Genomic DNA, 55901 nt, shown 5'->3' with positions numbered 1-55901 from the left:
ACACCGGGCGTGGCCCGGCGCGACCTCCGCTTTTGTAAAGCCGAGCCATGCTCGGCTGCAGTCCGCGCGGTGCGCGATGAGTCGAGCATGGCTCGACTCTACCACCGCGCCTCCAGCGTCCTGAACGGTTTCGCCAGGCGCACGCCCTCCGCATCGAAGGTGCTGACCGCTCGTCCGTCCACGCGCACCGTCTTCGGTGCCGTGCGGGCAGGCCACCAGACCTTCACCGCCGTTCCACCGCGCAGCCCTTTGCCAAGCCCCACCGTCAGCACCCGGTCGCGCTGCCGCGCCTGCATCTGCAACGTGCCATACGCGGCCGGCAGGCGTTCCACCGCCAATCCATCCCCCGCCACCCACGAGGGTGGCGTGCCTGGCAGCAGCGAGAGCGCATCATCGTCTTCGCGCATCAGCATGCCGAACAGGGTGCGGCCGTATTCGGCGCCGATCCAGGTATGCGGCATGTCGCCGAGGTAGCGCGGGAAGCGCAGCCGTGAATGCACGACTTCGGCCAGCACCTGCCATTCAAGCGGGCGCCTGTCATGAAGCAGGCCCTGCAGCAGCTCGTCAGCCGCGTCTGGCTGGCCCAGGTGCACATAGCTCAGCACGTTGCGGATCTCGTACGGCGTGTAGGCATACAGCGCACCGGGCTGGCTGCGCTTGCGCACGTCCTCCAGGTAGCGTGCGAACGTGGTCCGCAGCGCCTCGGCGGGCAACACGCTCTGTGCGCCGGTCGGGTCCAGTGCGATCGAAACGCCGGTGGGATCGCCATCGCCCAGGTCGGCCGAGGAGGGAATGAAGTCGATGCCCTTCCACGCCATCGTCGCCCGGATGGAGGCATGCAGTGCGTCGTAGAGCAGCGTGTATTGTTCGCGCGCCCAGGCTGCGGTCTGGTGGTCGCCCAGCGATTCGGCCAGCCAGGCACCGTCGTGCCAACCCTTCAGGCCCCAATAGTCATCCCAATAGCTGTGGGTGGGCGAGGGGTAGCCCTCATGGCTGATCGACGGCGCAAGAATGCCCGCGAACCGTTCCGGCGAAGGCTGGTCAGCCTTGTAGCCGGGCACCAGCGTGCGCTCGCGCAGTTCCTGCAGGAAGTGCAGCGCGGCCTTCACCTTCGGCAGGTAGTCACGCACTGACTCGGGTCCGCCATCCAGGCGTGCAACGTCGGCGACCAGCGCCACGTACTGGCCCTGGCTGTCGTACTCGATGTCCGAACCGAAGCCGGTGTTGACGCTGCCATCGTCATTGAGGATCGGCGAGACCAGGCCGTTGGCATGTACGCCGTGTTCGCTGTACCAGGCCAGGTAGTCGCGCGCGACCTTGGCCTCGCCCATGCGCAGCAGCACGGCCGAGGTGGCCATGCCGTCGCGGATGAAGGAGCGGTTGTAGTTGCGCGGGCCGGGCTGCATCGCCGGGCCGGTCTGGTTGATCAGCATGTAGGCGGCCTGCGCGCGCAGCATGTCCACCAGTGATGGATCGGGCAGGCGCAGGCCGACCTGGCCCAGCCGTGCCTGCCAGTCGGCGGAGGCCTGCGTGGCCAGTGAATCGAACGCCGCATTGGCATCGCGGGGAAGCGTGGCCAGATCCAACGCCGGCGCCTCGGGCAGCACGCCATTGGCATCCGCGGCGGCGGTGCCCAACGGGAACGCGACCACGATGGCATCGCTGGTTCCCGGCGCCAACGAGACGCGGTAGTTCAACGCAGCCGAGGCAAGACCCAGGTCATCACGTGCCTGTTGCGCGGAGGGCAGTTGGCCGGAAGCGATGTTCGCGGTGATTTCCGTTGCGCCGTCCCTGCCGAACGGCGCCGCGCCGGACGCAGCCACTGGCGTGAGCGACTGCAGCAGCGTGCGCCCATTGATGCGCACGGATTGCCTGTCGATGGCCACATCGCGGATCGGCGACAGCCCGCCGTTCTGCCATGGCGGGTTCATCTGCATCGGGCGCACGACCAGGCTGAGCGTGCCGTCTATCCGGGTCTTGCCGGTGTTGTGCAGGCGATGGCGGAGGAAGGTCACCGGCTGGCCATCGCGCTCGATGGCGAACACTTCACTGCGCAGCTCCAGGCCGGGTTGCGGTGACCAGGTGGCGGAGGGCATCGGCTTCCAACCGTCGCGCAGGGCATGCTGCACGGATTGCCCGGCAGCACCCGCACTGCGGCCGTCGGCATTGCGCCAGATCGGCTGTACCAGCGGTGCCCCCTTGAACGCCTCCAGGTTGCCGTACTCGTCGAAAATCGATTTCTGCCGTCCGGCATGCACGCCGACGGCGGTCCAGTAGGTCTGCTGCATCTGCAACGAGGCCGGAAACAACGCGCGCTGCGCGCCGCTGGCGGCGATCTGGTAGCGCTTCATCGGCGTCATCGCGGCTTTCGGGCCGAGCAGGCGCAGGCGCGCGATCTGCGGTGCAGCGCCGTCCACGCTCAGGCGGAATGCACGCAATGGTTGTGCTGCAGTGGCGGCCAGCCAGCTTTGCCGATGATTGGCTGCTTGTGCATCGTGCGCGAGGTCCTGCCACCGGCCCTGTGCATCCTGCACCTGCAGTCGCGCGGCGCCGCGCGCGCCATCGGCCCAGTCGACGACCAGGCCAGCCGTTGATTGGGCCTGCGGCAGCGTGACCTCGAGCGTATGGGATCCATTTGCCCCGTCCGGCATCGCGACGATGCCGCCGCCTTGCCAGAGCGCCGCTGCCTGCGTTGCAGTGATACCGCTGATGCGTGCGCTGAGTGTGCTGTCCAGTGGCTCCATCTCGAAGATCGACACGCCCCAATCGGAGGTGCGCTGCGGACTGGCCAGCCGCAGGTAGCGTGCCTGCCGCGGTGCGAAGTACAGCGTTTCCACGTCGCCCAGCGAATCGGCCATCGTGTACGCGGTCTGCCACTGCGTGCCGTCCAGCGAGGTCTGCAGTGAATAGCCTTCCGGGTTGGAGACATCCCAGGTGAGGCGCGCACCGGCCAGCAGGGTGGGCGCGCCCAGGTCGATCTGGAACCAGTGGCCCGGACTGAATGCACCGCCGGTGACGGTCTTCGGGTCGCCGTCGATCAGGTGGCTGATTGCCATCGCCGGCACCTGCTGCGAGGAACTGCTGGCCTGCCATTGACTGCGCGGGGGTAGGGTCTGTGCCTGTGCGGAGGACCCCAGGGCGACGAGCAGCAGGGCGGCGGCAGGGCGCAACGGGAAAAGCGGGGTGGGGACCTTGGAGCGTTCGGCGCGCAACGTCATTACAGGCAGCCTCACAGGTTCGACCGGAATCGGGCGAGCACTACGCTAGCAAGGGATGTAATCGGTTACATGACGCACTGCAGCGGCGCTGGAGGCTGGCGCTGCCATCACCGTAGGGCTGACGGATGTGGCTCTGGACGGCTGCCGGCTTGCCCCTCTGCTGATCGGCAACGACCACCGAGTCAGCAATGCTGCCGGCGTCTCCAATTGCGGTGCCTCCAAAGCTGAGCTGGTTTGACTTCCACGGCGCACTTCCCAGGAGCAGCCGAGCATCGCTCGGCTCTACACGGCTTCCGGCAGGTCAAACGGCATCCCCCATTACAGCTCCACCGTCTCCCACCAGCGCGTACCCGCCTGCGGCGCCTGCATGTCCAGTGCTTCGCCCATCATCGGCGTGGCCACCGGCACGTTGTTCGCGGCCGCCAATGCGGTGATGCGCTCGAACGGCTGCTGCCATGCGTGCAGGGCCAGATCGAAGGTGCCGTTGTGGATGGGCAGCAGCCATTTGCCACGCAGGTCCAGGTGCGCCTGCAGGGTCTGTTCCGGCTGCATGTGCACGAACGCCCAGCGCGGATCGTAGGCGCCGGTCTCGATCATGGTCAGGTCGAACGGGCCGTATTTCTCGCCGATGGCCTTGAAGCCGTCGAAGTAGCCGGTGTCGCCACTGAAGAAGATGCGGAAGTCACCGTCCTGGATCACCCACGATGCCCACAGGCTGCGGTCGCTGTCACCCAGCCCGCGGCCGGAAAAGTGCTGGCCCGGCGTCGCGGTCAGGCGCAGGCCGTTGGCCTCGGTCGACTGCCACCAGTCCAGCTGTTCCACCTTGCCCGCATCGATGCCCCAGGCGATCAGCTGGTCACCCACGCCGAGCGGGGCGATGAAGCGCGCGGTCTTGCGATCCAGCCGCATCACAGCGGCGTGGTCGAGATGGTCATAGTGGTTGTGCGAAAGGATGACGCCGGCGATCGGCGGCAGTTCATCGATGCTGATCGGCGGAGCATGGAAGCGCGCAGGGCCCATCCACTGCACCGGAGAGGCGCGCTCGGAGAACACCGGGTCAGTGAGCCAGTACTGTCCACGCAGCTTCAGCAGGATCGTGGAGTGGCCGATGCGGAACAGGCTGCGGTCGGGCGCGGCGTCCAGGCGGGCGCGGTCCAGTGGCAGCACCGGAATGGGGTGCGCCGGCACCGTGCCCTTGGGCTTGTTGAACAGGAACGTCCACCAGATCTCCGCACCGTCGCGCAGGCCCATTGCCGGGCGCGGCAGCGCGTTGCGGAACTTGCCGTCGCGGTACTGCGGCGATGCGGGGAAGTCGGGGAGGGACCAGGACTTGCAGAAGGTGTAGGCGGTCACGGCAAGGATTCCAAGCAGGGGGACAAGGAGCAGGCGCTTCATGGGGGACGTCCGCTGTGTACACTGCACAGTGTAGTTTCCTGTTTTTCAAAAGTACACTGGCGGGTGTAAAATGCGCATATCCGTTCAGCTTCCTGGTTCTCCGCCATGCCCCGTGCCCCGCAACGCCTGACCGACCGCAAACGCGAGGCCATCGTGCGCGCTGCCGTCGAGGAGTTCCGCGCGGCGGGCTACGAGGCCACCAGCATGGACCGCGTCGCCGAAGTGGCGGGAGTATCGAAGCGCACCGTCTACAACCACTTCCCGAGCAAGGAAGCGCTGTTCTCGATGATCCTGGAGGAGCTGTGGGAGCGCAGCGTGGCCAGCGACTCGCTGCCGTACCGTGCCGATCAGCCATTGGACGCGCAGTTGCTGCAACTGCTGGGCCAGAAGCTGGAACTGCTCAGCGACGCCAACTTCATCGACCTGGCGCGGGTGGCGATGGCCGAGATCATCCATTCCCCCGAACGCGCGCAGGCCATCGTCTGCCGCATGAGCGAGAAGGAGAGCGGCGAGAGTGCCTGGATCCGCGCTGCGATTGCCGATGGTCGGCTGCGCGCGGTCGACCCGGAATTTGCCGGCCACCAGCTGCACGGGCTGGTGAAGAGTTTTGCGTTCTGGCCGCAGGTGACGATGGGGCAGGCGCCGTTGAGTGCGGCCGAGCGCACGCGCGTGGCCGAGTCGGCAGTGGCGATGTTCCTGGGCTTCTACGCCGTCTAGTTGGCCGCGAAGCGGCGGAACTCATCGGCCGGCAACGCCGCCGAGTACAGGTAGCCCTGTCCGACATCCACCCCCAGCGCACGCAGCTGCTGTTCCTGCGCCAGCGTTTCGGTGCCCTCGGCCACCACGATTGCGCCGCAGCGGTGTGCGACCTCGACGATGAAGCGGACAATCGACTGCGACTTAGCGTCGGCCAGCGAGGCGATCAGCGACTGCTCGATCTTGACCTCGGCGATGGCCAGCTGCGAAAGCAGGATCAGCGTCGAGTAGCCGGCACCGAAATCATCCAGCGACAGCGTCACGCCGGCGGCAAGCAACTGGGCGATGTTGGCGTCGACGACGTCGCGCTCGACGATCTCCGTCCACTCGACGATCTCCAGCCGCAGCATCGCACCGGCCACGGCGTGCAGCTGCAGCAGTTCCTGCAGGCGCAGCCCGAAGTCGGGCAGGCGCAGGGATTCGGCCGAGACGTTGACGGCGATGGTCAGCGCAGCGACGTCCTGCCGGCTGCGCTGCAGGAAGCGCACCGCCGAGCGCAGCGTGGCCCATTCCAGGTCCGCCAGCCGGCCGTGCCGGCGCACCAGCGCGATCACCCGCATCGGTGCGATGGCACGCCCTTCACCATCGCGCATGCGCAGCAGGGCCTCGGCACCCACCAGCTGCCGATCGCGCAGGCGGTGCTTGGGCTGGTAGCACAGCGGGGCGTTGCCGTGCTGCAGCCAGTATTCGAGCGCACTCTCGATCAGGTCGTCGATCTCGCTGTCGCGCTGGATCGGATCATCGAAGAACACTACGCCTGATTCGATCGTGCTCAGTGCCAGGGTGATCGCGCGGAACGGCAGGTGGCCATCGTCGGCATCCCCGGGGGGCTTCAGTTCCACCACCGCGCAACGGAACAGGGGCCGGAAGCCCGGCCAGTCCTGCGCGACGCGGTCAGCCAGGTTGGAGGCCAGTTCGGCAATCTGCGGCTGCACGCGCAGCTCGGGCAGCGACAGGTCGTGGATCAGGATCGCCAGCGCGGCGTCGCCAAACTGGTAGATCTCCAGCCGCTCCGCTGGCAGCGGCGGCAGCAACCGACGCACGTCGTCGCTGTTGTCGCGTCGCCACAGCCCATTGTCCTGCAAAGGCCCATAGCGCAGGCGCAGGTCGCGCAGATTCCCCATCTCCGCCACGATCAGGCAGGCCTTGCCGACGCCGTCGTTGTCGCGCCAGACCTGCTGCAGGCGCTCGCCCAGTGCACGCATGTTCGGCAACCCACTGATCGGATCGACACGCAGCCAGGCCTGCTCGCGCTGACGCTGCGCATCGATCTGCGCATCGTTGTAGACCAGCGCGAACACCGCACCGAGCATCAACAGCGACAGTGGCAACGCCAGCAGGCGCTGGATCGCCAGTTCTTCCACCGGCAGGTGGCCGGCGCCGATCATCGCCACGCCCAGCGCCAGGCCAAGGGCGGTGGCCACGATCCGCACACCCCACGCTTGCAGGAGGATGCGCAGCGAGAGTTCGCCGAGCATGCGCGGGTGCAGGCGACGGCGCAGCCAGATGCCGGCCAGCATGTGCAGGGTGGATTCGAGGCTGGCGGGCAGGAAGAACTGCGTACCCGAGAACTGGTAGCGTGCCATCAGGCTGCCGGCGAGGCAGGCCAGGCCGCCTCGCCAGCCGCCGAGCAGACCACTGATCAGCAGGATGTCGAAGCCGAGGTGGAGCTTGACCACCCCTTGGGTATAGCGGGCCACGAACCAGGAGTTGAACAGGTAGATCAGGCCCAGTGCCACGCCCACGTACAGCCGGCGGGCTTCGATGGCATGGCCGGCACGGCGGGTGGCGATCAACAGCACGCCGATCATGCCGATCACTGCGGTGGCCTGCAGCAGGTACAGCGGCAGGCTGGGCAGGGCGCTGTCCAGGACCTGGGCCGCAACCCGTGAAAGCGAATTCATAGCCGGTTCCCGCCTGTGACCGACGGCCAGTGAGAGCAGGGTAAACCACGGCCGCGCGTGCGGCCACCGAGGCCGCGCGGCGCTGGCGGCCGTGGTCAGTAGCGCGGGTCGGCGATGGCCGGCAGCACCAGCTCGCGCACGAAGCCGGATGGCGACAGGTGCAGCAGCGCACGCACCATGGCCACCACATCGTGCACCGGTACCAGTCCACCTTCGCCACGTGCCGCCGCGTCGGCCACCGGCACCGACAGCGCATCGTCGGTATTGAGATAGCCCAGCTGCAGGCTGGTCACCGCCAGGCGGCGATCACGGAAGCCTTCGCGCAATGCGTCTGCGATGCCATTGAGCGCGAATTTCGAGGCGCCGAACGCGACTTCCGGACGGCCACTGCGCGGCAGTGCCGAGGTCGAGCCGGTCAGCACCAACTGCGGTCGCGGCGCGTTCAGAACGCGCGGCAACAGGCGCTGCAACAGCAACAGCGTGGCGGTGATGTTGACGTCGACCAGTTGCGTGAGTGCCGCATCGCTTTCATCGAGGAAGGCATAGTCGTCGCTGAAGGCCTTCTCTTCCCAGATTCCCAGGTTGTGGATCAGCACGTCCAGATCGGCCGGCGCCTGCGCGGCAATCTGGCCGGCGGCAGTGGTGGGCTGGGCCAGATCGGCCTCGATCCATTGCAGCGTGATTCCGTCCGGGCAGTGCAGGTCGCGCGGGCGGCTGCGGGAGACACCGATGACGGTATCGCCGGGACTGCACAGTCCTTCCACGAACGCCCGACCGAGACCCCTGCTGGCGCCGATGACCATCAAATTCATGTTGCTTCCTTGTATGGGGGAGTTGCAGCGAACGCCACTGCACACCGCCTGTGCGGCGCCGGGCACTGTGGACGGCGCGCCGGGTTTCGTCCATCGCCCGGCGCGCCGGCGTAAGGATCCGGTTCAGCGCGGCCGAGTGCCTGCTGGAAGTGCGCGACAATCGCCCGTGTCACCCGCCGACGCAGGATCTTCGCATGCAAAGGAATGAAACCGACTCCGCCCCGAGCGACATGCCGTTGCCGAAGGCGTGGCGGCAGATCCTGGCCGACGCCCGCATCGAACGGCAATCGATCGGCGCTTCGCGCGCGGAGGTTGCCCGCGTGCATCGGCACGGGCAGGCCGATGCCTTCCTGAAGTCGGAAGTGATCGACGCCTTCAGCGAACTTGGCGATGAGATCGCGCGCCTGCGCTGGCTGCGGGCACAAGGCCAGCCCGCGCCGACGGTGATCGCCGACGTCAAGGAAGCAGGGCGCCACTGGCTGCTGATGAGCGCGTTGCCAGGTCGCGATCTGGCGTCGTCGCCGGAGCTCGCGCCGCCGCGGTTGGTTGAAGTGCTGGCCGACGCCCTGCGCGGCCTGCATGCGCTGCCGGTAGCCGCCTGTCCCTTCGACCAGCGCATTGCGTCGCGCCTGCAGGCGGCCGCAGCGCGGATCGAGGGCGGCTTGGTCGATGCCGGCGATTTCGATGACGAACGCCTCGGCCAGAGCCCGCAGCAGGTGTTCGCCGAACTCCACGCCACCCGGCCGGAGCACGAAGACCGGGTGGTGTGCCATGGCGACGCCTGCCTGCCCAACCTGATGGCGGCCAACGGCCGCTTCAGTGGGTTCATCGACTGCGGGCGGCTGGGCGTGGCCGATCGCTACCAGGACCTGGCGTTGGCTGCGCGCAGCCTGGTCGACAATTTCGAAGACACCCGGTGGGTGGCGCCCTTTTTTCAACGCTAAGGCCTGGTTGCCGATGAGCGGCGGCTGGCGTTCTACCGCTTGCTTGATGAGTTCTTCTGAGGTGGCAAGGGCTGAACGCTGGCCTGCCGGCGCCAGCCCAGTGCCTTGAAATGGACGAACGTTCGTTCATGATTGGCGTCATGAACCGCATCGACCGCAACCAGCAACGCATCGCCCAGATCCTGCAGGCGGCCCTGCAGTGCTTCCTGGCCAAGGGTTTCCACCAGACCAGCATGCGTGACATCGCGCAGGCGGCCGGAGTCAGCCTGGGCAATCTCTACAATCACTTCCCGGGCAAGGAGGCGATCATCCTTGCGGTGGCCGAGACCGAGAGCGAAGCGCTGGCGCCGCTGCTGGCGCGGTTGGCCGCAGCCGACGGTGAACGTGTAAAGGTGCTGGCCTTCCTTCAGGCTTTCCACGCGCTGTGCCGGCAGCCGGAGTGGGCGACGCTCGCCGTCGAGGTCCTGGCCGAATGTGCGCGGACCCCGGCTGTCGCCGCCGCCTTCAATGCCAATCGACGGCAGGTGCAGCAGGCGCTGGCCGACGCACTGCTGCGCATGGCACAGCGCGAACGCCGGCGGCCCGCGCTGGCACCGGCGCTGCAGGCGCAGGTCGTGCTGGATGCCATCGAGAGCAATGCGCTGCGCCAGGGCCTTTTCCAGGCCGGTGGCGCGCAGGGAGACGTGCTCGACCCTGCCCAGTTGCTGGCACTGCTGGGCGCGCGCGCATGAGTGGGGGCGAGCGGCGCATGCATGGGTTGGATCTGGCGCGTTACCTGGCACTGGCGGGCATGGTGCTGGTCAACTTCCGGTTGGCCATGGCCGTTCCTGCCGATGGTGACGGTTGGCTGGCCGGCGTCTTCCACCTGCTGGAGGGCAAGGCCTCGGCGACCTTCGTCACCCTGGCAGGGCTGGGCCTGGTACTGGCCACGCAGCGCCAGCAATGGCGGCCGGCGAGCATGCAGACCTGGCGGCGCGCAATGGTCCTGATGGTGCTGGGCCTGTTCAACCTGACCCTGTTCCCGGCCGACATCCTGCACTTCTACGCGGTGTATTTCGCGCTTGCGGTGCTGTGGCTGCGCGCGTCGCCGAAGGTGTTGCTGGCCAGCATCGTCGTCCTGGCAGCGTGCTCGTTCTGGGCGCTGCTGCACTGGGATTACAGCGAGGGCTGGAACTGGCGGACGCTGGAGTACGCCGGCCTCTGGCAATGGCCCGGCGCGGTGCGCAACCTGCTGTTCAATGGGTTCCATCCGGTGCTGCCGTGGCTGTGCTTCTTCCTGCTGGGCATGCTGCTGGCGCGCCTGCCGTTGTCGCTCCCCCGGGTGCAGCGGGCAGTGCTGGCGCTGGGGCTGTTGCTGATCGGTGCCGGCCACGGCGTGCAGCATCTGGCGCAGGCCACGCCCTGGCAGGCGTGGCTGGGAACGCAGCCGATGCCTCCTGGCCCGGCCTACCTGCTGACCGGCGCCGGTGCAGCGTGTTCGCTGATCGCCGCCTGCCTGTTGTTCACGCATCGCTATCCGGGTGACTGGATAGAACCGTTCACCGCCGCAGGGCGCATGACCCTGACCTTGTACGCCGGTCACATCCTGCTGGGCATGGGCACGCTGGAAAGCCTGGGCCTGCTGGACGGAAGCGCTTCGTTGGCGTCGGTGCTGTTGTGGGCGCTGCTGTTCCTGATGCTGGCAACGGCCGCAGCGTGGCTGTGGTCGTGGCGGTTTGCGCGTGGCCCGCTGGAAGCGCTGATGCGTCGCGTCGCGGGCCAGCCTGCGGCTCGCCCCGGCGCGATGTTGTGACGGACATGTCTGTGTCTCGGCGAGGGCATCTGCGATAGTGGCCGCAGGTAATACTTTCCCCTTCCATTCATGTCATTCGCGTCGGCGCAGCATCTCGGCGAAGTTCTACAGCAGTCCTACGGCATCACGGCAACCGCAGTGGTGCCACGCGCGGTGGGCGCCGACGCCGGCGCCAGCGTGTACCGCGTCGATGCGCGGCATGGCCAGTGGTGGTTGAAATGCCGTACCTACCAGGTTGATCCCGCGGTGTGGGACAGCCTGCATTGGCTGCGCGGCACATCCGGCATCGACGAGATCGTGGCGCCATGGCCGGCACTCACCGGCGGCGCCTCGGTTCAGCGCTGGGGCCTGCAGTTCACCCTGTTTCCCTATATCGAGGGTCAGTCCGGTTTCGAGGCGCCCTTGAGCCGCGCCCAGTGGAACCGGTTGGGCCAGGTGCTGCGGCGCCTGCACGAGGTGCGGTTGCCTGCGGAGCTGCAGGGAGCATTGCCGCGCGTGCAGCTGGAGCCCGCAGCGCTGGAAACGGTGGGCAGGTGGCTGGCCGAGGATGGCCTGCCGGCTGCACAGGACGGGCTCAGTCGCGCGTTCGTCTCCATCTGGGAGCAACAGCACGTGCGCATCGCCGCGCTGCACGCACACGCGCTGCAGCTGTACGGTGCGCTGCAGGGCGTTCCGGTGGACCTGCACCTGTGCCATACCGATCTGCACGCCGGCAACCTGCTGATGGGCAACGATGGCGCTCTGCACCTGATCGACTGGGACGGCCTGTCACTGGCACCGCGCGAACGTGACCTGATGTTCGTCGGTGCCGCCGTTGGAGGGCGCTGGGGCCGCGAGAATCCGGCGGGCTTCGGCGAAGGCTATGGCGGCGACCTGGGGGATCCGCGCTGGATCGCCTGGTATCGCCACGGGCGCATCCTGCAGGACCTGATCGAATTCCAGCAGGTGCTGCTGGCGCCTGGCGCGCTGGATCGTTCGCCACAGCTGCGCCGGCAATCGCTGCATTTCCTCAGCGAGCAGTTCGCTCCCGGCAATGTGTTTGATGCTGCCGAGCGCGCGTATCGCGCGCTGTAGATCCACGCCACGCGTGGGTGGCGTGATCAGGCGGGAGGGTTGTTATCCACGCTTGGCGCGGTCTACTCGGCCGGTTTGGCGGCGGCTGAGGCCGCAGCGCTGGCGGCACGTCGTGACAGAACAGCCTCGCGGTGCGCGATATAGGCGTTGGCGCCGAGGATGATGCCGGCACCGAGGATCGTCCAGCGATCGACGGTTTCATTGAACAGCAGCCAGCCGCACAGGGTCACCAGCGGAAGTTGCAGGAAGCTGATCGGCGTCAGCGCTGAAACTTCGCCCAGGCGCAGAGCGCGGGTCCACAAGAGCTGGCCCAGGGTACCGAGCACGCCGGTGGCCAGCAGCCACAACCAGGCCAGGCCGGTGGGCCAGACCCAGACGAACAGCGCCGGAACCAGCGACAACGGCACCCAGAACACATAGGTGTAGAGCACCACGGTGTCGGCGCTGTCGATGCGGGTCAGCTGCTTGATCTGGATCGCCACCAGCGAGCTGAGCACGGCCGCGCACACCGCAACCAGGCTGCCGGCGGTGAAGCCAGCGGTGCCAGGGCGGACGATCACCAGCACGCCGATGAAGCCGACCACCACCGCCGCCCAGCGGCGCACGCGCACGGTTTCGCCCAGCCACAGCACCGCGGCAATGGTGACGAACAGCGGCGTGGAGTACGAGAGTGAGACCGCCTGCGCCAGCGGCAGGTGGCCCAGCGCCCAGAACGCGCACAGCATCGACGCCAGGCCGATCGCACTGCGCACGAAATAGCGCGGCAGCTGCTGGGTCTTCCATGGCGCGCGGCCCGGTCGCAGCAGCATCGGCAGCAGCGCAAGCAGGCCGAAGGCGTTGCGGAAGAACGCCACTTCCTGGGTCGGTACGTAGCGGGTGGCATAGCGGATCGCCACCGCCATCAGGCCGAAGGCCATCGTGCTGCCGAGCATCAGCAGCGCCGCCCGCATCGGGGTGGCGCCGGGGGAGAGGGTGGGGCTGTTCACCACTGTGCGCCGAGCAGGCGGGGCTCCGGTTCGATCGGTACGCCGAATTTCTCCAGCACCGAGGCCGAAATGCGGCGCGCCAGTGCCAGCAGCTCGGCGCCGGTGGCGTTGCCGTGGTTGACCAGCACCAGCGCATGGCTCGGCGCCACGCCGGCATCGCCTTCGCGGAAGCCCTTCCAGCCGCAGGACTCGATCATCCACGCCGCCGAAACCTTGCGCTTGCCCTCCTGGTCGGCCGGGAACACCGGCAACTCAGGGAAATGCTGCAGCAATACGTCCACCTGCTCCAGCGGCAGCACCGGGTTCTTGAAGAAGCTGCCGGCGTTGCCCAGTACATCCGGGTCGGGCAGCTTGCGGCGGCGGATCGCGATCACCGCATTGGCCACGTCCACGGCGCTGGGCAGCTCCACGCCCTGCGCCTGCAGTTCCTCGCGGATACCGGCGTAGTCCATGCGCAGGTCATGCAGCAACGGCAGCTTCAGCTCGATGGCGGTGATCAAGTAGCGGTCCATCTGCTGCTTGAACACGCTGTCGCGGTAGGCGAAACCACACTGTTCGTTGTCCAGCCGCACCCAGGCCTGTTCCTGGCAGTCCCAGGCTTCAACGGCCTGGATGAACTCGCCGACCTGCGCGCCGTAGGCACCGATGTTCTGGATTGGCGCGGCGCCGGCGGTGCCGGGAATCAACGCCAGATTCTCCAGGCCGGACAGGCCTTCCTGCAGCGACCACATCACCAGGCCATGCCACGGCACGCCGGCGCCGGCGCGGATCACGGCATGGTCGGCGCGGTGTTCAAGGAAACTGATGTCACGGTTGGCGAACACCAGCACGGTGCCGGGAAGATCTTCGGCGATCAGCACGTTGCTGCCGCTGCCCAGCACCAGCAGCGGGCCGCTGGCCACCTCCGGCAGTGCCAGCACCTCCGGCAGCAGTGCGGGATCGTGCAGTTCCAGCAGCTGCGCGGCGCTGGCCTGCACATGGAAGGTATTGAGCGCCTGCAACGGGGCATTGCGGGTGAGCGTCCAGCGCAGCGGGGCGTTGCCGTCGACGGTATCCATGGGCGCGCTCACAGCGGCGCCACCGCGCCACGGCTGGGCGCCTCGCGACGGCGGCGGATCGCCTCCACGCAGTCCGAGACCAGGGCCGGGCCGCGGAAAATCAGGCCGCTGTAGACCTGCACGAGCGAGGCACCGGCGGCCATCTTGGCCACCGCATCGGCACCGGACAGAATGCCGCCGACACCCACCAGCGGCACCGCTTCGGGCAGGCGCGCACGCAGCCGGCGCAGTACCAGCGTGGACTGCTCCAGCACCGGTGCGCCGGACAGGCCGCCGGCTTCGTTGGCCAGCGGGTCGCCGGCCACCTTGCTGTGGTCGATGGTGGTGTTGGTGGCGATCACGCCGTCCACCTGCAGCTCGCCCAGCACGCGCGCGGCGGCATCGATGTCGCGCTCGCTCAGGTCCGGCGCCACCTTCACCAGCATCGGCACGCGACGGCCGTGCCGCGCGGCGAGGTCTTCCTGGCGGTCACGCAGCTGGCTCACCAGCTGGCGCAGCGCGGTCTCTTCCTGCAGTTCGCGCAGGCCGGCGGTGTTGGGCGAGGAAATGTTGACGGTGATGTAGTCGGCCAGCGGGTACACCTTGTCCAGGCAGGCGATGTAATCGTCCACGGCCTGTTCGTTCGGGGTGTCCTTGTTCTTGCCGATGTTGATGCCGAGCAGGCCGCGGCGGTTGCGCGCGCGCTCGACGTTGCGCACCAGCGCGTCCACGCCGGCATTGTTGAAGCCCATGCGGTTGATGATCGCGTTGTGTTCCGGCAGGCGGAACAGGCGCGGCTGCGGATTGCCGGCCTGCGGGCGCGGGGTGATGGTGCCGATTTCGACGAAGCCGAAGCCGAGCGCGAACAATGCATCGATGTGCTCGCCGTTCTTGTCCAGGCCGGCGGCCAGGCCGACCGGGTTGGGGAACGTCAGCCCGAACACCGTGCTGGGCATCGGCGCGATGCGTGCGGCCAGCAGCGGCGTGGTGCCGGTGCGGTAGGCCAGGTCCAGTGTGGACAGGCCAAGGCCGTGGGCGCGCTCGGCATCGAGCGAGAACAGGAAGGGGCGGGCAAGCGAATACATGCGTCGATTCAGTCCAGCGTGCCGAGGAAGGCTCGGGTTTGATATTCAAAAGCGACCTGGCCGTCGACCGCGTGGGCGGCGAACAGGTCCTGCAGCGCGGCGATCATCGGCGCGTGCCGCGGATGGCCGGCCTGCGGTGCGTAGGAAGAAGACAGCAGCCGCCCGCGCAGGGCGTCCAGATCCAGGTACTGCACGTTCGGCAGCTGCACCATGCCGCGTAGCCCCCTCCCGAACCATGCCCGCATCGTGGCATCGTCCTGGTAGCGCTCGGCCACCGCGCTGTAGTCAGTGCCGAACTCCAGCAGCAGCTGCTCGTAGCCGACCAGGAACGGGCTGGCATCGAGCAGGCGCGAATTCCAGTAGATCAGTGCCTGGCCGCCGGGACGCAGGATACGCCGCCATTCGGCGCGCACGGCCACGGTGTCGAACCAGTGGAAGGCCTGGGCGACGCTGACCAGATCAACGCTGGCAGCGTCCAGGCCGGTGGCTTCGGCGCGGCCGTCGACGGCACGGAACTGCCGATAGTGCGGTACCAGCCATGCTTCGGCGGCGGCGCGCATGGCCGCGTTCGGCTCAACGGCGACCACCGGATGGCCGCTGGCCAGGAACAGGCGGCTGGAGATGCCGGTGCCAGCGCCGATGTCGGCCACCTGGACCTGGTCGCTGACGCCCATCGGGCCATGCAGCCACTCCAGCAGGGCGGGCGGGTAGTCAGGCCGGTAACGGACGTAGTCGGCGACGCGGCTGCTGAAGCGTTCAGTGCTGTCGGAAGGGGTCATGACGATCCGTTCGACATCGCAGCGAGCCAGGCCAGGCCGCCGAAGAACAGGATGAAGACCACGATTGCGGCGATCACCGCGCCGACCATCAGCCAGCCCAGCACCAGGCCGGTGACGGCCAGGCCGTCACCGTCAAGGTCGTGCGGACGGCGGCGGATCTCGGCGCGGGCCATGTGCCCGGTGACGATGGCCACGATGCTGGCTACGAACGGCAGGACGGTCCAGCTGGCGATGCCGGCGACCAGGCTCACTACGGCCAGGGCACTTGTCTGTCGGGGTGCCACGCTCATCGGGGTCCTCCTTGGCAGTGTGCACATGATAGTGCCTCTGACCGGGCAATCCCATGCCCGGCGGATGCGATGGCAGGCGTGGACCCTGGTCGACAAACGAGGTGCCAGCCCCGGTAGGCGTCGACCTTGGTCGACGAAGGGCAATTCAGCAGGGTAGGCGTCGACCTTGGCCGACGAGCGGCATGCCAACCAAGGTTGGCAGCTACCGGGAGCGGTATCAGCCCGTCAACACTTGGCCGCCATCGACGTTGAGCACATGGCCGGTGACCCAGCGCGCCAGCGGCGAGCACAGGAACAGGGCGGCGTCGGCGATCTCGCGCGGGTGGCCGAAGCGGCCGAACGGAATCTTCGCCAGGGTGCCGTGGTACAGCGCGGGATCTTCGGTGCGGCGGCGGTCCCACAGGCCGTCATCGAACGCGATCGAGCCCGGTGCGATGGCGTTGACCCGGATGCGGTCCTTGGCCAGGGCGAGCGCCTGCGAGGTGGTGTAGTGCGACAGCGCGGCCTTGGCCGCGGCGTACGGCGCGCCACCGGGGCGCGGCTGCTGTGCGGCGATCGACGACAGATTGAGGATGCAGGCGTCACTGGACGCACGCAACCAGGGCAGGGCCAGGCGCGAGGCCCGAACGGCCGCCATCAGGTCGATCTGCAGGCTCGCGGCCCAGCCGTCCTCGTCGTCGGCCATGCCGTAGCCGGTCGCGTTGTTTACCAGCACGTCGATGCCGCCGAGCGCATCGGCGGCGGCCTGCAGCCACGCCTGGATCTGGCCGAGGTCGGCCAGATCGGTGGCGAACGTGTGCAGGGGCGAGCCCTGCGCCTGCGCGTCGGCGCGCAGTGCATCCAGGCCGGCTTGGCCGCGTGCGCAGGCTGAAACCTGCGCACCGGCGCTGGCAAAGGCCAGTGCCATTTCACGACCGATGCCCTTGCTGCCGCCGGCGATGAGCACGCGGCGGCCGCTGAAATCGAGGATCGGAGCCCCTGCGGGGATCCGACCCTTCGCTGGGGTCAGATCCCCGGAGGGGCTCTGACCCATGGGCGTGTCCGCGTCGTTTGCCATCACAGGTCGAACTTGATGCCCTGCGCCAGCGGCAGCGAATCCGAATAGTTGATGGTGTTGGTCTGGCGGCGCATGTAGACCTTCCAGGCGTCCGAACCGGACTCGCGGCCACCGCCGGTGTCCTTCTCGCCACCGAAGGCGCCGCCGATCTCCGCACCGGACGTGCCGATGTTGATGTTGGCGATGCCACAGTCGCTGCCGGCCGCCGACAGGAACTTCTCGGCCGTCTTCAGGTTCTGGGTGAAGATCGAGGACGACAGGCCCTGCGGCACGCCGTTCTGCATGTCGATGGCTTCGTCGAGGGTGTCGTACGGCATCACGTACAGGATCGGTGCGAAAGTCTCGTGCTGGACCACCGCGTCGCTGTTCTTCAGGCCGGAGACGATGGCCGGCAGCACGAAGTTGCCAGCGCGGTCGATGCGGGTACCGCCGGTTTCGATGGTGCCGCCGGCGGCCTTGGCCTGGGCGATCGCATCGAGGAACTGCTGCACGGCGCCTTCGCTGTTCAGCGGGCCCATCAGGTTGGCGGCATCGGTCGGGTCGCCGATCTTGCCTTCCACCTGCTTGTAGGCCTTGACCAGCGTAGCCAGCACATCGGCGTAGATCGAGCGGTGCACGATCAGGCGGCGGGTGGTGGTGCAGCGTTGGCCGGCGGTGCCGACCGCACCGAACACGATGCCCGGCACGGCCAGCTTCAGGTCGGCGGTTTCGTCCAGGATGATGGCGTTGTTGCCGCCGAGCTCCAGCAGGCAGCGGCCCAGGCGGCGTGCCACCTTCTCGTTGACGGTGCGACCGACCTGGGTCGAGCCGGTGAAGCTGATCAGCGGTACGCGGCGGTCATCGACCATCTTTTCCGACAGCGCGGTGCCGGCATCGTTGATCAGGAAGAAGATGTCCGGGAAGCCGGCTTCGCGCAGGGCGTCGTTGCAGATCTTCAGCGAGGCGATGGCGGTCAGCGGGGTCTTGTTGGACGGCTTCCAGATGCAGACGTCGCCACAGATGGCGGCCAGGAACGAGTTCCAGCTCCACACCGCGACCGGGAAGTTGAAGGCCGAGATGATGCCGACCAGGCCCAACGGGTGGTACTGCTCGTACATGCGGTGGCCGGGGCGCTCGGAATGCATGGTGTAGCCGTACAGCATGCGGCTCTGGCCCACGGCGAAATCGGCGATGTCGATCATCTCCTGCACTTCGCCATCGCCTTCCGGCTTGCTCTTGCCCATTTCCAGGGCAACCAGCGAACCCAGGGCGTCCTTGTGCCTGCGCAGCGCTTCGCCGCACAGGCGCACGGCTTCGCCGCGGCGCGGGGCTGGCGTGGTACGCCAGATCTTGAAGGCTTCCTGGGCGCGGGCGACGACGGTCTCGTACTCGGCCTCGGTGGTCGCGCGGACCTGCGCGATCGGCTCGCCGGTGGTCGGGTTGACCGGGGTGATCAGCTCACCGCTGGTCGCGCTCGACCACTCCCCGTTGCCCAGGTACGTGCCAGCGTTGATCGCGTCCAGGCCAAGGGACTTGAGCAGCTCGGAAGACATGCAGACTCCTGTGTTTCGTTACGTTGTTTTGGCGCCATCGCGGGCAGGTGGGGGACGCGATGAACAGAACCGCCGATGGTAGCAGAGGGTGGTGGTGGGGCTTTGGTGCGGTGCAGGGCAGGGGGCGGCGGCCCGGGGCGTCAAGCGGTTGGCGTCATGTGAAGATGAGTTGACGGTTTGTGACGCAAGGTGACGCATGTCGACACCCTCCGAAACAAACAAAAATAGTAATGGTTCTAATTACTTAGGCCTGTGCGAGGCGGAAAGTGGTCGCCATTGAGTGACCGGGTTCCTATCTTTTGCGCGTGACATCATTCACAATCCTCGCACATTTAATTGACACAACCTCGACATCTCCGTGCGGGCTGGGGAGTCCCGCGCGCGACAGCGAGCCGCTCGCTGTCGGGTCGGGTAGACATGGAGAAGTGCTTTGCTACATGGATCCGTAGAAGACCTTCCCGCAGAGCGGGCCCGGGCGGGTCGCCGCCGGGTCGAGGCCCGGGCGGCCCTGGAACTGGGGCTGCGCCTGGGTGATCTGTTGCTGCTGCCGGGCATGGCGGTGCTCTCGCACCTGCTGTGCTACGCCACTGGGGCGCCCAATCCCTCGCAGCGCATCGTGTTCGGCGCGGTGATTCTCAGCGCCATCGTCTGCTTCTCCATTGCTCCGGTCTATCGCAACTGGCGCATGCGCGGTCTGCTCGCCGACCTGTGGTTGCTCCTGCTGGCCTGGTCCAGCACGTTCGCCCTGTTCTCGCTGTACGCGGTGCTGGTCGGCCTGGGTGACTCGGTGCCGGTGCAATGGCTGGTGAGCTGGTATTTCACCGGGCTGGCCTCGATGGCGACCGTGCGCGTGCTGTTGCGGGTGCAGTTGCACCGGCTGCGTTCGCGTGGCCTGGATCGGGAGCGCGTGTTGCTGGTGGGCCTGCGGGCGCCGGCCCTCAGGCTGCACCGCCTGCTGCGCGGCAAGCCCGAGCTGGGCAAGGAAGTGGTCGGCTATTTTGCCAGTGCCGGCGACATCGCCACCCGCCGGGGCGGTGACGCGCCGCGTCGCTTGGGCGCCCTGGGTGACGTTCCGCAGTACATGGATCTGCACCGGGGTGAGTTCGACCAGGTCTGGGTATCGATGCCGATGGGCGACACCGGGCCGATCAAGGACATGCTCAAGCAGATCGAGCGCTTTCCCGTGCCTGTGCGCCTGATCCCCGATACCACCGGTCTGGGGGCGTTGAATCCGGGGGTGCATCAGGTGGGCGATGTGCCGATGATCGGCGTTCGCCAGGGCCTGGCCGACCATCGCTTCCGGTTGTTCAAGCGCGTCGAGGACATCCTGGTGGCCGGCGTCGCCGTGGTTCTGTTGTCGCCGCTGTTCGTGGTGCTGGCACTGGGGGTGAAGCTCAGTTCGCCGGGCCCGGTGTTGTTCCGGCAGCGGCGTCATGGGTTGGGTGGCAAGGAATTCTGGATGCTCAAGTTCCGCTCCATGCGCGTGCATGAAGAGGGCGTGGGGCAGTTGACCCAGGCCACGCGCGGCGATCCGCGGGTTACCCGGTTCGGTGCGTTCCTGCGCCGCAGCAGCCTGGATGAGCTGCCGCAGTTCTTCAATGTGCTGGGCGGCAACATGTCGGTGGTGGGGCCGCGGCCGCACGCGATCCAGCACAACAACCACTACGAGCGGGTGATCGAGCGCTACATGCATCGCCACTACGTCAAGCCGGGCATCACCGGCTGGGCGCAGGTGCACGGGCTGCGTGGCGAGACCCCCGAGCTGCGCTCGATGAAGAAGCGCGTGCAGTACGACATCGACTACATCCGACGCTGGAGCCCGACGCTGGACGTGCGGATCATCGCGCTGACCGTGCTGAAGGTGCTGGGCCAGAAGTCGGCGTATTGAGCTGGCCGATGTGCGGAACTGCGACGTAATTCCATGAATCTGTTGGCGATTTCATCGCCTGTAATGCGCTTGTAAGGTATCCTGTGCGGCTGCCGCCGGCCCGATGCTTGTTCTGGTCGCGCGCGCCGCAAGGAATGCCACAGGATCCAGGTCAGTGTTCAAGAACGTTCTTTTTGTATGTGTAGGCAACATCTGCCGCAGCCCTTCGGCTGAAGTCATGCTCAGGCAGGCCGTGGCCGGCAGGGGCATCCAGGTGTCTTCGGCGGGCCTGGGCGCGCTGGTGGGGCACGGTATCGATGCCACCGCGCAGGAGCTGCTGGCGGAGCGGGGCATGGATGGGTTGGCCCACCGCGCCCGCCAGATCGATGACGCCATCCTCGGCGCCGCCGATCTGGTGCTGACCATGGAGCGCAAGCACGTACGCCGCATCGCCGAGATTGCGCCGCAGGCGTCGGGCAAGACCTTCCTGCTGGGCAAGTGGCAGCAGGATCGGGAGATCCCCGATCCGTACCGCCAGCAGCGTCCCGCGTTCGAGCATGTCTACACGCTGATGGCTGAAGGCGTGGAGAGTTGGGCGCGTCATCTGTAGTGCTGACCTCTCATCCCTGACCGCACCTACATCCAATTGAAGAGTTCTTACTGATGACCACCGATACTCGCAGTCCGGCGCAGGATGATGCCGATGAAATCGACCTGCGGCAGTTGCTCGGCACGCTGGTTGACCACAGATGGTGGATTGCCGGAATTACGGGGACGTTCTTCGTCATCGCGGTTGCCTATGCCTTGTTGGCGACGCCCATCTATCGTGCCGATGCGATCGTGCAGGTTGAATCCAAGGTGCCGAGTCTGCCAGGGCTCTCTGATATCAGTCAGTCGCTCGGCATCGGAGGGGGCACGGCGGAGGCGACAACCGAAATCGCGCTCATCACTTCTCGTTCGGTGGTCGGCAGCGCAGTCGATGCGCTGAAGCTGGATATCACCATCGAGCCCAACCGCTTCCCGCTCCTGGGGGGCTACTTTGCGCGCAAGGCAGAGCGTGCAGATCCGGACGCTCTGGCTGATGTGCGCTTTGGCATGAGCCGTTTCGGCTGGGGCGGCGAGACGCTGGAGATCTTCCAGCTGGATGTGCCGCGCGCGCTGTTGGCGCGACCGATGACTCTGGTTGTCGGCGAGAACAGCAGCTATGAACTGTTCGACGAAGACGACAATCTTCTGTTGAAGGGGAAGGTCGGAGAGGTCGCCAGCGGCAAGGGGGTGACCGCGCAGGTTGCGGAGATGCGCGCGCATCCGGGCATGCGCTTTGAAGTGACCCGCCAGCGCCACCTCACGGTGGTGGGAGAGCTGCAGAAGAAGGTTGCTGTAAGTGAGTCGGGCAAGGAGTCAGGTATCCTGACGCTGGCCTATGAGAATGCGGATCCTGATCTTGCACAGCGTTTCCTGCAGCAGGTCGCCCAGGCCTATGTGCGGCAGAACGTGGAACGAAACTCGGCCGAGGCCTCTGCCCAGCTGACCTTCGTGAAGGAGCAGTTGCCCAACGTGCGCAATCAGGTGGACGCCGCGCAGAAGGCGCTGAGTGCCTACCAGACGCGCGCCAACTCCGTGGATCTGAGCCTGCAGACCAAGGGACTGCTGGATCAGGAGGTTGCTGTGGAAACCAGCATCCAGCAGCTGCGCCTGCAGCAGGCGGAGATGGATCGCAAGTTCACGCGCGATCATCCGGCGTACCAGGCGCTGATGCGGCAGATTGGAGAGCTGGAGGGCCGGAAGAGCGGATTCCAGGGGCAGGTGAAGCAGTTGCCTGAAGCGCAGCAGGAGCTGCTGCGGCTGACGCGCGACCTTCAGGTCAGCAATGAAATGTATACCGGCATGCTGAATCAGGCGCAGCAGCTGGATGTCGCGCGCGCTGGCACGGTGGGCAATGTGCGCATCGTCGATGCGGCCGAGGTGGATGCATCAACACCGGTGAAGCCCAGAAAGGCACTGGTTGTTCTTGTTGGCACCCTGCTCGGTGGCTTCCTATCGATTGCCTTTGTACTCATGAGGCAGATGCTCAACCGAGGCGTCGAGGATCCGGCGCAGATCGAGGAGCTGGGATTGCCCGTCTACGCGTCGATCCCGGTAAGTGCGCAGCAGCAGAGCGACTCGGTGCGGGGCAAGTTCCGCGCCGATGGCAAGCTTCACCTGCTGGCCATCAAGGATCCTGCGGATCTTGCGATCGAAGCCGTGCGTAGCCTGCGAACCAGCCTGCACTTCGCCCGCCTGGAGGCAAAGAACAACATTGTCCTGATCTCGGGCGCCAGCCCGAACGCAGGCAAGACGTTCGTCTCCTCCAATCTCGCCGCAGTGATCGCGCAGGCGGGTCAGCGCGTCCTCATCATCGACGCAGACATGCGAAAGGGCACCCTGCATAAGGCGTTGGGTGCAGTGCAGTCGCCTGGCCTCTCTGATCTTCTGGTGGGCAAGGCAGATCTGGCGCAGGTCGTGCGGACGCTGCCGGGCATCGACAGCCTTAGTTTCATTACCCGTGGTGAAGTTCCGCCGAACCCGTCCGAGTTGTTGATGCACGCCAACTTCACGCAGCTTCTTGAGGCACTGTCGCCGCAGTACGATCTGGTAATTGTCGATACGCCGCCGATTCTTGCTGTGACCGACGCGGCAATCATTGCGCATCACGCCGGCACGTGTCTGATGGTGGCGAGATTTGGACTAAATCAGGCGAAGGAGTTGGCGCTAGCCAAGCATCGTTTTGAGCAAAACAACGTTCGAATCAAGGGGGCGATCTTCAACGCTGTGCAGCGTCGTGCTACGGGCTATTACAGCTATGGCTACTACGAGTACAAGTCTTCAACCTGACTTCGGCTGAAGATGGATGCGGAGCCGTGATGTTCGGCTCCGTAGTCGTTCATGACGAGGTGCTGTTGTTTCGATAAGGGAATGAATGCTGCCTGCGCGCTGAGCTTGAGCGGTGCTTGGGTGGAGTAGGGAGCATTGGATATGAAGATCGCGGTTGCAGGGATGGGGTACGTCGGCCTGGCCAATGCTGTGCTTCTTGCTCAGCACAATTCTGTCGTCGCACTGGATGTGGACGCGGCAAAGGTGGAGGCGATCAACAAGCGCCGTTCGCCCATCGAAGACGTTGATATCCAGGGCTTTCTGGACCGAGGGACCTTGGATCTCCGCGCGACCGTGGATAAGGAATCGGCTTATGCCGGCGCCAGGCTCGTCATTATTGCAACGCCGACGGACTACGATCCGGATACGAACTTCTTCGACACGAGCTCGGTCGAGGAAGTCATCCGTGATGTGCTGGAGATCAATCCGTCCGCGACGCTGATCGTAAAGTCCACCGTACCCGTGGGGTTTACCGATCGTGTCCGTGCTGAGCATGCAGGCGTGAAGATCATCTTCTCGCCGGAGTTTCTTCGCGAGGGTCGCGCCCTGCACGACAACCTCTACCCCAGCCGCATCATCGTGGGTGAGAGTTCGGCGCAGGCCACGGAGTTTGCGTCACTTCTTTTGCAGGGGGCTGCGACGGACAACGTTCCCGTTGTCTTCTGCGGAGCAGCTGAGGCAGAGGCCATCAAGCTGTTTGCGAACACATATCTGGCGATGCGCGTGTCCTACTTCAATGAGCTGGATACCTATGCGGCCTGCCATGGTTTGGATGCGCGTCAGATCATTGATGGTGTGTGCCTGGATCCCCGGATTGGAGAGCACTACAACAATCCCTCCTGTGGCTATGGAGGCTACTGCTTGCCAAAGGACACGCGACAGTTGCTGGCGAACTATCGCGACGTTCCACAGAATCTCATCCAGGCCATCGTGGCGTCCAACTCGACCCGCAAGGACTTCATTGCTGCGGAAGTACTTCGCTCCAATCCCAGGGTGGTGGGCATCTACCGTCTGGCGATGAAGGCCGGGTCGGACAACTTCCGTTCGTCCAGCATCCAGGGCGTTATGAAGCGAATCAAGGCTAAAGGCGTTGAGGTGATTGTCTATGAGCCCACCATCGTCGCCGATGAGTTTTTCCGGTCCAGAGTGTGCCGGGACCTGGGTGAATTCAAGCGCACTGCTGACGTGATCATTGCCAATCGACGCCACCCTGATCTAGACGATGTGGCAGGCAAGACATACAGTCGCGATCAGTTCGGGGTCGACTGATGCAGGTAGCTGCTGGAAGGGTGCGAGCCGGAACATCGATGTTGATGCTGGTCTCGCTGGTCCTCGCCAACCTGGCGAGTCTTGGTATCCAGTTCGTGATACCGAGGCTGCTGGTCCCGGAGGAGTACACGCGTTTTGCGATGATGTGGGCGTCGGGTCAGCTTGCGGCTGCTGTTCTTTTCGAATGGCTGCGGATTGGCGTGGTCCGTTATTCCACAAGTGACTCCCGCGATCCACGGCAGTTGCCTGAAGCCCTTGGCGCACTTTACCTGGGCGTTCTGGGTGTGGCGGTAGTCCTGGCGGTGCTGCTTCTGGTAACTGGCGATGCTGGGGGGGCAATCTTCACTGCGGGCTTCATCCTCTTCTACGCATGTGCTCAAGGGGCATTCGATGGTCAGCAGGCCAGCCTGAGGGCCAGCTTTCGCAATGTTCGCTTCTCCATTACCTGGATGGCGCGAAGCATCCTGTCATTCATCCTTACGCTTGCCGCGGCGTCGACGTTCTCTGATGGCAGGTTCGCACTTGCGGGCCTGATCATTTCCTTCCTGGTTGCCTCGCTGTTCGCCGGATCATGCCCGCGCTCACTTCGGTGGCCCGCGCGATCGAGCGTGATCTTCCTGATGAAGTTTGGATTGTTCGCTGCTGCCGCAGGGATGATCTCGTTTGCGCTGCCACTCGCCGCGAGATACGCGATGGTGCACTACGCAGGTGGAGCTGAGTCGGCAGGCGCCTTGCTGGCAGTGGATATTGCACAGAAGATCCTGATGGCGCTCGGAACGGCGATCAATCTGGTGCTGCTCCAGCCGGTAATTGGTCGCGTCAATCTTGATCCGGTGGAAGGCAGGCGTCACATGGCCGGCCACTTGGTCAATGTGGTGGCGCTCTTCTCTGCCGCCATGGTTGTTCTGCTCTATGCGAATCGTGTAATGGTGACGTATTTCGTGCCACCTGCATTCCTTGATTCCTACTCGAAGGTGTCGCTTCTCGCGGTCATCTCAGTCGTGCTTGTTTGCTTGAAGAGCTATGGACTCGATGCATTGTTCGCCATCGGGGGCAAGACGGTCTACTCGGTAGCTACCAGCGCATTGGCGCTGATCCTCTTCGTGCTCGGATGCGTTGGTCTGTACGCGACCCAATCCATCGGTCTGGTCAGCATCCTGATCGCCTTGCTGCTTGCCTTGACCGTGGGTGTCATTCTGGCTGCCTGGCTCGCGGCCTCCAAGCTGTCAATGAAGCTTCCGTGGGCCAAGTTGTCAAGGATCTTCCTGGTCACCTTCGTTGCCCTGGCTGCGTCCTACTGCCTTGCTGTGTATGCAGGGCCTGTTGTCCAGATGTTGGGAATGGTGATGATCGTGCTCGTCATTCTTTGTGGCTATCGCTCGCTTGGTGTAGGCGGGCCCAAGCAATGGTTGGGCCATTCGTGAGCTCGCAGGAAAGAGGTGGAGATGAGATGCGCAGCGATCCTGATCGTGTAGGCGAACAGACGGATTGCGTGGAGAACCCGGTTTCGTCCCTCAACGTCCTGATCTTCACTACGGATGTCCACGCGGGTGGGATCAAGGCATCCACCCTTCGCCTTAGGGAGATGCTGGCTGACGGCGTCTCCAATGTGAGCATCCTGTCCTATGAGCCTGCGGAAGAGGGTGGAGAGGCGGACTATTCCCTCGGCCTTCCGCTGGTGCGGGAGTTCCAGGCCAATGCGCGGTGGGATTATGACCTTCGCCGCGCCATGGGTATCCTGGTGGCTGTGCTTCGATTCCGCAGGCTGATGCGGAATGAACGCTTCGATGCAGTTGTTTCGATGTCGTACGGTCCGAGTATCGTCGCGTTGATGGCGAAGAAGTTCGGGCTTGACTTCAAGCTCGTCGTTTCCGAGCGACAGGATCCTTCGCGGGATCTTGCTGCCGGCTGGCGAAAGCGCCTGGTGCGGAGTTTGTGTGGTTGGATGTACCGCGGGAGTGATCTCTATCACTGCAATTCCCCAGTTGCTGCCGAACGCGCCCCGGTTCTCTTCAACGTGTCGCCGAAGAAGACACTTTACATCCCCAATGGATACGATTTTTCGCAGCTGGATGAGCAGTCCCTTGCTCCGCCAGTTTCGGCGATATCCGGGCCGTACGTTGTGTCATGCGGTCGATTGAATGAACAGAAGGGGCAGCACATCGCCATTGCTGTTTTCGCCGGAATGGCGAAGCTGGGTTACAAGGGCGTACTGGTGTTCATTGGTGACGGCAGCTTGAGAGAGTCTCTGGAGGCGCGTGCTGAAATGAGTGGGGTATCGGATCGAGTGGTGTTCCTCGGAGCGGTGGACAACCCCCTTCCGTACTTCCGCCAGGCCGATCTCGTGCTTGTCACTTCCTTGTGGGAGGGATTCGCCAATGTACCCGTTGAGGCGATGGCTGTCGGCGGAAGGGTGATCAGCACGCGTTGGAGTGGGGCCAAAGAAGTGCTTCAGGACGCAGCCGACTTCTTCTCGTCCGATCTTGACGCACTTGATCGATGCGATAAGGCCGCAGTGGCAATAGCGTCAACCGAGGCCATGGCTGCGATCGCCGAATTGCCCCGACTCGCTGCCGTCCAGTCTTTGCGCGAGCAGTACGGATACGCGGGGACATCGCGCAGGTTCGTCGCGGCCATTGAGGGGCTTCGATGATCAGGATCAGGTTTGTCAGCTGGCTTGGTCTTCTGGCGATAGTTCTGTTGCCCGTTTTCAAGATGTCGTTCGTCCCTGTCAGTTACAGCCCGCCGTCGCTCATCCCGGCAGCACTGCTTGGCATCGTCTTCTTCTTCGGTTCGCGTGGAAGGATTGAGCGCGCCGACGTGGCGACAATCTGTTTTGTGCTCTACGTGGTCCTGGTCAGTTTCATCTTCCTGGGCGTGAAGGACATTGGCGTGGATCGCGTCCTGAGAGGAATTCTGCCTGTTCTAGCGGGGCTGGCCGCCTTTCTTGGTTTCCGCTACTACTTCAGGTTCGTCTCTATCGATCAGTACCTGAACATTCTTCGTTCCGTGCTGAAAATCGTGCTGTGCTATGGAATCTTCGAGATCGTCGCCATCTACCTGGGTATTGGTGGCGTGTTTCGCGACGCATTGGCGCTTGCACTGAGCGGAAATGCAGGGTCGCGGGTGCAGCTGTTTACCTCCGAGGCATCCTGGGCCAGTCTCTATCTTGTGTTCGCATTCCCGCTGCTTGGCCGCTTGTCCTGGATCTATCGCGGGATGTGGTTGATGCTTTTTGCCGCCACTTTCTCTCTCTATGGCTTTGCGACGCTGGTCATCGGATTGATCGGATACCGCCTTCTGATGGGGCGCAGCTTCACCAGGACCCTGTTTCAAGTGCTCCTCATCGGGGCAGGTACCTTGTTAGTGGCATATGCGGTGAAGCTGATCGTGTCCAATCTCGCATCTTCAGGGGACCTTCCTTACTACTTGACACGCATCATCAAGCTCGACGAGGCGTCGACCGTTGAGGCATCGCTGCTGGAGTCCCTCGACGGATCCGTCTTTGTGCGCATCATGTATCCCGTGTACGCATTCCTTGTCTCGCTTTCATATCCGTTCGGAATGGGCGCAGCGATGTATCCGTTCAGTTTCAATGACGCGATGTCATGGTTGCCGCTGAATCATGTTGCGTATCGAAATTTCGAGATCATGGGCGACATCTCGTCGGTCTCGGCTGATCCGCGCAATCTGTATGTGGGCATCTACGTGATGGGCGGGTTGCTGGGGCTGGCGTATCTCATCTTCATGCTCAACCGCGTTCGTCGGGATTTCGGCCTCATCAAGCGCTTCGGTTCTCCGGCCGAAAAGCTGGTGGTTCTCCAGCTGGTGCTCATGGGCGCCGCTTGCCTTCAGTTTGGCTCATTTGCCTTCGTGCTCCTGTGGATCCCGCTTGCCGCAGTACTGACCATTTCACGTGGCATAAGGATGGTGCGTCATGGCTAAGGCCGTCTTTCTCATGACCAGGCCGTTCCTTCCTGTGGTCGGCGGCCGCGAGCGCATGCTGCGCCAGCACCTCGAGTACCTGGTTGATCGGTTCGATGAAGTGATGGTCATCTGTTTCAAGGGGCGGGGCGAGACTGTTGATGTTGAGCGGTACCGGCGCGAGTTCCCCTCGGTGGCGTTCCATTTCACCAGTTATCCGGGGGTGGTGGATGTACTGCGTGGCGCCCTTCACCTGGGGCTGTCAGCGCCGCTTCAATGCCTGGCCTTCTTCGGCAAGGGCAAGTCACGTTGGATCACCTCGGAGATCGCCGAATTCGGTCCAGATGTTGTTGTTGTGGACATGCTCAGGTTGTGGAGCTACGTCCGGCATTGGCGCTCGACGCCGCTCGTCCTTGATATCGATGATCTGCTTTCCGTCCGTTATCAGAGGCAACTGGCCTCAGGCGCGACGGACGTGCTTGGAACCTTCAGGGAGCGATTGCCGGCTGCAGCCGGATGGCTGGCCAACGTGTTTGCAGCCCGTCTTCTGGCTGTCGAGTCCAAACGATTGGCAAAGATGGAGCTGGATGTGACCGCGTCCGCCGCGAGCGTCATCTTTGTATCGGGGCTGGAGGCTGAGCGGCACAGGCTGAGGACGGGCGCGGCTAACCTGTACTCTGTGCCGCCGATGTCTGCGGACGTCAGTGGCGTCCGGCCGCCACGGTTACGTCAAGGCGGCATGCCGCTTCGCTTCGCGTTCCTGGGCAACCTAAAGGCACCGCAGAACTTGCAGGCCCTGCGATACGTGGTTGGCACGCTTCTTCCTGTGCTGGTTGACGCCGGGTTTGAGTACTCGCTGGATGTGATTGGAAGCATCGATGCGAGGGTGGCCCATGAACTTTCGCGTCCGGGGATTACCTTCCATGGTTTCGTTGACGATTTGAATGAGGCGCTCCGTGAAACGGATCTGCACTTGGCGCCCATTCTTTCCGGATCCGGAGTCAAGACAAAGATCGTTGATGCCTTTGCGATCGGGGTTCCAACCGTGACAACCTCTTTGGGCTTGGAGGGGTTGGATGTCGAGGGGCGTCACGTTGCACTCGTCTTCGACACGCCCATGCAGTTCCTTGAAATCGTAAGGACAGTCACTGCGGATCCGACAATGCTGGACAATATCGCCTTCAACGCATCGGCCTACGTCTCTGAGCAGCACGCGCGCGACGTGGTCTTCTCGAGGTACTCCAACGCCTATGAGAGGCTGGGATCATGATCTGGCGCATCCTCCATAAGTGCGTGGTGCATGGGTTAAACATGGCCTGCGCGGTGCTTCCCGATGATCCGATCTCCTGTCGCCTTCGTCCGCGTCTGCTGGGCATTCTCGGGATATCGACTGCCGGTGGTGTTCGAATCCGGGGGGGCGGGCGCTTTGAGGGTGGGCGCATCGTCATTGGCCAGGGCTGCTTCATCAACCGTGGCTGTTACTTCGATGCAACGGGGACGATCCGCCTTGGCCGTCGTGTAACCGTGGGCCACGGCGTCGCATTGATCACGGCGTCTCACGTTGTCGATAGCGCCGACGCGCGCGCGGGCAAGGTTACCGCCAGTGACGTGCATGTTGGTGATGGGGTCTGGATTGGGGCGAACGCGGTTATTCTCCCCGGCGTTTCGATCGGTGCCGGCTCGATCATTGGTGCGGGAGCGGTGGTTACACGCGACGTGCCAGCGAATGTGCTTGTTGCGGGCAACCCGGCCGTCTTCAAGAAGGAGTTGGATGCATGACCGAGGTTCCTGCTACGGAAACACTACTGAGCCTGTTGAATGCGGACCTCCGCGCTGCCAGGGCAGGGGCGGAGCCATCACTGATGAGCGGTCTGGCTCGCTATTTTGTGGATCCTGGGTTCGCAACAGTGGTGCGCTACCGGTTATCGGTCTTCGCGAGGCGGTTCGGCAAGGTGGGCCGCGTGCTGTCGAAGTTGATGTGGCTGTACAACGTGCGCGTTTCCGCTTGCTATCTTTCCCCCAGCTCCAGGATCGGGCCTGGATTGTTTCTTCCCCATGCTGCTGCCGTGGTCGTGGGAGATGGCGTTGTGGCGGGACGCGATCTTCAGCTGTACCAATCCGTCACGCTCGGCCAACGCGGCACGCAGTATCCGTGCATTGGAGATGGAGTAATCATTTTTGCCGGCGCCTGCGTGCTGGGCTCGTTGCAGGTGGGAGATGAAGCGGTTGTGGGCGCCAATGCAGTTGTGCTGCGGAGCGTACCGCCCCGCAGTACGGTGGCGGGTGTGCCTGCTCGCGAGCTGGCCGGAAAGTAGCGCCAAGGCCCGACCCGATGGGATCGAGCAGGGAGCTGTTCCCTTAATCGCCAATTCTATTGATGTTGTCGAAGAAGAACCCAGGGTCTCGTTCAGACGTCATCTGATAAAGGCCGTAGCTGTGGCCAACTCTTGCACCTCCATCTCGATAGAGCGGATTCCACAGGAAGTTGGCACGTGCGCGCGTCGATCGTGGGAGCAGGAAATCGAACGGGATCGAGACATAGATTCCCTTGTCGAAGCTTCCTTCGCCGTAGTCGGCAGAGGAGACATCGGTCTTCGTCGCGTAGGCGCCCATCGTTACGCCGTTGTCAAAGGCGCGCGAGACGGCGAGCGTTGCGCCCCAGTCTTTGGCGAGGTATCGGCCGGCGCTCAGCGCGCTGACCACGCGCCGCTGGTCACCCCACAGGTAGTAGAAGGTTGCATGGCCGGTAGCGACGCTGTAGTCGCGGAAACTGAACCGCTGGTCGAAATCGCGCTGCTTCACCCAGTTTGCTTCGACTCCCAGTGCCCAGCGCTCGTCCAGCGGGCGATAGAGAACCTCGCCGCCGGCGCCTGCATACATTGACTCCAGCATGCCGGCGTAAGCCATGCCGTAAAGGTCTCGACCGAGATGATGGGTGCTGGTCAGCTGCAAGCTGGGCAACGTCAGGTCTTCAGTCGTCATGTAACGACGAATGTTCGTTCGAACCCGCGGCAGGCGGCTTGGGGCGTCGTAGCGGAACTTGTCGTAGTTGTTGTAAGCGTTATAGCTGATGTTGCCACTGAGCCACAGATTGCGCGTGAAGTAGAAGCTCGCGCCGTAAGTGCCGGCGACCTGGAACAGCACGAACCCGTCGGGACCGCCCAGTGATTGCTGATAGCCAATGTTGAATGCACCATCGAAGCGGTGACGCGGCGCCTCGTAGAGGGTCTGCCTGCGTTGGCTTGCCGGGGGGGCCATCTCCACATGCCCGGCCAGCGTACCCAGGTCGCTCTTGTTGTTTACATAGTCCACGAACGCTTTGCGCTCCATGCTGGTCTCGACGACCGGCACGCCGAGGCGGGTGTTCTGCACTGTGAACCAGTCGACGCTGGCCGGCGCGATGCCGTCGAGAACGCGAGCAGTCCGTCCCAGGCCCTGTGCTGGGTAATAGAAGCGTCGTTGCTCGCCGGTAACGATGACTTCTGAGCCTCGTTGGCTGATGCGGCTTACGCGCAGTCCGGCGTTCTGATCAAGCTGGCTGGCCACGGCGCTCCAATCCGGGGATTGAGAATCCGTGTTGTTGCTCTCATCAGTGCTTGCCTCACCATTCCATCCATGACGCTTGAGTGGGACAGGCGCTGGATCCAGAACCTTGGGCATGGACCTGGCCTGCGCGAGGTTGGTTCGCAGCGTGATGCCAAAAGTGGCCACGTCACCTCGCTCCCAGCCTGCATGCAGGTGCACATTCTGATTGACGGCGTAGGATGCCCCGAAATTGAACGGGCTGCGTTGAACCTGCCGATTGTTCTGCGGCTCGCGCTTGTAATCGTTGCCGTCGTACTCGAGCTTCAGCTGAAGGGGTTCCCACGGCGTCTGATAGGCGACACCGCCGAATACGCCAACCGGACCACGGAGCATGCCATTGCTGTTGAACTTTCCTGCGCCCGTGGAGCGTGGTCGGGTCTCAAACCGATCATTCAACGCAGCAAGGGGATTGCGGAAGTCACCCCGATTGCCGATGTAGCCCGTCGCCACGCCCAGGCTCGCGTCAAAGGCGCCGATCCGCTTGCTTGCCACCAGGTATTCGCTGGAGAAAAGGCCGGTGCCGCCTAGGTCGCGGAAGCCTGCGGAGACTTCCGGGACCCAGCGGCTTTCCTGCAGCAAGCGGATCTTCACGTCGATCGACTTGTCCTTGTAGTTCTGGCTGCCGCTGAGCCATTCCGGGCCATAGCGCCGATTTGCCACCGATACATAGCGGAACGCACCCTCCATCCATGGGAGCGGCTGCAGCACGAGGTTGTAACGACTGTAAGGCGACGTGTGGCTGGCGGTGAACGCCAATTCGCCTTCTTCTGCCATGCGTGCGGTAGGCGTCTGCAGCAAGCCGATACCGCCCCAGTCACTCGCGGTTGGTGCAGGCGCGGTCTGTGCCTGCAGGACAGTGCTGATGCTCAGGCTGAGCAGGGCCACGCCGGCGCGCGCCAGCGGCCTATAGGTGGAGGTGATCAAGGCGAAACTCCCGGTAATTCCATTACCTGGGTTGCGAGGAAGCTAGCAATTTCTTCATTGAGGCCAGGATTCACCTTGGCCAGGGCGCTCGGTCGCAAAGGTACGTACAGCACTGCTCCAGGGGCCAGCGAGGAGGGGGCTGAGCGATTCCAGAGCGCAATGCCGATCTTCTCGACTCTGCCGTCCGGCTCGATCACGTACAGGTGGTCCTTGCTCGCAGCGCGCAGGGCAGGACAGTCGCGCAGGTAGTCGACCGGCGCTTGCTGGGCAACATGGTCCAACGTGCACGGCTCGGCAACGACTCCCATGACGGTCACCGTGTTGGGACGCCCGGGATAGACCAGGCGATCTCCGTCGCCGATGGGGCGGTTGCTTGCGTCTGCCACTTCGATCGCGCGAGCGGTCAACAGTGCGGGGACACGACCGGTGACCGGCATGCGCTCGATGTCGTCCGCAAGGGTGCGGGCGACACCTGCATCATCCGCGTCGGCGGATGTGTCGTCCATCAGTTGAGCTAAATCGAACAGGACACCGGTCTTCAGGCGAGTCTGCGCGATTCGCTCGGAGGCACGCAGCCAGGCGGCCGCCAATGGGTAGGCAGAGGGCTGCGGGCTTGCGGCCAGAATGGCATCACTGAGCCGTGCGCCGGCCGGCATGATCTGCACGCCGGGATGGCTGACATGACCCATCACCTCCACCGATACCTGTGGAGCGGCCGAGGCGGTGGCTGCAGTTATCGTGCCCAGCAGCAGGGCAAGCAGACGCGGGCTCATCGGTGTAGCAGATCCGGGCTATAGGGCTTGAGCTGGGTGATTTCCAAGCTGGTGCCTGGCGCGATTGCCTGGCGGCTCTTCCAGATGAAGCCGGTATCCGGGTCTACCCAGAAGTGATTCTCGGCCTTCCAGTGCCTGCCGCGCTGTGTTTCGCGCACGTGCAGCACACTGCGGCGCTTGCCGAGAATCTCGATGGCTTCACTGCCCATCGGCTCCAGCGTGCCTTGCACCTCCACGCCATAGCGGTAGCCCGGCATCAGGTCGTAGCGGCGATGCACGATTACTGCACGATCAAGCTTGTGCAGTGCCCTGAACGGGTTATCGCCCTCGATCCACATGTTCTGCAGCTCGGGGCTGCCACCAAAGGTGCCGACGAGCAGGCCGTCGTGCAGGAAGATGATGCTGCGCTCACTGCTGTACCAAGCTTGGCGGCCGGCGTCGATATTGCCCAGCACCAGCACGGCACCGCCATCAGGACCGAGCACCTTGATCTGCGGATAGCGCTTCTTGGCGACCTCTTCGGCGCTGGGTGTAATGTCGGGGCGGCCTTGCAGGGCCAGTTGTGCCGTCTTGATGCTGGTACGGCCCACCACGCCGCAGCCCGACAGACCGAATGCAATCAACAGCGATGCGGCAACGCCGCGTTGCGCCGACGATAGCGCGGCGAGAGCGCTCCTGCTCATCTTGTGCCTGCCATCAATTGTCGAGATCGTTACGCGCGCTTGCCGCGTTACTGATGATCGACGTGAAGGGAAGCAGCTGGTTCACAAACCGGCTCCAGCGAGTGACCCCGGCCGCACCGACGAATACAACGTCACCGGGAAGCAGTTCAAACTGGCTGGCAACGGCAAACGCGGCCGGCGATCTGGCTTCCAGGTGGTACACGGTGGAAGGCGTGCTCTGCAGATCCTGCGAGCCGCGGATCACGTAGACGGCATTTCCGTTTGAGGTGCTTTGCTGCAGCCCGCGTGCCCGGCCGAGTGCCTGGCTGAGCGAAATGTCGCTGGTTTTGAAGCTCATCGCGCCGGGCTGGTTGACTTCGCCCACCACGAAAATTTCCTTGCGATCCAGGTAAGGCACGTACAAGTGGTCGCTGGACTTCAGGAAAATATTCGTGGCACCGCCGCCCTGGCGACCAAGGCGATCCAGGTCGATGGTGTAGGTGACGCCGTCGCGGGTCAGCCGGACCCCGGACAGGTCGGCCTGGGTGGCGTCCAGTCCGGACTGGCTGATTGCGTCGCCCAGCGTCAGCGGCGTGACGGTCAGTGGCACAGTGGCGGCCTGGCGCGACGCGCCTGTGACCCAGACGCGTTGGCTAGCATAGGTCAGGATGGAGACATCGACCTGGGGTGCTTCAATGTAGCGCGCAAGCTTGCTAGTGAGTTCCTCGCGCAGCTGGCTCGGTGTCCTGCCTGCGGCAGAGATCTTGCCAACATAGGGATAGAACAGCGATCCATCGGACTGGACGGGACGGCCCGCCGCATTGAGCTGTTGCTGGGGGCCTGCCGGAACGGTCAGCTCCGGGTGATCCCAAACCGTGATGTACAGGACGTCGCCGGCGCCGATCTCGTAAGGACCAGGCTGGTAGCTGGTCAGCGCTGTCGGCAGGCCGGGCACATCGCGTGCAGCCCGATCCATGGCGATGAGCTTCGGCGTGATCGGAATCAGCTCGATCTGGTCATTGCCAACCGGCTGGTCGTCGCGTGCGAACGCGCTCGAACGCATGTGCTGGCCGGGTGCAAACATGCATCCGGAGAGAGAAAGGGCCAGCGCCAAAGCGGCGCAAAGACGCTTGCAGTCCATCGATGATTCTTCCTTGCCCTGCTAGGCAAAACAAAAGCCCCCGCCAGATCTGCGCCCGGCGGGGGCGTGATGACCCTGATCTGCTCAGCGGATCAGTTGGTGCCGGTGGTGCCGGTAGTGCCGGTAGTGCCGGTAGTGCCGCCGGGACCCGGAGGCGTGGTGCCGCCACCATTGTTGTTGCCTGCATCGTCCTTGCTGCTGTCAGCGGCAACGCTGTACAGCACGCCAGCGGCAGCAATGCCCAGGCCAACAGTAGCGACGGTGGTCAGGGTGCCAGTGGCGGCGGCGCCAGCCGCTTCTGCGCCAGCGACTTCAGCGCTGGTTTCCGCAGTGGCAACCGGAGCTTCCTGGGCAAACACCGGCGAGGACAGGCCCAGCAGGGCCAGAGCGGCAATCATCTTCTTCATCTACGGGGTCTCCTACTCCGTGAGGTAAGTTTTTCCGCGCTTATGTTGGCCGCTGTTCATTCCTCCTGTCAAGGAAAGTGAAGAAGATGTGCGGCTCTGTTGGCAGTTCTCACGGGTGGGCGTGGAGCTCTGTTCTTCCAGAAATGAACTTTGCCAGCGCGATCACCGCTTGATGGGTGTGCAGGTTCGGCTGGGCGAGGGGAAGTGCCGCGCCGGCGAGTAAAGCGGCGGCAATGGAAATGAGAGCCGCGCGGCGGGACGGACGCGCGCCGTACAACGCCCACGCACTGCAGCCCAGTCCAAGCATCAGCCCAGCAATGACCTCAGAAAGGCTATGCGCATGCAACGGGATTCGTGACCAGGCAATGGCGATGGCCAACAGCACGCCGATTGCCACGCCGATCGCCCGTGCGCGCTTGGCCGGTCCGGCGAGCAGCGCACCAACGACCGGATAGACGACACTGGACATCGCGGCATGCCCGGAAAAACCGGTGAAGTGCACGCTCTTGATGCCAATCCCCCAGCCCATGAAGGCCACCTTTGAGGCAAGCGTGACGCCGGCGGTGACGGCGATGGCCAGCAGCCATCGCCATTTCAGGCGTGCGTCTGCGCGGGGCAGGGTGATCAGCAGCACCAGGGCCATCGGCAGCAGCCAGCGGCTGTCGCCGAGGGCAGAGAGGGTTCGCCAGACGTCGGACATCCAGTTCACAACGGGTCGCGGCGGGCCAGCATATCTACTTCGGGAGCCGTGCAGGACGCCCGGCGCTTGGTCCATTCAGCCAGACGAGGTATCCTTTCCCGCTGCCAATGGCCCCGTAGCTCAGCTGGATAGAGCGTCCCCCTCCTAAGGGGAAGGTCGCCCGTTCGAATCGGGCCGGGGTCACCATCTGCTACAGCCGCATGGCAACCGCTCGCCGGACGGCAGCGGCAGGCAGTCCTCCCCATACAGGTCCAGCAGCGCCGCCGCGCAGGCCATGACGCGAATCCACGTGGCGTGGCTGCCGGCCACGCGCCCGATCAGTCGCGAAAACACCCGCTTCAGAGCGCGGGGTAACGGGAAACGCGCTGAGGCCTTTGAACATGGCAATTCCCGAAATCGGGATGGGCTGGGTGCCGCGGCACACGGGGCGTGATGGCGGCGCGTCTGGAATCTATTGCCCCATGGCAGATCTCAAATGCGGCCTCGCAGCGTGTACGCCTGGCGCAGATGACGCACCATGAACGCCATGAGCCCCCAGCTTCGCCCCGTCCAGCCGTCGCATTACGCCATCGTGGCCGACTGGCCTGAATCAGCCGAGGCGACCCGGCGCTGGGCAGGCCCCGGTGTGCCGTTTCCCCTGCTGCCGGAGCGGTTCGCGCAGGTGCTTGAGCTCGCGGCGCGCCCAGGCTGGGCGCTGCTGGACGAGCAAGGTACCTGCGTTGGATTCGGCCAGTACTGGATGACTGACGCCCGCACCGCACACCTGGGCCGCATCATCGTTTCCCCGCTGGCACGCGGGCGCGGCCTTGGCCGGCTGCTCATGCAGGCATTGAGTGCACAGGCCCTGGGCCAAGCGGATGTGCAGCAGCTCACCCTGCGCGTCTATCGTGACAACACGGCTGCCGTGGCGCTGTACCGGGACCTCGGTTTCCAGCAGGTTGAAGCGTTCTCGACCCCGGAACTTCTATTCATGCAGCGCACCTCGGGCTGAACGCCGCTCCGGCGTTGCGTCCTTCAGGGCACACCATTGCCCACGGGATAACCGCAAGCCGTTGGGGCGCCAGGGATGAGGGCAGCCGAGCGCTGGACCGGCCTTCCTCATTCCTGCTTCAACAGCTCCACCAGCTGGCGCAGGCGGTAGGGCTTGGGCAGGAATTCCACCTGCTCGGGCAGCGGTGGCAGCTGCGAACGGGCATAGCCGGACGACAGGATCATCCGTGCCTGTGGTTGCTCGCGGGCGACGTGCTCGCTCAGTTCGATGCCGGACATGCCGTTGGGCATGCTGATGTCACTGAACACCACATCGAAACGCGCCTCGCCCTTCAGCAGCGCGGCCGCTTCATGGGCGTCGGCGGTAGTTGATACGTCGATGCCGAAGTCGCGCAGGGCCAGGCCGATCATTTCGCGCAGATCGGTCTGGTCCTCCACCATCAGCACGCGGATCGGGTCATCGGTCATCGGCAGGGTCCTCTATTGCGGGAAGCAGCAGGCTGACCGTGGTGCCGACACCGGGCGTGGTGGACACGTCGACGAAGCCGCCGCTCTGGGTGGTGAATCCGAACACCTGGCTCAGGCCCAATCCGCTGCCCTTGCCGATGTCCTTGGTGGTGAAGAAGGGCTCGGTCGCACGCTCGGCGATGTCGGCGGCCATGCCATGGCCCTCGTCACAGACGCTGAGGGTGACATAGCCACGTTGCAACGTGCTGTCCGCATCCGGGTCGAGCCGATGCTCCAGTGCGGTGGCCACCAGGATGCGACCGCCATCGAGGGTGGCCTCCACTGCATTGGCCACCAGGTTGCTCAGCGCGGTCTGCAACTGCATGGCGTCGGTGCTCACCGCAGGCAGGCCGGGTGTCAGCTGCAGGTCCAGCACCACCGTGGGCGGGCACGCGCGCTGCAGGTCCGGCAGCCAGTGCTGCACCTGCGTGTTGATATCCAGCGGCTCGCGGATCAGGGTCTGCCCGGTGCTGAAGGCCAGCAGCTGGCGGGTCAGCAGCGCGCCGCGGTCGGTGGCGGCCTGGGCCGCATCCAGCAGTTCGGCGGCGCGCCTGTCGTCGCTGCCCACGCGCATGGCCAGCAGATCCAGCGCATTGCCGATGGTGGTCAGCAGGTTGTTGAACTCGTGCGACAGCCCCCGGCTGAGCCGGCCCACCGTCTCGAACTGCTGGGTATTGCGCAGCGCACGCTGGGCATCGCGCAGCAGCCGTTGTGCCTGCCACTGCTCGGTGATGTCACGCGTGATCTTGACGAAGCCGAGCAGCTCGCCGGCTTCGACGACCGGCTCGATGACCACGCTGGCGCGGAACGACGAACCATCACGGCGTACCCGCCAGCCCTCGCTGGCGACATGCCCTTGATGCGCTGCGACGCGGAGCAGGCGCTGTGGTTCGCCAGCCTCGCGGTCGCTGGCCAGGTAGAAGCGGCTGAAGTGGGTTCCCACCACTTCGTCGGCTGAATAGCCTTTGATGCGCTCGGCGCCAGGATTCCAGCTGCACACCACGCCCTGGGGATCAAGCAGGTACAGCGCATGGTCGCGCACGCTGTCGATCAACAGTCGCAGTTGTCGGGAAGGGTCCGTCAGCACGGACGTCGTAGAAGCGGCTGCGTCCACGTGGAAATGAGCATTACCCCAGGGAGGGACGTGAAGCTAGGCAGTGCAGTGTGAAGGGTGCGTGCAGGCGGCACACGTGCCATTCGTCCTGTGCGGCTGAATGCGACACGGAGTACCATCACCCACCCTTTGACCTCTGGAACCGACCCGCATGCGTCCCGGTGCAACTACGCGTGACCGCTGGATCTGGATGATCTCCACTGTATTGCTGGCGGCGACCATCGCGCTGGAGCTGGTGGTGCCGCTGGGCTACGCGGTGTGGCTGGCCTATTTCCTTGCCGTCGGTGTGATGGTGTTCCAGCGCAGTGCGCGGGCTCCGTTCATCGTCGCCGTGCTGGCCTGCGTTCTGCTGATCGTCGGCTACAACGTCGCGCCGGCCAGTTCCAATTCCGCGTTCTCGTTCGTCAATCGCAGCGTAGGTGGTGGCGCATTCCTGATGATCGCGCTGATCGTCTCCCGCGCCATCCAGGCGCGCCGCGAGGCGATGCGCGCGCTGTGGCTGCAGGAGGCCGAGAACGCCGTGGCGCTGAGCCTGCGTGGCGACCTGGGGCCGGAGCAGATCGCCGAGGCGGCGGCGACCAGCCTGGGCGCGCAGCTGCAGGCCGAGGTCGGTGCGGTGTACCGGCTGGAGGGTGGGCGGCTGCAGCTCAGCGGCGGCCTGGCGTTGCCGTCCGGCATGCCGGCATCGCTCGCCCTTCAGGAAGGCGTGGCCGGGCAGGTGGCCCGCGACCGACGCATCCGCCATCTGCAGGGAGGCGACGCGACGGTGCTTGAACTGCAGACCAGCCTGGGGCGGCTGCCGGTGCGCGAGCGCATCCTGGCGCCGATCACCAGTGATGACAGCGTGGTCGGCATCATCGAGCTGGGACGCACCCGTGCCGGTGAGCAACCGCGCCTGGATGTCGAACTGCTCGAGCGTTGTGCCGAGACCATCGGCATGGCACTGCGGGCCTCGCTGCTGCGCGCGCAGCTGGTGGTGCTGCTGGAGGAGTCGCAGCGCCAGGGTGAAGAGCTGCAGGCCCAGCAGGAAGAGCTGCGCGTGGCCAACGAGGAACTGGAAGAACAGAGCCGCAGCCTGCTGCAGTCGCAGAGTCATCTGGAAGAGCAGCAGGCCGAGCTGGAGCAGAGCAACGTCCAGCTGGAAGAGCGCACCCATGAGCTGGAGGCGCAGAAGCAGGCGCTGCTGGTGGCACAGAGCCAGCTGGTGCGCAACAGCAACGAGCTGGCCGCCACCTCGCGCTACAAGTCCGAGTTCCTGGCCAACATGTCGCACGAGCTGCGCACACCGCTGAACAGCTCGCTGATCCTGGCCAAGCTGCTGGCCGACAACAAGGACGGCACGCTGACCGAAGAGCAGGTCAAGTACGCGCGCGCGATCCTGTCATCGAACAACGACCTGCTGGCGCTGATCAACGACATCCTGGACCTGTCCCGCATCGAAGCGGGCCATGTCGAACTGGCCGATGAGCTGGTGGTGGTGGACAGCGTGCTGCGGCGCCTGCGCGAAACCTTCGAGCCGATGGCACGGCAGAAGGGCCTGTCGCTGCAGATCGAGGCCGATGCGCTGGCGCCCAGCCAGCTGGTGGCCGACAACCAGCGCCTGCAGCAGATCCTGAAGAACCTGCTGGCCAATGCAGTGAAGTTCACCGAACACGGCAAGGTCAGCCTGCAGGTGCGCGCCGCCGCCGACGGCCGCATCCGCTTCGAGGTCTGCGATACGGGTATTGGTATCGCCCGCGAGCAGCTGCAGGTCATCTTCGAGGCTTTCCGCCAGGCCGATGGCAGCACCCGGCGCCGCTATGGCGGCACCGGGCTGGGGCTGTCAATCTCGCGCGATCTTGCCGAGCGCATGGGCGGCGCCATCCGCGTCGACAGCGAGCCGGGGCGCGGCAGTTGCTTCATCCTGGAGTTGCCGCTGCAGGGGGCCCCAGCTGCAGCGCAGCCCGGCACCGCTGAAGCAGCCACCACGCCGGCGGCCGTCGCGGTGCCGGCGAGCGCTCCGCTTGCCGCCCCCGCCGCAGCGGCTCCGGTCGCGACGGTGGCAGGCGTGGCCGATGACCGTGGCCGCCGCCAGCGTGCCGGTCGGCTGATCCTGGCCGTGGAGGACGATGTCACCTTCGCCGAAGCGCTGGTAGCGCTGGCCCACGAACTTGATTTCGACTGCGTGGTGGCCGGCACGGCGGAAGAGGCGCTGGTACTGGCCGCCGATCTGCGCCCGAATGGCATCCTGCTCGACATCGGCCTGCCCGATGTGTCCGGGCTGAGCGTGCTGGAGCGCCTGAAGCGCAATCCGGAAACCCGCCATATACCGGTACATGTGGTGTCGGCGGTGGATCGCAGCCAGGTGGCGCGCGAACTGGGCGCGATCGGTTTTGCGATCAAGCCGACCACGCGCGAGCGCCTGGTGGCGGCCATCGAGCAGCTGGAACAGACCAGCCAGCGTGACGTGCGACGGCTGCTGATCGTCGAGGACGACAACGAACTGCGGCAGAACCTGGAGCTGCTGCTGGGCCGCGAGCAATTGCAGATCGTGGCGGTGGGTACCCTGGCCGGTGCGTTGGAGCAGCTCAGTTCGGTCACCTTCGACTGCATGGTGATGGACCTGTCGCTGCCCGACGGCAGTGGCTACGACCTGCTTGAGCACATGGCCGGCAACGATGACGTCGGCTTCCCGCCGGTGATCGTCTACACCGGCCGCGCGCTCGGCCGCGAGGAAGAGCAGCGCCTGCGCCGCTATTCGAAGAGCATCATCATCAAGGGCGCACGTTCGCCCGAGCGCCTGCTGGACGAAGTCACCCTGTTCCTGCACAGCGTGGAAGCCAGCCTGCCCTCCGACCAGCAGCGCCTGCTGCGCGAAGCGCGTCGCCGCGATACCGTGCTCGACGGGCGCACCGTGCTGCTGGCCGAAGACGATGTACGCAACATTTTCGCGCTGTCCAGCGTGCTGGAACCGCTCGGCGTGACCCTGGAAATCGCCCGCAACGGCCAGGAGGCGGTGGATCGCCTGGCTGAGCGTGAGGTCGACCTGGTGCTGATGGATATCATGATGCCGGAGAAGGACGGCCTGGCCGCGATGCGCGAGATCCGTGCGCAGCGCCACCTGCAGGACCTGCCGATCATCGCGTTGACCGCCAAGGCCATGCCGGACGATCGCGAACGCTGCCTGCAGGCCGGCGCCAACGATTACATCGCCAAGCCGATCGACGTCGACAAGCTGGTCTCGCTGTGCAGGGTCTGGTGCTCGCGGCAATGAATGATCAGGCACTGTTCGACCTGGAGCTGAAGGTCCTCCTGGAGGCGATCTACCAGCGCTACCACTACGACTTCCGCAGCTACGCGGTGTCATCGCTGCGCCGGCGCATGCGCCAGGCCATGCAGCGCTATGAGTGCGCGCGCCTGGCCGACCTGCAGCATCGCCTGCTGCACGAGCCGGAGCTGTTCGCCCAGGCCATGCAGTTCTTCACCGTGCAGGTGTCGGAGATGTTCCGTGACCCGGCCTACTTCCGCGAGCTGCGCGAACAGGTGGTGCCGGTGCTGCGCACCTATCCATCGGTGAAGCTGTGGGTGGCCGGTTGCAGCACGGGCGAGGAAGTCTGGTCGCTGGCGATCCTGCTGCACGAGGAAGGGTTGCTTGAGCGCAGCATCGTCTATGCCACCGACATCAATCCCTCGGCGCTGGCCAGCGCCGAGGCGGGCGCCTATGGCATCGACCGCATGGCCCAGTTCAGCCGCAACTACCTGGCCGCCGGCGGCACCGCATCGCTGTCGGACTACTACGCCACCGCGTACGACGGCGCCGTGTTCGATCGCCAGCTGCGGCGCAACGTGGTATTTGCCGACCACAGCCTGGCCACCGATACCGTGTTTTCCGAAGTGCACCTGGTGTCGTGCCGCAATGTGCTGATCTACTTCAACCGCGATCTGCAGGACCGTGCCGTTGGCCTGTTCCGCGAGGCACTGGTGCATCGCGGTTTCCTTGGCCTGGGCAGCAAGGAATCGTTGCAGTTCGGTCGCCACCACGATGCCTTCGACGTCTGTTCGCGCGAGCACCGCCTGTATCGGAAGGTCGCGTGATGGCAATGCACATGCGTCCTGCGTTGCTGCTGATCGGCGCCTCTGCCGGTGGGGTTGCTGCGCTGCAGTCGGTGCTCGGCGCGCTGCCCGCTACGTTTCCTGCGCCGGTCCTGGCCGTGCTGCACCTGCCGCGCGATCGCAGCAGCCGCATCGCCGAAGTGCTGGCGCCGTACTGCGCGCTGCCGGTGCGCGAGGCGGAGGACAAGCAGCCGCTGCAGCCGGGAACCGTCACCTTCGCACCGCCGGACTACCATCTGCTGGTGGAAGACGCCACCTCGGTGGCGCTGTCGGTTGACGCGCCGGTGCTGTATTCGCGCCCGGCCATCGACCCGTTGTTCGAGTCGGCTGCTGCGGTGTTTGGCCCGCGGGTACTGGCCCTGCTGCTGACCGGCGCCAGCAGCGACGGCAGCGAAGGCGTGGCTGCGGTACGCGCTGCCGGGGGGCACGCCTGGCTGCAATGCCCTGAGGAGGCCGAGGCATCGATGATGCCGGCCTCCGCCCTGCAGCACGCCGGTGCCGATGCCGTGCTGCCCGTTGAACAGATGTGCCGTCGCCTGAAGGAGTTTTCCGCATGAACCTGCTGCCACCGGACCCTGCGCAATCGCAGACCCCGGTCAACCTGCTGATCGTCGATGACGTACCGCAGAACCTGGTGGCCATGCAGGCGCTGTTGCAGCGCGAGGGCGTGAACCTGCTGCTGGCCGGTTCGGGCGCGCAGGCGCTGGAGCTGCTGCTGGAGCACGAGGTAGCGCTGGCGTTGCTGGACGTGCACATGCCCGAGATCGATGGCTTCACCCTGGCCGAACTGATGCGTGGCTCGCATCGCAGCCGCACGGTGCCGATCATCTTCCTGACCGCCTCGCCGGACGATCCGCTGCGTGCGTTCAAGGGCTACGAAACCGGCGCGGTGGATTTCCTGCACAAGCCAGTGGCACCGCAGGTGATCCTGAGCAAAGTCAACGTCTTCATCGAGCTGTACCAGCAGCGCCAGCTGCTGAAGGCCCGCAACGAGGCGTTGGAGCGGGCGCTGAAGCTCAACGAGACGATGGCCGCCGTGTTGACCCACGACCTGCGCACGCCGCTGTCGGCGATCCTGTTGTGTGCCGACAAGCTGGCGCTGGAGCTTCCGGCGAACAGCAGCAGCGCGCAGCAGACACTGGCGCATCTGGAGGCCAGTACCCTGCGCATGGCGCGGATGGTCGAGCAGTTGCTGGACTTTTCGCGGATCCGCAGTGGTGGCCTGCGGCTGCAGGCTACCGCCTGCGACCTGCGTGAGGTCACCCGTGCGGTGATCGCCGAAGCGGGCAGTGCCCACGGTCACGAGCGCATTCGTTTCGACGCCGTCGGCGACACGCGCCTGCAGGGCGACATGGACCGCCTGGGGCAGATCGCAGCAAACCTGGTGGGCAATGCGTTGACGCATGGCAGCGAGGCACACGTGCAGCTGGATGGCAACGATGCCCGCGCGTTGGTGCTGCGGGTGAGCAATGCCGGCCATATCGATGACGCGCTGTTGCCGCGCTTGTTCGAGCCGTTCAAGGCCAGTTTCCACCAGAGCAAGGGACTGGGCCTGGGCCTGTACATCGTGGATCAGTTCGTGCGCGCGCACGGCGGCCGGATCGGGGCGCGCAACGACGCAGGCCAGGTCGTGTTCGAGGCTGTGTTGCCGCGACGGTGGGACGGGGCGGGCGCCATCGCAACCTGAATTCTTCAGGAAACGGGCGGGCGTATTGAGACGGGCTCGTCCGCAACTGCTACCGTGCGTTCACCCCCAGCCAAGGAAGCACCATGCCATTGCGCGCCATCGCCTACATCAGCCGGGCGCTGCCGGAGCTCTCCAGCCAACGCCTGCAGGCGCTGGTCGAAGACGCTGCGCGTTTCAACAAGATGGCCGGGGTGACCGGAGTGCTGCTGCACGATGGCAATCGTTTCCTGCAGTACATCGAGGGGCCGCCGGATGGCATCGACTCGGTGTATGAGCGCATTCTCCAGGCCGGCAGCCACATCGACATCATCGAGCTGGCGCGAGGCCGCCTCGGCCAGCGCCAGTTTCCCTACTGGTCGATGCGGGCGTTGCCGGTGGAGGCAGCGCTGCTGCGCCAGTTGTCATCCAGCGACTGGGCCGGTTTCAGCCGGGCGCTGGAGGGAGATCGCGCGGCGCCGACACCGGTCGACCTGCTGGACACGGTGGTGCAGCCGGCGCTGCATGCCGGCTGACATTCAACCTCATGCCCGGCCGCAGTAGGCAGCGTGCAGGGCCTGCAGCACACCCAGCGCAGGTCCTTGGACCACCCGGTAGTGCATCGCCTGTGCCTCGCGCCGGGTTGCCACGATCTTCATCGCGCGCAGTACCGCCAGGTGCTGGGACAGCGCCGACGCGCTCAGCCCGGTGAGCGCCTGCAGCTCCGCTACTGGCGCCTCGCCTTCAACCAGGCGGCACAGTACCCGCAGTCGGGCGGGGTGGGCCAGGCCTTTGAGCAGCGTGGCTGCCTCTGAAGCGTGTTCGGCCATTGCTGCGCTGTCAGGCAGGGACCGGACCATGGTTGACCTCTTTGTTTAGGATGATCTAATTTAGATAATTCTAAATCAAGGAACAATTCCATGTGCGGTGGCAAAGAGGGCGTGGCATGAATCTGCCCTGGGGTGCGGTCACCGGCGGCGCCTTGATCGGTGCCGCTGCGGTGCTGTTGCTGTCCAGCATCGGGCGCGTGGCCGGCATCAGCGGCATCGCCGCTGGCAGCCTTCGGGCAGCCGGAGGCGAGCGTGGCTGGCGCTGGGCATTCCTGGCCGGCCTGCTGGCATCGGCGGGGCTGGTGCTGTGGTGGCAGTCGGTGCCCGAGGCATCGCCACGCGCACTGCTGCGTGATGCATTGCCGGCCTGGCAGTTGCTCGGCGCCGGCCTGCTGGTCGGCTTCGGCACCCGCTTGGGCAGCGGCTGTACCAGTGGTCACGGCGTGTGTGGCCTGGCGCGCGGTTCGAAGCGATCGTTGCTGGCGGTGCTGGTATTCGTGGCCTGCGCCATGCTGACGACTTTCCTGGTCCGGTACGGTGGAGCCGTGGCATGAGTCGTCCGATGGCTGCTGCCGCTGTAGCGGGTGCGCTGTTCGGCGCAGGCCTGGCCCTTTCCGGCATGACCGATGCGCGTCGCGTGCTCGGCTTCCTCGATATCACCGGGGACTTCGATCCCACTCTGCTATGGGTGCTGGGGTCGGCGCTGCTGGTCAGCGCGGCCGGCCAGCGCTTGGCGCTGCGGCGCGCGCGGCCGTGGTTCGCGATGCGCTTCCAATTGCCCACCGCGCGCGATGTCGATACCCGTCTTCTGCTGGGCGCCGCACTGTTCGGTATCGGCTGGGGATGGGCCGGCTACTGCCCGGGCCCGGCCATCGCGGGGCTGGCGGCGGCATCGCGCGAGGCGCTGTGGTTCGTGCCTGCCATGGTCCTGGGCTTCTGGGCGCACGATCGGTTCGTGCACTGAGGCTTCACTCCGGTGTCACCCTGGATCGGATCAGATCATGCGATCACGGGGAAAGGAGCTTAGGGCATGGCACGGATGAACTGGAAAGGAAAGGTGATGCTGGCCGTGGCGCTGGCGTCCGCGACCACGCCGGCGCTGGCCTGCACGCGTGCGGTGTACCTGGGCGACAACGGCGACGTGATCACCGCGCGGTCGATGGATTGGAAGGTCGATGTGGCGACCAATCTCTACGTGCTGCCGCGTGGCATGGCACGCACCGGCCAGGCGGGGCCGAACTCGTTGGCCTGGACGGCGCGCTACGGCAGCGTGGTGGCCACTGGCTACGACGTGTCGACCACCGACGGCATGAACGAGAAGGGCCTGGTCGCCAACCTGCTGTGGCTGGTCGAGTCGGAGTACCCGCAGCAGCGTGGCAGCAAGCCCGGCCTGGCCATCTCACTGTGGGCCCAGTACGTGCTGGACAACTTCGCCACGGTGGACGAAGCGGTGGCGGCGTTGCAACGCGAGCCTTACTCGATCATCACCGACAAGGTGCCGGGCGAGGATCGCCAGGCGACGCTGCACCTGTCCCTGTCCGATGCCAGTGGTGACAGCGCCATCGTCGAGTACATCGGCGGTCGCCAAGTGATCCACCATGACCGCCGCTACCAGGTGATGACCAATTCGCCGATCTTCGAGCAGCAGCTGGCGCTCAACAGCTACTGGCAGCAGATCGGCGGCACCGTGATGCTGCCCGGTACCAATCGCTCGGCCGACCGCTTCGCGCGGGCGTCCTTCTATATCAATGCCATCCCCAAGGCCGAAGATCCGGTGGTGGCGCTGGCCAGTGTATTCAGCGTGATCCGCAATACATCGGTGCCCTATGGCATCACCACGCCGGGCGAGCCGAACATCTCGTCCACGCGCTGGCGCACCGTGGCCGACCACAAGCGCCGGTTGTACTTTTTTGAATCGGCGTTGACCCCGAACACGTTCTGGGTCGATCTGAACAAGGTCGATTTTGCTGGAAAGGTGCTCAAGCTCGACCTCGGCCCGGACCAGCGCAATACCTTCGCAGGGGATGCACTGGGCCAGTTCGTGCCCAGCGCACCGTTCACCTTCCTCGGCGTCGACGGTTAGTTCGACGCCTGGCTGGAAGCTGGATAGACCGCCTGGATCGTGCAGCCGCCGTGGGTGTACTGCGGCAGCGGTGCCAGCGCGTCGCTGCGCAGGTCACCATTCTCGAATCCGGCGGTGAGGATGCGATCACCCGGATTGCCACAGATCAGGCCGTTCTGCATCCCGGACTGGAAGCTCAGCTTGGGCGCACGGTCGAGTTGGCGGCAGTGGCTGCCCAACTCCACGCGGTAGTAGCGGTGGCCGCCATTGCGATGCGGATTGGTCTCCACCAGCATGCCCTGCGGGTCGGACGACCACGCGCGCACGTTGCGCGTGGCAAAGCAGTACGACGGCGAACCACCGAAACCGCGGCGGATGTCCTTGCGCTCGCGGATGGTCAGGGCGGGCAGGGTGGCCATGCGCAGGCGGTCGCTGTCGCGGGCCACGCTGGCGTAGTCCCGATCCTGCACGGGGGTCACCGCGCTGATCGCGCAGTTGCGGCCGTCCACCACCACGCGCTCGCTGGGGCGGCCGCAGGCCCAGCCGGCGGGCGCCTCAAGTTTCAGCGTGGTGGCACCGCGGACACCAGGGCATTCCTCGCTGAAGTCGATACGATAAGCTCGGCCGGAAGCGGCCCGCAGGGCGATTGACTGCGGTGACGCCTGCTCCACTTCCTGCACGCCGACCGCGTCCATGCAGTGCGGGGCCGGTGGGGTACGTTCCTGCGCGGAGGCCGGGGCGGCGAGCGCCAGGCCGAGGCTGGTGGCAAGCACCAGAGACAGCTGCTGATGAGTCATGTCCTGCACTCCCTGCGTTGGATGACGGACCGACTATAGCAGCGGTTTGCACGGCCGTTGTTACACGCGCACACTGCCCGGATGGGCGCCATCTTCCATCTGCGGCACTACGGCCAGGCCACCGGCCTGGACCGCCACGACTACGCGCAGTGGGTGCTGCCGCTGCAGGGCGAGCTGCAGTTCGAGATGGAAGGGCGCGGCGGTCGGCTGGACCTGCTGCAGGGGGCTTTTGTTGCCGCTGGCGAAGCACACGACCAGATGGCCGATGGCCCGAATGGTTTCGTGATCGTCGACTGCCCCCCGGGTGTGCTCGATGACGGTACCCAGGAACATCTGTGCCGCCAGCGCTGGCTGCATCTGCCGCTGGTGCTGCGACAGCGCCTGGCGCAGGTACGTGAGGGCCACCCGTTGCCGCCCCTGCTGCCGCAGCTGCTTCAGGTGTTCGCACCGGCGGGCAGTGGCGCGCGCATGCAAAGCCTGTGCGCGGCGGTGCAGGTCGATCCAGGCCAGGCGTGGCCGATAGCGCGCATGGCCGCCTTCGTCGGGGTCAGCGAGAGCCGCCTGCATGCGCTGTTCCAGCGGGAGTTCGGGCTCAGTCCGCAGGCCTGGCTCAGTGCTTGCCGGCTGCGCTGGGCCAAGCACCAGCTGCGCACCAGCGCTGCGCCGATCAGCGATATCGCGCTGGCAGCAGGCTATTCCGAGCACAGTGCACTGACCCGCGCACTGCGCCGTGAGTGTGGCCAGACCCCGGCTGCGTGGCGCAGGGGCGCCATCTGATCTGTAGAGCCGAGCCCACGCTCGGCTGCGGTTGCCCACTGCGTAGGCAAGGGAAGCCGAGCATAGGCTCGGCTCTACAGATCGGCGACATCGCGGGGCAGTAGCCTGGGTCAAGCGCGCTTGCCGTGCTGCCACTTACACTGCGCGGCCTGCTCTCAGTCCCATCAATCATCCGCATGCGCAACAACCCGATGGCCCTGGGCATCGCCAATGGCGTTGCCGCTGGCGCGCTGTGGGGCGTGGTCTTCCTCGCGCCCGCTGTGCTGCAGTCATTCAATGCCCTGCAGTTGTCCGCTGGCCGCTATCTGGTCTATGGGCTGATTGCGGTGCTGTTGCTGCTGCCACGCTGGAAGCGGTTGTCGCCGCAGCTGGGGCGCGCCGAGTGGTTCGGCCTGCTGTGGCTTAGCCTGGCCGGCAACCTGGTGTACTTCCTGCTGCTGGCGACGGCGGTGCAGTGGGCCGGCGGCGCGGCGGCGTCCTTGATTGTCGGCCTGATTCCGGTGGTGGTGACCGTGGTCGGCGTGCGCGAGCAGGGCGCGGTGCCGCTCAAGCAACTACTGCCCGCGCTGGGCTTGTGCGTGCTAGGCGTGGCGCTGGTGGGCTGGGAAGCGCTGATGTCCGAACACCTGGCAACGCCGTGGCGGCAGCGCCTGATCGGCCTGCTCTGTGCGTTTGGCGCGCTGTTCTCGTGGGCGCTGTACTCGATCGGCAACAGTCGTTGGCTGGCGCGCCGGCCGGACCTGTCCAGCCACGACTGGTCGTTGCTGACCGGCGTCACCACCGGTGGCCTGGCCCTGCTGCTGGTGCCGATGGCCTTCATCGGCCACTCCGGCGGGCACACGGCGGCGCAGTGGAGTGGTTTCTGGGCGATCAGCGCTGGCGTGGCAGTGGTGGCCTCGATCCTCGGCAACGCGTTCTGGAACCGCGCCAGCCGCCTGCTGCCGTTGACCCTGACTGGCCAGATGATCGTGTTCGAGACACTGTTCGCGCTGCTGTACGCGTTCGCCTGGCAGGGTCGGTGGCCGACCCTGCTGGAAGCACTGGCGATCGTGCTCCTGGTCGCTGGCGTGATGCTGTGCGCGCACGCCCATCGCACCCCACGAGCGATCGCCGAACATGCCGGCTGAATGCGGTCGTCAAGCGCGCTGATATCGACTTGGTCTCAGTTGCAACCAAATGCCGGCACGTTGGCCGATGATCGTCGCAGAAGATTTTTGCATCGCAGCACTTGACAGCCGCCGTGCGCGCAGTGTTTTCTGTACGCCATGGTCCTTGATGCCGCCCACGCCAGCCTGATCGCTCCCGCCACTGCGGGCCGTTCGACTGCGCCGGTCGCCATCACCACCATTACCACCACCACCGCCACCACTGCCCTGGTGCGGCCCGTCGTCTTCGTGTAACTCCCGAAAACCACGGCCCCGCACCATCCAGGTGGCGGGGAAACTCGACACCTGCATGCGACGGGGCCTCCTGCCGAGGTCTGCATGCCTTCCCACGCCCCCGCCCATCCCGTTGCTCCCGCCGATCTGGCTGCGCCATCCACCGTCGTGCACAAGTTCGGTGGTACCTCCGTGGCCGACGCCGAGCGCTACCGCCATGTCGCCGGCCTGCTGCTGGCCCGCCCCGAGACCCTGCAGGTCACCGTTGTCTCGGCGATGAAGGGCGTCACCGACGCGCTGATCGAGCTGGCGCAGCTGGCGGCCGCGGGCGATCCGGGCTGGCGCGAGGCCTGGCACGCGCTGCGCGCCCGCCATCGCGGCGCTGCCGTGGCCCTGCTCGGCGAGCAGGTGGGTGACACCGTGGAGTGGATCGATGCGCGCTTCGATCAGCTGGCTGAGGTTCTGGCGGCGCTGGCGGTGATCGGCGAGCTGCCGCGCGAGGTGCTCGACCGCGTGCAGGGCCTGGGCGAAGTGTTCTCCGCACAGCTGCTGGGCACCCATCTGCGCGCACGGGGCGAAGACTGCGCGGTGCTCGATGCACGTGACGTGCTGGTGGTAGGGCATGGTGAGCTGGGCGTGGATGTCGACTGGGAAGCCAGTGCGGACCGCCTGGCCAAATGGCGCCTGCAGCATCCGCAGTCGCGGCTGGTGGCCACCGGCTTCGTCGCCCGTGACCGCCACGGTCGCATCACCACGCTGGGCCGCAATGGCAGCGACTATTCCGGTGCGATCTTCGCCGCGTTGTTCAACGCCGATGAACTGCACATCTGGACCGACGTCGATGGCGTGCTGTCGGCCGACCCTCGGCTGGTGCCCGAGGCCGTGCAGCTGGAATCGCTGAGCTACGACGAAGCCTGTGAACTGGCCTATTTCGGTGCCAAGGTCGTGCATCCGCAGACGATGTCGCCGGCCATCCGCCTGGGCCTGCCGATCTTCATCCGCAACACCTTCCAGCCCGCACATCCGGGCACGCGCATCAGTGCCGAGCGCTCGCCGCGCGGGCCGGTGAAAGGGCTGACGCTGAGCCCTGGGCTGGCCCTGCTGAACCTGGAAGGCACCGGCCTGATCGGCGTGCCGGGCACGGCCGAACGCGTATTCGCTGCGCTGCGCCAGGCGCAGGTGTCGGTGGTGATGATTTCGCAGGGCTCATCGGAACACTCGATCTGCTGCGTGGTGCGTGCCGCTGAGGCCGTGCGGGGGCGCGAGGCGCTGCTGCACGCGTTCGCGCATGAACTGTCGGTCGGCCAGGTACAGCGCGTCCAGGTCAGCGAGGGGGTGAGTGTGCTGGCGGCCGTCGGTGACGGCATGGCCGGCCAGCCGGGCGTGGCGGCGCGCCTGTTCGAAGCGCTGGGCCGGGCGCAGGTGAACATCCTGGCGATCGCCCAGGGCTCGTCGGAACGCAATATCTCGGTGGCCGTGGACAGCGCCGATGCCACCCGCGCGCTGCGCGCCGCACATGCCGGGTTCTGGCTGTCGCCGCAGACCTTCGCGGTGGGTGTGATCGGGCCGGGCAATGTTGGCGCCGCGCTGCTGGACCAGCTGCTGGCCGCGCGCCCGCAGTTGCTGGCCAAGGCCAATGTCGACCTGCGCCTGCGCGCACTGGCCTCGCGTTCGCGCATGCGGCTGGATGCGGATGGGCTGCATGCCGACTGGCGCGAAGCCCTTCAGCAAGCGGGAGAGTCCAGCGATCTGGATCGCTTCACCGAACACCTGCTGGCCGCGCACCTGCCGCATGCGGTGGTGATCGACTGCAGTGGCAGTGCCGAGGTGGCCGAACGCTACGAGGGCTGGCTGGCTGCGGGCATCCATGTGGTCACTCCCAACAAGCAGGCCGGTGCCGGCCCGCTGCCGCGCTACCAGCGCATCCGCGCCGCGGCGGCGGCCAGTGGTGCGCGTTTCCGCTACGAAGCCACGGTGGGGGCGGGCCTGCCGGTGATCACCACGCTGCGCGACCTGGTCGACACCGGTGACGAAGTGCTGGCCATCGACGGCATCTTCTCCGGCACGCTGGCCTGGCTGTTCAACCGCTTTGATGGCAGCCAGCCGTTCTCGGCGCTGGTGGCGCAGGCGCGCTCGATGGGCTACACCGAGCCGGACCCGCGCGATGATCTTTCGGGCGTGGACGTGGCGCGCAAGCTGGTGATCCTGGCGCGCGAGGCTGGCCACGCGTTGAGCCTGGAGCAGGTGCAGGTCGAAAGCCTGGTACCGGCGCTGCTGCGCGAGGGCAGCGTGGATGATTTCATGGCGCGTCTTGGCGAATCCGACGCCGGCCTGCTGAAGCGGCTGCAGGATGCGCAGGCGCGTGGCGCGGTGCTGCGCTATGTGGCCCGGCTGGGTGCCGACGGCGCCTCGGTGGGCCTGCAGGAACTGCCGGCCGACCATGCCTTCGCCAACCTGCGACTGACCGACAACGTGGTGCAGTTCCGCACCCGTCGCTACTGCGACAACCCGCTGGTGGTGCAGGGGCCAGGGGCCGGTCCGGAAGTGACGGCGGCAGGTGTGTTCGCCGATCTGCTGCGGGTTGCGGCCGGTGAGGGGGCGCGCCTGTGATCGCACGTGCGTTCGCTCCGGCCTCGGTGGCCAACGTCGCGGTCGGCTTCGACATTCTCGGTCATGCCATTGCCGGGGTCGGCGATACCGTCAGCGTGCATCGCATCGATGAACCGAGGGTGCGCATCGATGCAATCCGCGGCAGCGCGGTCGAGCTGCCGCTGGAGGCAGCCGGCAATACCGCCGGCGCGGCACTGATCTCGCTCCGCGAGCGCCTGGGGCTCGCGTTCGGCTTCGCCATCGAGATCGACAAGGGCATTCCGTTCGGCTCGGGCATGGGCGGTTCGGCGGCCTCCTGCGTGGCGGCGCTGGTCGCGGCCAATGCGCTGCTGGACGTGCCACTGTCGCGTGAAGCGCTGTATCCGTTCGCGCTGGAGGGCGAAGCAGTGGCCAGTGGCGGCCGTCATGGTGACAACGTGGGCCCGCTGCTGCTCGGCGGGTTGGCGTTGTGCACGGCCGATCGGCTGCTGCCGATCCCCGTGCCAGCCAACTGGCACAGCCTGCTGGTGCACCCGCACGCGGTGCTGGAAACGCGGCGCGCGCGCCAGGCACTGCAGGGCAGCTATGCGCTGGGCGAGTTCGTCGCGCAGAGCGCGAATCTGGCGCTGGTGCTCAGTGGCTGCCATCGTGCCGATGCCGGGCTGGTGCGGGCCGGGCTGCGCGACGTGCTGGTCGAGCCGCGGCGTGCCGGCCTGATCGCGGGCTTTGAAGCGGCGCGTGACGCAGCGCTGGCGGCGCACGCGATGGGCGCGGGCATTTCCGGTGCCGGTCCCAGCGTGTTCGCCTGGTTCGAAGACGCCGACCAGGCCCGCGCCGCTGCCGCACCGGTGCAGGCGGCATTCGCCGCCGCCGGTTTTGACAGCGATGCCTGGGTGTCGCCGCTGGATGCACCGGGAGCCCGGCTGTGCTGAATTCTTCCCCTCCACTGGATACCCAACCCATGCGATTTGTTTCGACCCGTGGCCAGTCCCCAGCCGTTGGCCTCAGCGCGGCCATTGCCGCCGGACTGGCGCCTGATGGCGGGCTGTATGTCCCGGAGATGCTGCCGAGCGCGCGTGAGCTGCACGCTGGCGCGACGCTGGCCGATACCGCAGCGGATCTGCTGGCGCCGTTCTTCGCCGGCGATGCGCTGGAATCCGCGTTACCGTCGATCTGCCGCGAGGCGTTCGACTTCCCGGTGCCGCTGCGTGCGCTTGGCGATGGCGATCATGTGCTGGAGCTGTTCCATGGGCCGACCGCGGCGTTCAAGGACATCGGCGCACGCTTCCTGGCTGGTACGCTGTCGCGGTTGCAGGCTGGCCAGGATCGCGACCTGACGATTGTCGTTGCCACGTCCGGCGACACCGGTGCCGCCGTGGCGGCGGCGTTCCATCGCCAGCCCGGGGTGCGGGTGGTGGTGCTGTATCCGGATGGCCGCGTGTCGCCACGGCAGGCGCACCAGCTCGGCTGCTTTGGCGACAACATCCAGGCGCTGCGCGTGGCCGGCGCATTCGACGATTGCCAGGCCATGGTCAAGCAGGCTCTGGCCGACCGCGAGCTGCAGGCACAGGTGCCGTTGAGCTCGGCCAACAGCATCAGCCTGGGTCGCCTGCTGCCGCAGATGAGCTATTACGCACATGCGGCATTGGCCCATCATGCGCAAACCCAGCGCCGGCTCAACCTGGTGGTGCCGACCGGCAACCTTGGCAATGCGATGGCGGCCGTGCTGGCGCGCGCGCTGGGCGTGCCGATCGGGCAGATCGTCCTTGCCACCAATGCCAATGCCGTGCTGCCAGCGTACTTCAATGGTGGCCACTACGAGCCGCAGGCCAGCGTGGCCACCGTGGCAAATGCAATGGACGTAGGGGCGCCAAGCAACTTTGAGCGCCTGCGCTGGCTTTACCAGGGAGATGACGCCGAGCTGCGCGCTGCGTTCCGCGCATTCGCGGTGGATGACGTGACCATCCGCGCGACGATTGCGGCGGCACATGCCAGCAATGGCGAGCTGTTCTGCCCGCATACCGCCACGGCGGTCAAGGTGCTGAAGGATCTGCGGGGGCGCGGCGCCAAGGGTGACTGGGCGATGGTGGCCACCGCGCATCCGGCCAAGTTCGAGGCGGTGGTAGAGCCGTTGATCGGCGAAGCGGTGGCGGTACCGCCGGCACTGGAGATGCTGTTGCAGCGGCCGGCACACGCCGAACCGCTGGCCGCCGATTACGCGGCGCTGCGTGAGGTGTTGCTGCGTTGATCGGAGATGGATGCGGTTGCCGGCCAG

52 protein-coding genes and 1 tRNA gene (1 of these 53 running past the window's edge) are annotated in these 55901 nt (G+C 65.6%); 31 read left to right on the top strand and 22 right to left on the bottom strand.

From position 1 onward, the window contains the following. Position 1: a 1-nt sliver of an ABC transporter substrate-binding protein gene (locus tag ARC23_RS07455; protein ID WP_057496664.1), read on the top strand. Its footprint begins 977 nt before the window's first position; only 1 of the gene's 978 nt is visible here; its start codon lies off the left edge, out of view; its stop codon straddles the left edge of the window (only 1 of its three bases is visible, at position 1). Positions 2 to 98: 97 nt separating this feature from the next. Here ARC23_RS07455 and ARC23_RS07450 read toward each other — a convergent pair whose 3' ends face one another. Together ARC23_RS07450 and ARC23_RS07445 are read right to left on the bottom strand one after the other, a co-directional pair. After that, the gene (locus ARC23_RS07450; RefSeq protein WP_057496663.1) at positions 99 to 3218 is read right to left on the bottom strand and encodes a discoidin domain-containing protein; all 3120 of its coding nucleotides are present in this window, start codon (positions 3216 to 3218) and stop codon (positions 99 to 101) included. Positions 3219 to 3536: 318 nt separating this feature from the next. Next, positions 3537 to 4613 carry an MBL fold metallo-hydrolase gene (locus tag ARC23_RS07445; protein ID WP_057496662.1) on the bottom strand — a complete coding sequence of 359 codons (1077 nt, stop codon included), beginning with the start codon at positions 4611 to 4613 and terminating at the stop codon, positions 3537 to 3539. Between the two features lie 105 nt (positions 4614 to 4718). Here ARC23_RS07445 and ARC23_RS07440 point away from each other — a divergent pair, with 105 nt between their 5' ends. Then, on the top strand, positions 4719 to 5330 hold the full coding sequence (locus ARC23_RS07440; protein ID WP_057496661.1) for a TetR/AcrR family transcriptional regulator: 612 nt from the start codon (positions 4719 to 4721) through the stop codon (positions 5328 to 5330). On the opposite strand, the gene ARC23_RS07435 is transcribed toward ARC23_RS07440, so the two are convergent. After that, positions 5327 to 7273 carry an EAL domain-containing protein gene (locus ARC23_RS07435; RefSeq protein ID WP_057496660.1) on the bottom strand — a complete coding sequence of 649 codons (1947 nt, stop codon included), beginning with the start codon at positions 7271 to 7273 and terminating at the stop codon, positions 5327 to 5329. The genes ARC23_RS07440 and ARC23_RS07435 overlap by 4 nt on opposite strands. A 95-nt stretch (positions 7274 to 7368) precedes the next feature. Beyond that, positions 7369 to 8085: an SDR family NAD(P)-dependent oxidoreductase gene (locus ARC23_RS07430; RefSeq protein WP_057496659.1), complete on the bottom strand. Its 717-nt coding sequence runs from the start codon at positions 8083 to 8085 to the stop codon at positions 7369 to 7371. Between the two features lie 194 nt (positions 8086 to 8279). Between ARC23_RS07430 and ARC23_RS07425 the strand changes: the two genes are divergently transcribed. The 4 genes from ARC23_RS07425 to ARC23_RS07410 all read left to right on the top strand — a co-directional run bounded on the left by ARC23_RS07425 (position 8280) and on the right by ARC23_RS07410 (position 11895). Continuing rightward, positions 8280 to 9029: an APH(3') family aminoglycoside O-phosphotransferase gene (locus ARC23_RS07425; RefSeq protein ID WP_057496658.1), complete on the top strand. Its 750-nt coding sequence runs from the start codon at positions 8280 to 8282 to the stop codon at positions 9027 to 9029. A gap of 140 nt (positions 9030 to 9169) precedes the next feature. Beyond that, positions 9170 to 9760, top strand: a complete 591-nt coding sequence (locus tag ARC23_RS07420; RefSeq protein WP_057496689.1) for a TetR/AcrR family transcriptional regulator — start codon at positions 9170 to 9172, stop codon at positions 9758 to 9760. Then, positions 9757 to 10821 carry a DUF418 domain-containing protein gene (locus ARC23_RS07415; RefSeq protein ID WP_057496657.1) on the top strand — a complete coding sequence of 355 codons (1065 nt, stop codon included), beginning with the start codon at positions 9757 to 9759 and terminating at the stop codon, positions 10819 to 10821. Before ARC23_RS07420 ends, ARC23_RS07415 begins: the two co-directional genes overlap by 4 nt. Positions 10822 to 10890: 69 nt before the next feature. Next, positions 10891 to 11895: an aminoglycoside phosphotransferase family protein gene (locus ARC23_RS07410; RefSeq protein ID WP_057496656.1), complete on the top strand. Its 1005-nt coding sequence runs from the start codon at positions 10891 to 10893 to the stop codon at positions 11893 to 11895. Between the two features lie 62 nt (positions 11896 to 11957). On the opposite strand, the gene ARC23_RS07405 is transcribed toward ARC23_RS07410, so the two are convergent. From ARC23_RS07405 to amaB, 7 genes are all read right to left on the bottom strand, one after another. After that, positions 11958 to 12845, bottom strand: a complete 888-nt coding sequence (locus ARC23_RS07405; protein WP_057496655.1) for a DMT family transporter — start codon at positions 12843 to 12845, stop codon at positions 11958 to 11960. A 32-nt stretch (positions 12846 to 12877) separates the two neighbouring features. Continuing rightward, positions 12878 to 13939 carry a UDP-N-acetylmuramate dehydrogenase gene (gene murB / locus ARC23_RS07400; protein ID WP_057496654.1) on the bottom strand — a complete coding sequence of 354 codons (1062 nt, stop codon included), beginning with the start codon at positions 13937 to 13939 and terminating at the stop codon, positions 12878 to 12880. A gap of 8 nt (positions 13940 to 13947) precedes the next feature. Next, positions 13948 to 15003, bottom strand: coding sequence for a quinone-dependent dihydroorotate dehydrogenase (locus ARC23_RS07395; RefSeq protein WP_057496653.1), 1056 nt, complete (start codon positions 15001 to 15003; stop codon positions 13948 to 13950). Positions 15004 to 15011: 8 nt separating this feature from the next. Continuing rightward, positions 15012 to 15782, bottom strand: coding sequence for a class I SAM-dependent methyltransferase (locus tag ARC23_RS07390; RefSeq protein ID WP_057496652.1), 771 nt, complete (start codon positions 15780 to 15782; stop codon positions 15012 to 15014). Continuing rightward, on the bottom strand, positions 15779 to 16072 hold the full coding sequence (locus tag ARC23_RS07385; RefSeq protein WP_057496651.1) for a DUF4190 domain-containing protein: 294 nt from the start codon (positions 16070 to 16072) through the stop codon (positions 15779 to 15781). The genes ARC23_RS07390 and ARC23_RS07385 overlap by 4 nt, the downstream gene beginning before the upstream one ends. 217 nt (positions 16073 to 16289) lie before the next feature. Then, positions 16290 to 17105, bottom strand: a complete 816-nt coding sequence (locus tag ARC23_RS07380; protein WP_152985221.1) for an SDR family NAD(P)-dependent oxidoreductase — start codon at positions 17103 to 17105, stop codon at positions 16290 to 16292. A gap of 23 nt (positions 17106 to 17128) precedes the next feature. Then, on the bottom strand, positions 17129 to 18661 hold the full coding sequence (amaB, locus tag ARC23_RS07375; protein ID WP_057496649.1) for an L-piperidine-6-carboxylate dehydrogenase: 1533 nt from the start codon (positions 18659 to 18661) through the stop codon (positions 17129 to 17131). A 430-nt stretch (positions 18662 to 19091) separates the two neighbouring features. On the opposite strand from amaB, the gene ARC23_RS07370 reads away from it, so the two are divergent. The 10 genes from ARC23_RS07370 to ARC23_RS07325 all read left to right on the top strand — a co-directional run bounded on the left by ARC23_RS07370 (position 19092) and on the right by ARC23_RS07325 (position 30949). After that, positions 19092 to 20549 (top strand): undecaprenyl-phosphate glucose phosphotransferase, encoded by a 1458-nt coding sequence (locus tag ARC23_RS07370; protein WP_057496648.1) that lies wholly within the window; start codon positions 19092 to 19094, stop codon positions 20547 to 20549. A 154-nt stretch (positions 20550 to 20703) separates the two neighbouring features. Next, positions 20704 to 21138, top strand: a complete 435-nt coding sequence (locus ARC23_RS07365) for a low molecular weight protein-tyrosine-phosphatase (RefSeq protein WP_057496647.1) — start codon at positions 20704 to 20706, stop codon at positions 21136 to 21138. A 53-nt stretch (positions 21139 to 21191) separates the two neighbouring features. Next, on the top strand, positions 21192 to 23402 hold the full coding sequence (locus ARC23_RS07360) for a polysaccharide biosynthesis tyrosine autokinase (protein ID WP_057496646.1): 2211 nt from the start codon (positions 21192 to 21194) through the stop codon (positions 23400 to 23402). 141 nt (positions 23403 to 23543) lie between these two features. Further along, positions 23544 to 24710, top strand: coding sequence for a nucleotide sugar dehydrogenase (locus tag ARC23_RS07355; protein WP_057496645.1), 1167 nt, complete (start codon positions 23544 to 23546; stop codon positions 24708 to 24710). A 38-nt stretch (positions 24711 to 24748) separates the two neighbouring features. Continuing rightward, positions 24749 to 26134 (top strand): hypothetical protein, encoded by a 1386-nt coding sequence (locus tag ARC23_RS20990; RefSeq protein ID WP_057496644.1) that lies wholly within the window; start codon positions 24749 to 24751, stop codon positions 26132 to 26134. A gap of 26 nt (positions 26135 to 26160) precedes the next feature. Then, complete coding sequence (locus ARC23_RS07345; RefSeq protein ID WP_057496643.1) at positions 26161 to 27363, top strand: glycosyltransferase; 1203 nt, start codon at positions 26161 to 26163, stop codon at positions 27361 to 27363. Next, positions 27360 to 28655, top strand: a complete 1296-nt coding sequence (locus ARC23_RS07340; protein WP_057496642.1) for a hypothetical protein — start codon at positions 27360 to 27362, stop codon at positions 28653 to 28655. The genes ARC23_RS07345 and ARC23_RS07340 overlap by 4 nt, the downstream gene beginning before the upstream one ends. Further along, the gene (locus ARC23_RS07335; RefSeq protein WP_057496641.1) at positions 28648 to 29904 is read left to right on the top strand and encodes a glycosyltransferase; all 1257 of its coding nucleotides are present in this window, start codon (positions 28648 to 28650) and stop codon (positions 29902 to 29904) included. Before ARC23_RS07340 ends, ARC23_RS07335 begins: the two co-directional genes overlap by 8 nt. Next, entirely contained in the window at positions 29901 to 30413 is a 513-nt protein-coding gene (locus tag ARC23_RS21340) for a DapH/DapD/GlmU-related protein (RefSeq protein ID WP_057496640.1), read from the top strand. Before ARC23_RS07335 ends, ARC23_RS21340 begins: the two co-directional genes overlap by 4 nt. After that, positions 30410 to 30949, top strand: a complete 540-nt coding sequence (locus ARC23_RS07325) for a serine O-acetyltransferase (protein ID WP_057496639.1) — start codon at positions 30410 to 30412, stop codon at positions 30947 to 30949. Before ARC23_RS21340 ends, ARC23_RS07325 begins: the two co-directional genes overlap by 4 nt. Before the next feature lie 43 nt (positions 30950 to 30992). Here the strand turns inward: ARC23_RS07325 and ARC23_RS07320 are convergent, their stop codons facing one another. The 6 genes from ARC23_RS07320 to ARC23_RS07295 all read right to left on the bottom strand — a co-directional run bounded on the left by ARC23_RS07320 (position 30993) and on the right by ARC23_RS07295 (position 36826). After that, positions 30993 to 33143 (bottom strand): YjbH domain-containing protein, encoded by a 2151-nt coding sequence (locus ARC23_RS07320; RefSeq protein ID WP_275044124.1) that lies wholly within the window; start codon positions 33141 to 33143, stop codon positions 30993 to 30995. Further along, on the bottom strand, positions 33140 to 33916 hold the full coding sequence (locus ARC23_RS07315) for a capsule biosynthesis GfcC family protein (RefSeq protein WP_057496638.1): 777 nt from the start codon (positions 33914 to 33916) through the stop codon (positions 33140 to 33142). Before ARC23_RS07315 ends, ARC23_RS07320 begins: the two co-directional genes overlap by 4 nt. After that, positions 33913 to 34599, bottom strand: coding sequence for a YjbF family lipoprotein (locus tag ARC23_RS07310; protein ID WP_080393040.1), 687 nt, complete (start codon positions 34597 to 34599; stop codon positions 33913 to 33915). The genes ARC23_RS07315 and ARC23_RS07310 overlap by 4 nt, the downstream gene beginning before the upstream one ends. A gap of 13 nt (positions 34600 to 34612) precedes the next feature. Next, positions 34613 to 35719 carry a polysaccharide biosynthesis/export family protein gene (locus ARC23_RS07305; RefSeq protein ID WP_057496637.1) on the bottom strand — a complete coding sequence of 369 codons (1107 nt, stop codon included), beginning with the start codon at positions 35717 to 35719 and terminating at the stop codon, positions 34613 to 34615. A 92-nt stretch (positions 35720 to 35811) separates the two neighbouring features. Continuing rightward, positions 35812 to 36126, bottom strand: coding sequence for a hypothetical protein (locus ARC23_RS07300; RefSeq protein WP_057496636.1), 315 nt, complete (start codon positions 36124 to 36126; stop codon positions 35812 to 35814). A gap of 109 nt (positions 36127 to 36235) precedes the next feature. Next, positions 36236 to 36826, bottom strand: a complete 591-nt coding sequence (locus ARC23_RS07295) for a phosphatase PAP2 family protein (RefSeq protein WP_057496635.1) — start codon at positions 36824 to 36826, stop codon at positions 36236 to 36238. A gap of 109 nt (positions 36827 to 36935) precedes the next feature. On the opposite strand from ARC23_RS07295, the gene ARC23_RS07290 reads away from it, so the two are divergent. Both ARC23_RS07290 and ARC23_RS07285 read left to right on the top strand, forming a co-directional pair. Further along, a tRNA-Arg gene (locus tag ARC23_RS07290) sits at positions 36936 to 37012 on the top strand. Positions 37013 to 37352: 340 nt separating this feature from the next. Further along, positions 37353 to 37817: a GNAT family N-acetyltransferase gene (locus ARC23_RS07285; protein ID WP_057496634.1), complete on the top strand. Its 465-nt coding sequence runs from the start codon at positions 37353 to 37355 to the stop codon at positions 37815 to 37817. A gap of 107 nt (positions 37818 to 37924) precedes the next feature. Here the strand turns inward: ARC23_RS07285 and ARC23_RS07280 are convergent, their stop codons facing one another. Together ARC23_RS07280 and ARC23_RS07275 are read right to left on the bottom strand one after the other, a co-directional pair. Beyond that, a complete protein-coding gene (locus tag ARC23_RS07280; RefSeq protein WP_057496633.1) occupies positions 37925 to 38284 on the bottom strand; it encodes a response regulator in 360 nt (119 codons plus the stop codon). Then, positions 38274 to 39437: a two-component system sensor histidine kinase NtrB gene (locus tag ARC23_RS07275; protein ID WP_411847902.1), complete on the bottom strand. Its 1164-nt coding sequence runs from the start codon at positions 39435 to 39437 to the stop codon at positions 38274 to 38276. The genes ARC23_RS07280 and ARC23_RS07275 overlap by 11 nt, the downstream gene beginning before the upstream one ends. 151 nt (positions 39438 to 39588) lie before the next feature. Here ARC23_RS07275 and ARC23_RS07270 point away from each other — a divergent pair, with 151 nt between their 5' ends. From ARC23_RS07270 to ARC23_RS07250, 5 genes are all read left to right on the top strand, one after another. Continuing rightward, positions 39589 to 42690 (top strand): response regulator, encoded by a 3102-nt coding sequence (locus ARC23_RS07270; RefSeq protein ID WP_057496631.1) that lies wholly within the window; start codon positions 39589 to 39591, stop codon positions 42688 to 42690. After that, a complete protein-coding gene (locus tag ARC23_RS07265) occupies positions 42687 to 43511 on the top strand; it encodes a CheR family methyltransferase (protein WP_057496630.1) in 825 nt (274 codons plus the stop codon). The genes ARC23_RS07270 and ARC23_RS07265 overlap by 4 nt, the downstream gene beginning before the upstream one ends. Next, positions 43511 to 44086, top strand: coding sequence for a chemotaxis protein CheB (locus ARC23_RS07260; protein ID WP_057496629.1), 576 nt, complete (start codon positions 43511 to 43513; stop codon positions 44084 to 44086). The genes ARC23_RS07265 and ARC23_RS07260 overlap by 1 nt, the downstream gene beginning before the upstream one ends. Next, positions 44083 to 45216: a hybrid sensor histidine kinase/response regulator gene (locus ARC23_RS07255; protein WP_057496628.1), complete on the top strand. Its 1134-nt coding sequence runs from the start codon at positions 44083 to 44085 to the stop codon at positions 45214 to 45216. The genes ARC23_RS07260 and ARC23_RS07255 overlap by 4 nt, the downstream gene beginning before the upstream one ends. A gap of 83 nt (positions 45217 to 45299) precedes the next feature. Then, positions 45300 to 45728 (top strand): BLUF domain-containing protein, encoded by a 429-nt coding sequence (locus ARC23_RS07250; protein WP_019661399.1) that lies wholly within the window; start codon positions 45300 to 45302, stop codon positions 45726 to 45728. 9 nt (positions 45729 to 45737) lie between these two features. On the opposite strand, the gene ARC23_RS07245 is transcribed toward ARC23_RS07250, so the two are convergent. Further along, positions 45738 to 46052, bottom strand: coding sequence for an ArsR/SmtB family transcription factor (locus ARC23_RS07245; protein WP_057496627.1), 315 nt, complete (start codon positions 46050 to 46052; stop codon positions 45738 to 45740). Between the two features lie 86 nt (positions 46053 to 46138). Between ARC23_RS07245 and ARC23_RS07240 the strand changes: the two genes are divergently transcribed. The 3 genes from ARC23_RS07240 to ARC23_RS07230 all read left to right on the top strand — a co-directional run bounded on the left by ARC23_RS07240 (position 46139) and on the right by ARC23_RS07230 (position 48105). Continuing rightward, a complete protein-coding gene (locus ARC23_RS07240; protein WP_057496626.1) occupies positions 46139 to 46576 on the top strand; it encodes a YeeE/YedE family protein in 438 nt (145 codons plus the stop codon). Beyond that, entirely contained in the window at positions 46573 to 46986 is a 414-nt protein-coding gene (locus ARC23_RS07235) for a DUF6691 family protein (protein ID WP_057496625.1), read from the top strand. Before ARC23_RS07240 ends, ARC23_RS07235 begins: the two co-directional genes overlap by 4 nt. Before the next feature lie 66 nt (positions 46987 to 47052). Then, a complete protein-coding gene (locus tag ARC23_RS07230; RefSeq protein ID WP_057496624.1) occupies positions 47053 to 48105 on the top strand; it encodes a linear amide C-N hydrolase in 1053 nt (350 codons plus the stop codon). Here the strand turns inward: ARC23_RS07230 and ARC23_RS07225 are convergent. Next, positions 48102 to 48881 (bottom strand): DUF6491 family protein, encoded by a 780-nt coding sequence (locus tag ARC23_RS07225; protein ID WP_057496623.1) that lies wholly within the window; start codon positions 48879 to 48881, stop codon positions 48102 to 48104. The two genes, ARC23_RS07230 and ARC23_RS07225, sit on opposite strands and share 4 nt — an antisense overlap. 81 nt (positions 48882 to 48962) lie before the next feature. On the opposite strand from ARC23_RS07225, the gene ARC23_RS07220 reads away from it, so the two are divergent. Together ARC23_RS07220 and ARC23_RS07215 are read left to right on the top strand one after the other, a co-directional pair. Next, positions 48963 to 49658: a helix-turn-helix transcriptional regulator gene (locus ARC23_RS07220; RefSeq protein ID WP_057496622.1), complete on the top strand. Its 696-nt coding sequence runs from the start codon at positions 48963 to 48965 to the stop codon at positions 49656 to 49658. Between the two features lie 176 nt (positions 49659 to 49834). Continuing rightward, a complete protein-coding gene (locus tag ARC23_RS07215; protein WP_057496621.1) occupies positions 49835 to 50785 on the top strand; it encodes a DMT family transporter in 951 nt (316 codons plus the stop codon). 9 nt (positions 50786 to 50794) lie between these two features. On the opposite strand, the gene ARC23_RS21020 is transcribed toward ARC23_RS07215, so the two are convergent. Continuing rightward, a complete protein-coding gene (locus ARC23_RS21020; protein ID WP_162491646.1) occupies positions 50795 to 51115 on the bottom strand; it encodes a hypothetical protein in 321 nt (106 codons plus the stop codon). A gap of 27 nt (positions 51116 to 51142) precedes the next feature. Here ARC23_RS21020 and thrA point away from each other — a divergent pair, with 27 nt between their 5' ends. The 3 genes from thrA to thrC are packed head-to-tail and all read left to right on the top strand — an operon-like array spanning position 51143 to position 55874. Then, entirely contained in the window at positions 51143 to 53647 is a 2505-nt protein-coding gene (gene thrA / locus ARC23_RS07210) for a bifunctional aspartate kinase/homoserine dehydrogenase I (protein ID WP_057496620.1), read from the top strand. Then, a complete protein-coding gene (locus ARC23_RS07205; RefSeq protein WP_057496619.1) occupies positions 53644 to 54558 on the top strand; it encodes a homoserine kinase in 915 nt (304 codons plus the stop codon). The genes thrA and ARC23_RS07205 overlap by 4 nt, the downstream gene beginning before the upstream one ends. Positions 54559 to 54587: 29 nt before the next feature. Then, positions 54588 to 55874, top strand: coding sequence for a threonine synthase (gene thrC / locus ARC23_RS07200; protein ID WP_057496618.1), 1287 nt, complete (start codon positions 54588 to 54590; stop codon positions 55872 to 55874). Positions 55875 to 55901 lie beyond the last annotated feature (27 nt).

Source organism: Stenotrophomonas beteli (assembly GCF_001431665.1).
Classification (GTDB): Bacteria; Pseudomonadota; Gammaproteobacteria; order Xanthomonadales; family Xanthomonadaceae; genus Stenotrophomonas; species Stenotrophomonas beteli.
Note: the sequence above shows the minus strand (reverse complement) of the source record. Positions and strands in the feature narration are given on the sequence as shown.

Bases quoted from the DNA above. Each gene is read 5' to 3' on its own strand.
- ARC23_RS07340 (WP_057496642.1), top strand. From the start codon at position 27,360: ATGATCAGGATCAGGTTTGTCAGCTGGCTTGGTCTTCTGGCGATAGTT.
- ARC23_RS07250 (WP_019661399.1), top strand. From the start codon at position 45,300: ATGCCATTGCGCGCCATCGCCTACATCAGCCGGGCGCTGCCGGAGCTC.
- ARC23_RS07335 (WP_057496641.1), top strand. From the start codon at position 28,648: ATGGCTAAGGCCGTCTTTCTCATGACCAGGCCGTTCCTTCCTGTGGTC.
- ARC23_RS07305 (WP_057496637.1), bottom strand. From the start codon at position 35,719: ATGGACTGCAAGCGTCTTTGCGCCGCTTTGGCGCTGGCCCTTTCTCTC.
- ARC23_RS07300 (WP_057496636.1), bottom strand. From the start codon at position 36,126: ATGAAGAAGATGATTGCCGCTCTGGCCCTGCTGGGCCTGTCCTCGCCG.
- ARC23_RS07235 (WP_057496625.1), top strand. From the start codon at position 46,573: ATGAGTCGTCCGATGGCTGCTGCCGCTGTAGCGGGTGCGCTGTTCGGC.
- ARC23_RS07450 (WP_057496663.1), bottom strand. From the start codon at position 3,218: ATGACGTTGCGCGCCGAACGCTCCAAGGTCCCCACCCCGCTTTTCCCG.
- ARC23_RS21020 (WP_162491646.1), bottom strand. From the start codon at position 51,115: ATGCAGGTGTCGAGTTTCCCCGCCACCTGGATGGTGCGGGGCCGTGGT.
- ARC23_RS07355 (WP_057496645.1), top strand. From the start codon at position 23,544: ATGAAGATCGCGGTTGCAGGGATGGGGTACGTCGGCCTGGCCAATGCT.
- ARC23_RS07230 (WP_057496624.1), top strand. From the start codon at position 47,053: ATGGCACGGATGAACTGGAAAGGAAAGGTGATGCTGGCCGTGGCGCTG.
- ARC23_RS07415 (WP_057496657.1), top strand. From the start codon at position 9,757: ATGAGTGGGGGCGAGCGGCGCATGCATGGGTTGGATCTGGCGCGTTAC.
- ARC23_RS07420 (WP_057496689.1), top strand. From the start codon at position 9,170: ATGAACCGCATCGACCGCAACCAGCAACGCATCGCCCAGATCCTGCAG.
- ARC23_RS07240 (WP_057496626.1), top strand. From the start codon at position 46,139: ATGAATCTGCCCTGGGGTGCGGTCACCGGCGGCGCCTTGATCGGTGCC.
- ARC23_RS20990 (WP_057496644.1), top strand. From the start codon at position 24,749: ATGTTGATGCTGGTCTCGCTGGTCCTCGCCAACCTGGCGAGTCTTGGT.
- ARC23_RS07325 (WP_057496639.1), top strand. From the start codon at position 30,410: ATGACCGAGGTTCCTGCTACGGAAACACTACTGAGCCTGTTGAATGCG.
- ARC23_RS07265 (WP_057496630.1), top strand. From the start codon at position 42,687: ATGAATGATCAGGCACTGTTCGACCTGGAGCTGAAGGTCCTCCTGGAG.
- thrA (WP_057496620.1), top strand. From the start codon at position 51,143: ATGCCTTCCCACGCCCCCGCCCATCCCGTTGCTCCCGCCGATCTGGCT.
- ARC23_RS07410 (WP_057496656.1), top strand. From the start codon at position 10,891: ATGTCATTCGCGTCGGCGCAGCATCTCGGCGAAGTTCTACAGCAGTCC.
- ARC23_RS07310 (WP_080393040.1), bottom strand. From the start codon at position 34,599: ATGAGCAGGAGCGCTCTCGCCGCGCTATCGTCGGCGCAACGCGGCGTT.
- thrC (WP_057496618.1), top strand. From the start codon at position 54,588: ATGCGATTTGTTTCGACCCGTGGCCAGTCCCCAGCCGTTGGCCTCAGC.
- murB (WP_057496654.1), bottom strand. From the start codon at position 13,939: ATGGATACCGTCGACGGCAACGCCCCGCTGCGCTGGACGCTCACCCGC.
- ARC23_RS07270 (WP_057496631.1), top strand. From the start codon at position 39,589: ATGCGTCCCGGTGCAACTACGCGTGACCGCTGGATCTGGATGATCTCC.
- ARC23_RS07315 (WP_057496638.1), bottom strand. From the start codon at position 33,916: ATGAGCCCGCGTCTGCTTGCCCTGCTGCTGGGCACGATAACTGCAGCC.
- ARC23_RS07280 (WP_057496633.1), bottom strand. From the start codon at position 38,284: ATGACCGATGACCCGATCCGCGTGCTGATGGTGGAGGACCAGACCGAT.
- ARC23_RS07220 (WP_057496622.1), top strand. From the start codon at position 48,963: ATGGGCGCCATCTTCCATCTGCGGCACTACGGCCAGGCCACCGGCCTG.
- ARC23_RS07435 (WP_057496660.1), bottom strand. From the start codon at position 7,273: ATGAATTCGCTTTCACGGGTTGCGGCCCAGGTCCTGGACAGCGCCCTG.
- ARC23_RS07405 (WP_057496655.1), bottom strand. From the start codon at position 12,845: ATGCGGGCGGCGCTGCTGATGCTCGGCAGCACGATGGCCTTCGGCCTG.
- ARC23_RS07255 (WP_057496628.1), top strand. From the start codon at position 44,083: ATGAACCTGCTGCCACCGGACCCTGCGCAATCGCAGACCCCGGTCAAC.
- ARC23_RS07225 (WP_057496623.1), bottom strand. From the start codon at position 48,881: ATGACTCATCAGCAGCTGTCTCTGGTGCTTGCCACCAGCCTCGGCCTG.
- ARC23_RS07215 (WP_057496621.1), top strand. From the start codon at position 49,835: ATGCGCAACAACCCGATGGCCCTGGGCATCGCCAATGGCGTTGCCGCT.
- ARC23_RS21340 (WP_057496640.1), top strand. From the start codon at position 29,901: ATGATCTGGCGCATCCTCCATAAGTGCGTGGTGCATGGGTTAAACATG.
- ARC23_RS07395 (WP_057496653.1), bottom strand. From the start codon at position 15,003: ATGTATTCGCTTGCCCGCCCCTTCCTGTTCTCGCTCGATGCCGAGCGC.
- ARC23_RS07295 (WP_057496635.1), bottom strand. From the start codon at position 36,826: ATGTCCGACGTCTGGCGAACCCTCTCTGCCCTCGGCGACAGCCGCTGG.
- ARC23_RS07260 (WP_057496629.1), top strand. From the start codon at position 43,511: ATGGCAATGCACATGCGTCCTGCGTTGCTGCTGATCGGCGCCTCTGCC.
- ARC23_RS07440 (WP_057496661.1), top strand. From the start codon at position 4,719: ATGCCCCGTGCCCCGCAACGCCTGACCGACCGCAAACGCGAGGCCATC.
- ARC23_RS07285 (WP_057496634.1), top strand. From the start codon at position 37,353: ATGAGCCCCCAGCTTCGCCCCGTCCAGCCGTCGCATTACGCCATCGTG.
- ARC23_RS07425 (WP_057496658.1), top strand. From the start codon at position 8,280: ATGCAAAGGAATGAAACCGACTCCGCCCCGAGCGACATGCCGTTGCCG.
- ARC23_RS07245 (WP_057496627.1), bottom strand. From the start codon at position 46,052: ATGGTCCGGTCCCTGCCTGACAGCGCAGCAATGGCCGAACACGCTTCA.
- ARC23_RS07390 (WP_057496652.1), bottom strand. From the start codon at position 15,782: ATGACCCCTTCCGACAGCACTGAACGCTTCAGCAGCCGCGTCGCCGAC.
- ARC23_RS07380 (WP_152985221.1), bottom strand. From the start codon at position 17,105: ATGGGTCAGAGCCCCTCCGGGGATCTGACCCCAGCGAAGGGTCGGATC.
- ARC23_RS07385 (WP_057496651.1), bottom strand. From the start codon at position 16,072: ATGAGCGTGGCACCCCGACAGACAAGTGCCCTGGCCGTAGTGAGCCTG.
- amaB (WP_057496649.1), bottom strand. From the start codon at position 18,661: ATGTCTTCCGAGCTGCTCAAGTCCCTTGGCCTGGACGCGATCAACGCT.
- ARC23_RS07345 (WP_057496643.1), top strand. From the start codon at position 26,161: ATGCGCAGCGATCCTGATCGTGTAGGCGAACAGACGGATTGCGTGGAG.
- ARC23_RS07360 (WP_057496646.1), top strand. From the start codon at position 21,192: ATGACCACCGATACTCGCAGTCCGGCGCAGGATGATGCCGATGAAATC.
- ARC23_RS07445 (WP_057496662.1), bottom strand. From the start codon at position 4,613: ATGAAGCGCCTGCTCCTTGTCCCCCTGCTTGGAATCCTTGCCGTGACC.
- ARC23_RS07430 (WP_057496659.1), bottom strand. From the start codon at position 8,085: ATGAATTTGATGGTCATCGGCGCCAGCAGGGGTCTCGGTCGGGCGTTC.